This is a genomic window from Streptomyces hiroshimensis (genome assembly GCF_014650335.1).
GTDB lineage: Bacteria > Actinomycetota > Actinomycetes > Streptomycetales > Streptomycetaceae > Streptomyces > Streptomyces hiroshimensis.
In genome coordinates this window covers 407,722-465,392 of record NZ_BMUT01000001.1, presented here as the reverse complement: position 1 = coordinate 465,392, position 57,671 = coordinate 407,722, and the positions used below count along the sequence as shown (strand labels likewise).

32 protein-coding genes (2 of these 32 only partly in view) are annotated in these 57,671 nt (G+C 73.5%); 13 read left to right on the top strand and 19 right to left on the bottom strand.

Translation table 11 applies throughout. The features are described 5' to 3' along the window. The 3 genes from IE241_RS01735 to IE241_RS01725 form a co-directional block, all read right to left on the bottom strand. Nucleotides 1-1,802 carry the 5' portion of a non-ribosomal peptide synthetase gene (locus IE241_RS01735; RefSeq protein ID WP_229898781.1) on the bottom strand. It extends 4,648 nt beyond the left edge of the window, so only the first 1,802 of its 6,450 coding nucleotides appear in the window; it begins with the start codon at nucleotides 1,800-1,802; the stop codon falls past the left edge of the window. Between the two features lie 78 nt (nucleotides 1,803-1,880). Then, on the bottom strand, nucleotides 1,881-2,825 hold the full coding sequence (locus IE241_RS01730; RefSeq protein ID WP_190019753.1) for a TauD/TfdA family dioxygenase: 945 nt from the start codon (nucleotides 2,823-2,825) through the stop codon (nucleotides 1,881-1,883). A 64-nt stretch (nucleotides 2,826-2,889) separates the two neighbouring features. Further along, nucleotides 2,890-3,666 (bottom strand): thioesterase II family protein, encoded by a 777-nt coding sequence (locus IE241_RS01725; RefSeq protein WP_190019752.1) that lies wholly within the window; start codon nucleotides 3,664-3,666, stop codon nucleotides 2,890-2,892. A 227-nt stretch (nucleotides 3,667-3,893) separates the two neighbouring features. On the opposite strand from IE241_RS01725, the gene IE241_RS01720 reads away from it, so the two are divergent. Further along, nucleotides 3,894-4,937, top strand: a complete 1,044-nt coding sequence (locus IE241_RS01720; protein WP_190019751.1) for a diiron oxygenase — start codon at nucleotides 3,894-3,896, stop codon at nucleotides 4,935-4,937. A gap of 236 nt (nucleotides 4,938-5,173) precedes the next feature. Here the strand turns inward: IE241_RS01720 and IE241_RS01715 are convergent, their stop codons facing one another. Beyond that, entirely contained in the window at nucleotides 5,174-6,805 is a 1,632-nt protein-coding gene (locus IE241_RS01715; RefSeq protein WP_190019750.1) for an AMP-binding protein, read from the bottom strand. Between the two features lie 237 nt (nucleotides 6,806-7,042). Between IE241_RS01715 and IE241_RS01710 the strand changes: the two genes are divergently transcribed. The 5 genes from IE241_RS01710 (at nucleotide 7,043) to IE241_RS01690 (ending at nucleotide 23,486) form a co-directional block, all read left to right on the top strand. Further along, the gene (locus IE241_RS01710; RefSeq protein ID WP_190019749.1) at nucleotides 7,043-13,483 is read left to right on the top strand and encodes a non-ribosomal peptide synthetase; all 6,441 of its coding nucleotides are present in this window, start codon (nucleotides 7,043-7,045) and stop codon (nucleotides 13,481-13,483) included. Next, the gene (locus IE241_RS01705) at nucleotides 13,480-20,076 is read left to right on the top strand and encodes a non-ribosomal peptide synthetase (protein WP_190019748.1); all 6,597 of its coding nucleotides are present in this window, start codon (nucleotides 13,480-13,482) and stop codon (nucleotides 20,074-20,076) included. The genes IE241_RS01710 and IE241_RS01705 overlap by 4 nt, the downstream gene beginning before the upstream one ends. A 211-nt stretch (nucleotides 20,077-20,287) precedes the next feature. Continuing rightward, nucleotides 20,288-21,394, top strand: a complete 1,107-nt coding sequence (gene gntD / locus IE241_RS01700) for a guanitoxin biosynthesis L-enduracididine beta-hydroxylase GntD (protein ID WP_190019747.1) — start codon at nucleotides 20,288-20,290, stop codon at nucleotides 21,392-21,394. A gap of 44 nt (nucleotides 21,395-21,438) precedes the next feature. Next, a complete protein-coding gene (locus tag IE241_RS01695; protein ID WP_190019746.1) occupies nucleotides 21,439-22,194 on the top strand; it encodes an SDR family NAD(P)-dependent oxidoreductase in 756 nt (251 codons plus the stop codon). 65 nt (nucleotides 22,195-22,259) lie between these two features. Then, on the top strand, nucleotides 22,260-23,486 hold the full coding sequence (locus tag IE241_RS01690) for a cytochrome P450 (protein ID WP_190019745.1): 1,227 nt from the start codon (nucleotides 22,260-22,262) through the stop codon (nucleotides 23,484-23,486). Nucleotides 23,487-23,501: 15 nt separating this feature from the next. Here IE241_RS01690 and IE241_RS01685 read toward each other — a convergent pair whose 3' ends face one another. After that, nucleotides 23,502-24,443: a helix-turn-helix transcriptional regulator gene (locus IE241_RS01685; RefSeq protein WP_190019744.1), complete on the bottom strand. Its 942-nt coding sequence runs from the start codon at nucleotides 24,441-24,443 to the stop codon at nucleotides 23,502-23,504. Between the two features lie 495 nt (nucleotides 24,444-24,938). Between IE241_RS01685 and IE241_RS01680 the strand changes: the two genes are divergently transcribed. After that, nucleotides 24,939-26,312 carry a helix-turn-helix domain-containing protein gene (locus tag IE241_RS01680; RefSeq protein ID WP_190019743.1) on the top strand — a complete coding sequence of 458 codons (1,374 nt, stop codon included), beginning with the start codon at nucleotides 24,939-24,941 and terminating at the stop codon, nucleotides 26,310-26,312. A gap of 17 nt (nucleotides 26,313-26,329) precedes the next feature. On the opposite strand, the gene IE241_RS01675 is transcribed toward IE241_RS01680, so the two are convergent. The 11 genes from IE241_RS01675 to IE241_RS01625 all read right to left on the bottom strand — a co-directional run bounded on the left by IE241_RS01675 (nucleotide 26,330) and on the right by IE241_RS01625 (nucleotide 42,028). Beyond that, nucleotides 26,330-28,078: an acyl-CoA dehydrogenase family protein gene (locus IE241_RS01675; protein WP_190019742.1), complete on the bottom strand. Its 1,749-nt coding sequence runs from the start codon at nucleotides 28,076-28,078 to the stop codon at nucleotides 26,330-26,332. Beyond that, entirely contained in the window at nucleotides 28,075-28,419 is a 345-nt protein-coding gene (locus IE241_RS01670) for an acyl carrier protein (protein WP_190019741.1), read from the bottom strand. The genes IE241_RS01675 and IE241_RS01670 overlap by 4 nt, the downstream gene beginning before the upstream one ends. A gap of 106 nt (nucleotides 28,420-28,525) precedes the next feature. Continuing rightward, nucleotides 28,526-31,411, bottom strand: a complete 2,886-nt coding sequence (locus IE241_RS01665; protein ID WP_190019740.1) for an NHLP bacteriocin export ABC transporter permease/ATPase subunit — start codon at nucleotides 31,409-31,411, stop codon at nucleotides 28,526-28,528. 1 nt (nucleotide 31,412) lies between these two features. Continuing rightward, the gene (locus IE241_RS01660; RefSeq protein WP_308433626.1) at nucleotides 31,413-33,530 is read right to left on the bottom strand and encodes an NHLP family bacteriocin export ABC transporter peptidase/permease/ATPase subunit; all 2,118 of its coding nucleotides are present in this window, start codon (nucleotides 33,528-33,530) and stop codon (nucleotides 31,413-31,415) included. 101 nt (nucleotides 33,531-33,631) lie between these two features. Then, entirely contained in the window at nucleotides 33,632-34,438 is an 807-nt protein-coding gene (locus IE241_RS01655) for an HlyD family efflux transporter periplasmic adaptor subunit (RefSeq protein WP_190019739.1), read from the bottom strand. Nucleotides 34,439-34,579: 141 nt separating this feature from the next. Then, nucleotides 34,580-34,798, bottom strand: coding sequence for a hypothetical protein (locus IE241_RS01650; protein WP_190019738.1), 219 nt, complete (start codon nucleotides 34,796-34,798; stop codon nucleotides 34,580-34,582). Between the two features lie 397 nt (nucleotides 34,799-35,195). After that, on the bottom strand, nucleotides 35,196-36,452 hold the full coding sequence (locus IE241_RS01645) for a cytochrome P450 family protein (protein ID WP_190019737.1): 1,257 nt from the start codon (nucleotides 36,450-36,452) through the stop codon (nucleotides 35,196-35,198). Nucleotides 36,453-36,573: 121 nt separating this feature from the next. Further along, a complete protein-coding gene (locus tag IE241_RS01640) occupies nucleotides 36,574-37,758 on the bottom strand; it encodes an MFS transporter (RefSeq protein WP_190019736.1) in 1,185 nt (394 codons plus the stop codon). 116 nt (nucleotides 37,759-37,874) lie between these two features. Beyond that, nucleotides 37,875-39,446, bottom strand: a complete 1,572-nt coding sequence (locus tag IE241_RS01635; protein ID WP_190019735.1) for a GMC family oxidoreductase — start codon at nucleotides 39,444-39,446, stop codon at nucleotides 37,875-37,877. A 35-nt stretch (nucleotides 39,447-39,481) separates the two neighbouring features. Then, the gene (locus IE241_RS01630) at nucleotides 39,482-40,954 is read right to left on the bottom strand and encodes a flavin monoamine oxidase family protein (RefSeq protein WP_190019734.1); all 1,473 of its coding nucleotides are present in this window, start codon (nucleotides 40,952-40,954) and stop codon (nucleotides 39,482-39,484) included. Between the two features lie 243 nt (nucleotides 40,955-41,197). Continuing rightward, nucleotides 41,198-42,028 carry an AfsR/SARP family transcriptional regulator gene (locus IE241_RS01625; protein WP_190019733.1) on the bottom strand — a complete coding sequence of 277 codons (831 nt, stop codon included), beginning with the start codon at nucleotides 42,026-42,028 and terminating at the stop codon, nucleotides 41,198-41,200. A 254-nt stretch (nucleotides 42,029-42,282) separates the two neighbouring features. Here IE241_RS01625 and IE241_RS01620 point away from each other — a divergent pair, with 254 nt between their 5' ends. Then, nucleotides 42,283-42,786 carry a flavin reductase family protein gene (locus tag IE241_RS01620; RefSeq protein WP_190019732.1) on the top strand — a complete coding sequence of 168 codons (504 nt, stop codon included), beginning with the start codon at nucleotides 42,283-42,285 and terminating at the stop codon, nucleotides 42,784-42,786. Between the two features lie 93 nt (nucleotides 42,787-42,879). On the opposite strand, the gene IE241_RS01615 is transcribed toward IE241_RS01620, so the two are convergent. Next, nucleotides 42,880-44,109, bottom strand: coding sequence for an IS701 family transposase (locus tag IE241_RS01615; protein WP_190019731.1), 1,230 nt, complete (start codon nucleotides 44,107-44,109; stop codon nucleotides 42,880-42,882). Nucleotides 44,110-44,447: 338 nt separating this feature from the next. Between IE241_RS01615 and IE241_RS01610 the strand changes: the two genes are divergently transcribed. The 4 genes from IE241_RS01610 (at nucleotide 44,448) to IE241_RS01595 (ending at nucleotide 50,474) form a co-directional block, all read left to right on the top strand. Beyond that, nucleotides 44,448-46,856: an ATP-binding protein gene (locus IE241_RS01610; protein WP_190019730.1), complete on the top strand. Its 2,409-nt coding sequence runs from the start codon at nucleotides 44,448-44,450 to the stop codon at nucleotides 46,854-46,856. A gap of 254 nt (nucleotides 46,857-47,110) precedes the next feature. Continuing rightward, nucleotides 47,111-47,998, top strand: coding sequence for an NAD(P)-dependent oxidoreductase (locus IE241_RS01605; protein WP_190019729.1), 888 nt, complete (start codon nucleotides 47,111-47,113; stop codon nucleotides 47,996-47,998). 336 nt (nucleotides 47,999-48,334) lie between these two features. Next, entirely contained in the window at nucleotides 48,335-49,897 is a 1,563-nt protein-coding gene (locus IE241_RS01600; protein WP_229898673.1) for an aspartate aminotransferase family protein, read from the top strand. Between the two features lie 166 nt (nucleotides 49,898-50,063). Then, nucleotides 50,064-50,474 (top strand): YybH family protein, encoded by a 411-nt coding sequence (locus tag IE241_RS01595; protein WP_190019728.1) that lies wholly within the window; start codon nucleotides 50,064-50,066, stop codon nucleotides 50,472-50,474. 163 nt (nucleotides 50,475-50,637) lie between these two features. Here IE241_RS01595 and IE241_RS01590 read toward each other — a convergent pair whose 3' ends face one another. Beyond that, on the bottom strand, nucleotides 50,638-51,816 hold the full coding sequence (locus IE241_RS01590) for an acyl-CoA dehydrogenase family protein (RefSeq protein WP_190019727.1): 1,179 nt from the start codon (nucleotides 51,814-51,816) through the stop codon (nucleotides 50,638-50,640). A gap of 53 nt (nucleotides 51,817-51,869) precedes the next feature. Continuing rightward, nucleotides 51,870-52,301 carry a YybH family protein gene (locus IE241_RS01585; protein ID WP_190019726.1) on the bottom strand — a complete coding sequence of 144 codons (432 nt, stop codon included), beginning with the start codon at nucleotides 52,299-52,301 and terminating at the stop codon, nucleotides 51,870-51,872. A gap of 286 nt (nucleotides 52,302-52,587) precedes the next feature. Between IE241_RS01585 and IE241_RS01580 the strand changes: the two genes are divergently transcribed. After that, on the top strand, nucleotides 52,588-57,671 hold the start of the coding sequence (locus tag IE241_RS01580) for an SDR family NAD(P)-dependent oxidoreductase (RefSeq protein ID WP_229898672.1). The gene runs 8,719 nt beyond the window's last position; 5,084 of the gene's 13,803 nt are visible here — the first part of the coding sequence; the start codon lies at nucleotides 52,588-52,590; its stop codon lies beyond the right edge, outside the window.

The window sequence follows — 57,671 nt, the reverse complement described above, 5'->3', positions numbered from 1 at the left end:
GCGGGGTGGGCGGGGTGGGCGGCGCCGGCGGCGATCACGACCGCGGGGGCGGCGTCCTTCAGCATGAACGCGATGCGTTCGGCCGGGTGGCCGGGGTCGATCGGCAGGTAGCCGGCGCCCGCCTTGAGGGTGCCCAGCATCGCCACGACCAGGTCGGTGCAGCGCGGCAGCGCGAGGGCGACCAGGTCGCCGGGCCGCACGCCGCGGTTCAGCAGCAGCCGGGCCAGCCGGTTGGCCGCCTCGTCGAGTTCCCGGTAGCTGAGCGTCCGTCGCGTGTCGGCGACGGCCGGTGCGTCCGGCGTCCGGCGTGCCTGCTCCTCGTACCGCCCGGGCAGTGTGCCCGCCCGGCGTCCGGACGCCGGGTGGTGCGGGTGGCGGCTCCACCCCTGCGTGATCCGCTCCCGTTCCTCGCGGGTCAGGAGCGGGATCCGCGCGACGGGGGTCGTGGGCGCGGTGGCGAAGGTGTCCAGCAGCAGCCGCAGCCGGGAGGCGACGAGTTCCACGCGCTCGCCGTCGAACAGGTCGGTGCGGTAGTTGATTTCGAGCCGCAGCCGGTCGCCGGGGACGGCCACCACGCTCAGGGGGTAGTGGGTGGAGCCGGTGATCTGCTGCCGGTCGTCGTCCGGGTCCTCTTCGAGCGCGCTCACCTCGATGCCGGGCACGGCCTCGCGCACGGACGCCCAGTCGAAGGGGGCGTTGCCGAAGCCGGTCGAGGTGTCGAAGAGCGTGCCGAGGCCCACCAGGCGCTGTACCTCGGCGAGTCCGAGGTGCTGGTGCGGCTCCAGCGCCGACTGCTCGTCCTGGATCCGGGCGAACAGCGCCCCCACCGGCTCACTGGCGGAGATGCGTACCCGGACGGGGACGGCGTTCATGAGCAGGCCCACGATGGACCCCGCGCCGGGCAGCCGGGCCGGGCGCCCGTGCACGGTCTGGCCGAAGACCACGTCGTCCCGCCCGGTCAGCAGGGAGAGCAGCAGGGCCCAGGCGCCCTGCACCACCGTGTTGAGGGTGACGCCCTGCCGGCGGGCGGTCGCCGCCAGGGCCTCGGTCGCGTGCTCCGGCAGCGTCACCACGGTCATCCCGGGCATGGCCCCGGCGCCCGCCGACGGCGCGCCGGGGGCGACGAGCGTCGGCTCGGCCAGGCCGCGGAAGGTCTCCCGCCATGCCTGCCCGGCGGCCGGGCGGTCCTGCCGGGAGAGCCAGCGCAGGAAGTCGGGGAAGGCGGCGACGGGCCCGGGGGCGCCGCCTTCGTCCCCTGCGCGGCCCTCCCCTTCGGCCTCCCCCTCGGCCTCGCTCCCGGCCTCGCTCCCGTATTGCGCCAGCAGGTCGCGCAGCACCAGCGGCATCGACCAGCCGTCGAGCAGAATGTGGTGGTACGTGAGGACGAAGGCGTACCGCTCGTCGTCCAGGCGGATCAGGGCGAACCGCATCAGCGGCGGGGCCGTCATGTCGAAGCGGCGGAGCCGTTCCTCCTCCAGGAAGGCCAGCAGCCTCTCCCGGGCGTCGGGGCCGGGGACCGGCGACAGGTCGAGCCACTGCCAGGGCGTCGTCACCGTCCGCCGGATCAGCTGCACCGGCTGCCCGTCGCCGCGCTGGCGGAAGCCGGCCCGGAGGACGGGGTGGCGGGCGAGCGTGGCGGCGCAGGCCGCGCGCAGCCGCTCCGCCGAGACGTCCCCGCGCAGCTCGAAGGCGACCTGGATGTTGTAGACGTCCGCGGTCTCCGCGTCGTACAGCGCGTGGAAGAGCATGCCCTCCTGCAGCGGAGTCAGGGGCAGCACGGCCTCGATCGGCGACTGTGTCATTTCATTCACGTGAGGATTCCCTGGAAGCGGTCCGGCGGCGCCGCGAAGAGTGGGCGGCGGGGCGGTCATGGAGAGCCGTCAGCGCGCGGCCGGGCTCCGGCTGATCAGGCCGGTCATCGAGACCAGGATCCGGCGTTCCCCGGTGAACGCCTCCCGGCCGTGCGACCAGCGCATGTTGTCGAGCACCAGCAGGTCGTCGCGGCGCCAGTCGAAGCGCCGGGAGCGGCGCTCGAACGCCGAGCGGACCGCGGCGACCAGGTCGTCGGGGACCGGCGTCCCGTCGCCGAACAGCACGTCGTTCGGCAGCCTGTCCTCGCCCAGCATGTCCACGAGGGCCTCGCGGGTGCCGGCGGGGAGCGAGGACTGGTGGAAGAGCACCAGGTGGTTGAACCAGATCCGGCGGCCGGTGCGCGGGTGCACCGCGAGCGCCGGGGCCCGGCGGACCGTGCGCAGGCAGTCGTCGTCGAGCCACTCCCGCTCCAGGCCGCCCGCCGCGCAGAAGCGGTCCACCTGCTCCCGGCTTGCGGCCTGGAAGGCGTCGCGCCAGTCGAGGCCGACGCCGTTGCCGTAGTTCCGCACATAGCGCAGGCCCCGGGTCTCCACGGCGTCGATCACGTCCGCGGGAATGTCCTCCAGCACCTGCGCGACGTCCGTGACCGGCGTCGCGCCACCGGAATCGGCCGGTGTGACGCAGAAGAACGCCAGCCGTCCGGGCCACGCGTCGGCGTACGAGGACTCGCAGTGCTGCGGGATCACCTGGCGCGCCGGGTACTCGGTCGAGGTGAAGACGCCGTCCCCCACCTCGGTGCGGGGGGTGGAGCGCTCGGTGTACTCCAGCGGCTCGAATCCCAGCGCCGTCAGCGCCCCCTGGAAGTCCTCCTCGCCGCCGGCCCGGGCTCCCCTGATCAGGACGGCGCCGCTCGCGGCGGTCTCCTCGCCGATCTCCCGGGCGTGCTCGCGCACGAACGGCTGCAGGCCCGCGCCCGCCGCCTCGATCACGGTGATGCCGGTCAGATCGTCCATGTCTCTCAACTCCCTGGGGAAAGGGGCCCGCTGCCGGGCCGGGGAACCGTGCGGCTCCCGGCGGTCAGCCGAGCGTCGTGGTCAGGGCGCCGAGCACGGCCGGAGCACCGGTGAAGAGGTAGTCGTGCCCGCCGGGCAGCAGCCGGGTGGTGAACTCGCCCGCGGCACAGGCGCGCCAGGCCTCCAGGTGGGCCCCGCTCACCAGCGGGTCGCCGGCGCCTCCGAAGGCGTGCAGCGGGCAGCCGACCGGCTCCGGCTCGACGGGCGGGTACGCCTCCGCGAGGGCGAGGTCGCGGCGGACGGCGTCCAGCGCGTACCGCAGGTACTGCGGGTAGCGCGTCATGGTGGGCGGCATGCCGCCGAACCCGTCCAGCCAGTCGAGCAGGCCGCGGTCGTCCAGGTGCGAGACCCGGGTGCGTACGGGCGTGAACGGCGCCCGGGACGCGGACACCAGAAGCGCCCGGGGCGGCGGCAGACCACGCCGGCGGATGCGGACGACGAGCTCGTAGCAGACGAGCGCACCGAAGCTGTGGCCGAAGAACGCGTACGGCAGGTCGAACTCCTCCGAGATGCCGTCGAGCACGGCGTCGGCCAGTGCTTCGACGCTGTCCGGCAGGGGTTCGCCGCCGCGCGCTCCGCGGCCGGGCAGCTCCACGGTCGCCAGTTCGACGCCGGGCGGCGCTGCGAGGCGCCAGGGCGCGAACGAGGCCGCGCTGCCGCCCGCCTGCGGCAGGCAGAACAGCCGCAGCCGGGGGCGGGGCGGGGCCACCCGGCCGACGATCCACGGGTTCTCCGCACGGCGCACCGGCGCGCTCTCGGTACAGCTGGGGTGTGCGTGCATCCCGCTCCTTCTGTGGGCCCGCCCCTTCCGCGGGCGGCAGCCAGTGCCGCCCATCGTGCGGTGGCGGCGGAGCCCGGACCAGGCACGCGGACCGGCAACCGCGCTGCCGCCGAGTTGCCCCGCCACTGCCTGGAGAGCGGCTCCGCGGCGCGCCGAGAATCATGGGCGACAGTGCTGTGCCGGGCCCGGCCGCCGGGTTCCGGGACCGAGAGATGGAGCTCAAGCAGATGACCGCTGGTCCTGACGAGCCGTCCGGTACGACCGCTGCCGGTGACGAGACCACACGGACGCTCTTCACCCTCGACGCGGTCAAGGCCGAGCTGATGGACGTCGACGCGATGTTCCGGGCCTGTATGAACTGGAACTACGGGCACCGCGACAGCCGCGTGTGGAGCCTGTACGAGAAGAACAAGATCTCGCAGTGGAACGCCACCACCGACATCGACTGGGACCACGACGTCCGGTTCGGGGCCGAGCTGTCGGAGGAGAACGGCGCGAGGCTCGCGTCCTTCGTCGTGGGCGAGGGCAGCCCGGTGCCCCGCGAGCTGCTGAACCGCTTCCGCTGGGAGTACCAGTCGTGGATGGTCAGCCAGTTCCTGCACGGTGAGCAGGGCGCGCTGGTGACCACCGCCCGGCTGGTCGAGACCGTGCCCGACATCGACGCCAAGGTGTACGCCGCCGCGCAGGTCGCCGACGAGGCCCGGCACGTCGAGGCGTTCGCGCGCTACGTCGACGAGAAGCTGCAGGACTCGTACCCGATCAACCCGGGGCTCAGGACGCTGCTGCACGATCTGCTGTCGGCGTCCGACTGGGACATCGTCTACCTCGGCATGCAGGTGGTCGTGGAGGGCCTGGCGATCACCGCGGCCCGGCTCGCGAGCAGCGGCTTCGGCGACCCGGTGATCCGGCAGATCACCAGGATGGTCGCGGTCGACGAGGCCCGGCACATCGCGTTCGGCGTCACCGCGCTGGGCGGCATGTACCAGGAGGCGTCCACCGCCGAGCTGCGGGAGCGCGAGGACTTCCTGATGGAGGCGATCCATCTGATGTCCCGCCGCTTCCTGCTGCGGGAGATCTGGGAACGGATGGAGCTGGACGTCCCGCTGGGGCTGCACTTCGCCCGCACCAACCCGATGATGACCGCCTACCGGCAGCTGTTGTTCCAGCAGGTCATCCATGTGCTGCGGCAGCTGGGCCTGCTCTCCGACCGGATCCGCGAACTGCTGCTCGCGGAGGCGCTGGCGCGCCCCGAGTCGCTGCGGACCCGCTGAGCCGCCCACGGCTGCGCCGCCCGGCGGCGGGAAAGCGGTCCGGACCCGCCGGCCTCCGACGGCCGGGCGGTCCGGGCCGCCTTTTCCGTATGCGCGGATCCGGCGGGCCCGTATCCGGATGCCCCTTATCCGGCGGCCCTTATCCGGTGCGACTCATCCGGTGCGACTCATCCGGTGCGACCGGTACGCGAAAGGCACGCCTCGCCGTACGAGGCGTGCCCTGCGCGGCCGCGGACTCAGTCCGCCGTGAGCGGCTTCGTGAGCTCGGCGAACCCCCCGGCGCACAGCGTGGACCAGATGACCCGCCGCCGGGGCTTGCCGCTGGAGGTGGTGGCGATGCCGCCGCGGGGCAGTTCGACCGACAGCAGCTCCGCGTCACCGAGCCACTCGGCCAGCACCTCGTGGGCGACGGCCCGCCAGCCGGGCTTCACCTCGCCGAAGACGGCCGCCCCGGTCGGCACCCCGTCGCGGACGCCGAGCAGGACGGCGATCCGGCGCTCGGGGATGCCCCGCTGGTGCAGCATGGTCTCCAGGCTCTCGGCGAAGACCATCCGGCCGTTGACCTTGAGACCGTCGCCGAGGCGGCCGATGACGAACAGCTGCCCGTCGTCCATGAAGCCCGCGTCCCCGGTCTTGAGCCCCTCCTCGGCCAGGCTCGTACCGGAGGCGGATCCGGGGTCGCCGACGTAGCCGTCGGCGATGGACACGCCGGTGACCACGATCTCGCCGACCCGGCGGTCCGGGAGCTCCTCGCCGTCCTCCGAGACGATCTTCACCGTCCGTCCCTCCAGCGGGCGGCCGCAGCCGACGATGGGCGTCGCCCCGTCGCCCCCGTTCGTCTCGTCGTCCGGCGTCCCCACCACCCAGCCTTCGCGGGCGGGCAGGCCCGTGACCGCGAGGGTCGCCTCGGCGCCGCCGTACGCCGGCAGCAGGGCGTTGCGGTCGAAGCCGTGCGGCGCCAGCAGGGCGTGGAAGTCCTCCAGCACCTTCGGGTCGATCCGCTCCGCACCGATGATCAGGGAGCGCATCGAGTCGAAGCGCAGCCCCTCCAGGTCGGCGGGCTTGACCCGGCGCAGGATGTAGGCGAGGGCGAAGTTGGGCATGGCGCTCAGGCCGACGCCCCGCTCGCTGATGGCGCGCAGGTACCGCATCGGGGTGCGGATGAACCCGTCCGGCTGCATCATCCAGCCGTCGCAGCCGGTGACGACGAAGTTCAGCAGACAGCCGATGAGGCCCATGTCGTGGTGGACCGGCAGCCAGCTGCTGCCGGGGTACTCCGGCTTCCACTCCAGCCAGCGCCGCATTCCGGTGAGGTTGTCCCGCAGGGCCTGGGCGGAGATCCGCACCCCGCGCGAGAAGCCGCTCGACCCCGAGGTGAACTGCAGCAGCGCGATCTCCGGCAGCGGCAGCGGACGCGGCAGCGGCTCGACGCCCTCGACGAACGCGTCGAAGACCACCGGCTCGTCGAGGCCCTGCGCGGCGGTGACCTTGCGGATCCGCTCCAGGGACTCGTCGTCGCAGAGGGTGAGGCGCGGTGCCGCGGTCTCGAAGAGGCGGCCGACGTGCTTCTCGTAGTCGTCGGCCCGCTGGAAGGCGAACGGCGGGGCGATGGAACAGGGTGTCGCGCCCGCGGCCAGGGCGCCGAAGAACCCGGCGACGAACCCCGGGCTGGACCGCTGGACCAGGCTCACCACATCGCCGGGGCGGACCCCTTCGGCGACGAGCGCGCCGGCCGTCCTCAGCACCAGATCGGCCAGGTCGCGATAGGACCAAAAGTCCCAGCCCTCCTCGCCGTTCGCGTAGTACAGGCCGCGCCCGGTGGACGCATCGTCGAGCCACTCGAGCAGACCCCGGTCTGGAATGTGCAACGTCCTCGTCCTCTCCGGCTTTCCACGGCACGTCTTCTCACGGCGCATCGTCGCCGCGCCCCGCCGGGGGCGGCCAGGCAAACGGCCGGTAACTCGGCAGGATCCCGGCGGCAGTTCCACCAGCAACTGCGATTGCCGGTCATTTGCCTGGCGACGGCCCGAGCGGGCGATGCAGCATCGCCGCGTAGCTTGAGCTTTCGGCTCATCGGAATGCTCCGGGAGAGCGGTTACCACCTCATGACTTCATGCGATGCCGACAACGGCCTGCTTCCGCTGACCGCTGCCCAGCGGGGGGTGTTCTTCGCCCAGCGGCTCGACCCCGGCAACGCCGCCTACAACACGGTGGTCGTCATGGAGATCCGGGGCCCGGTGGACGGGGGACTCCTGAGCCGGGCGGTGCGCCGGGCCGAGGGCGAGAGCGGGAGCTTCGACGTCGAGCTGGTGGAACGGCCCGACGGCCTGTACCAGCGGCCGGTGGCGCCGGGCTGCTCGGCCTGGCACGAGATCGACTTCAGCGGCGGGCCGGACCCGGCCGCCGCGGCCCGGGCCTGGCTGGACCGCGACCGCGCCACCACGGCCGACCTGCTGACGGGCGTGCTGTCCGCCCAGGCGCTGCTGCGCCTCGGCACCGACCACTACCTGTGGTACCAGCGCAGTCACCACATCCTCTCCGACGGCTTCGGCTCGGTCCTGCACACCCGCCGGATCGCCGAGGTCTACGAGGCGCTGGCCGCGGGGACCGAACCGGCGGGCGAGCCGCTGGGCCGGCTCGAAGCGCTGCTGGAGGACGAGGCGGCCTACCGCGCCTCCGACGACTACACCGTGGACCGGGCGTACTGGAACGGCCGGTTCACCGACCGGGCGGAGACCGCCAGCCTGGCGCCGGGGACGCCGACGAGCGCCGCGGGCCTGGCGATCACCGCGACGACGGAGCTGCCGGAGAGCGAGACGCGGGCGCTGCACGCCGCGGGCCGGGAGGCCCGCACCCCGTGGTCGGTGGCGCTGCTGGCGGCGGTCGCCGCCTATCTGCACGGGATGACCGGCGCCGAAGACCTGACCATCGGCGTCCCGGTCACCGCGCGGCTCGGCGCGCAGTCCCGCAACGTACCCGGCATGGTGTCGAACACGCTGCCGCTGCGGCTTCACGTCGACCCGGCGGCCGGGCGCACGGGCCTGCTCCGGCAGGTCGCGGCGCGCCTCGGCGAACTCCTCACCCACCAGCGCTATCCGTACGACGAGCTCCGGCGCGACCTGCGGCTCCTCGGCACGAACGAGCAGCTGTTCGGCACGGTGGTCAACATCATGCCGTCGGGCGTCGAGACCGCGTTCGCCGGTCATGACGCCGTGATGACCACGCTCGCCGGAGGGCCCGTATCCGACCTGAGCATCACCTGCCATCCCGGGCCGGGCGGCCGGGGGCTGCGGATCGACTTCGAGGCGTCCCCCGACCGCTACAGCGCCGCGGAACTGGCAGCGCACCAGCGCCGGTTCACCGGCTTCCTCACCCGGTTCCTCGCCGCCCCCGCCGGGCTCCCGCTCGCCCGGACGGACATCCTGACGGCGGACGAACGCCGCACGGTGCTGGCCGCGGGCCGGACCCCGGAGCTCGCCGGGCCGGTCGCCGCACGGACCTGGCCGGAGATGTTCGAGGAGCAGGTCCGCCGGACACCGCACCGGCCCGCCGTGGTGTCCCCCGCCGGCTCCGTCGACTACGCGGCGCTCAACGCCCGCGCGAACCGGCTGGCCAGGGCCCTGGTCGAGCGGGGCGCCGCGCCCGAGCGCCTGGTGGCCGTCGCCCTGCCCCGCGGCCCGGCCGCGCTGACCGCCGTCATCGCGGTCATGAAGTCGGGCGCGGCCTACCTCCCGGTCGACCTCGCCTACCCCCGGGCGCGCATCACCGCCATGCTCGACGACACCGCCCCGCTGCTCCTGCTGACGACCCGTGCGGCCGACGACGCGACGCTGGCACCGGCGGTGCCACGGCTGTACCTGGACGACGCGGACAGCCCCGCCGGCTCCCCTTTCCCGGAGCTGCCCGGCACCGACCTCGACGACCGCGAGCGCCGTACGCCGCTGCTCCCGGCCCACCCGGCCTACGTCATCTACACCTCCGGATCGACCGGCCGCCCCAAGGGCGTCGTCGTCCCGCACACGGGCCTCGCCGCGCTGGTGGAGTTCCAAAGGCACCTCCTGCCCCTGACGCCGGACACCCGCGTGCTGCAGTTCGCGTCGCCGAGCTTCGACGCGTCGGTGTGGGAGCTGTGCACGGCCCTGCTCACCGGCGCCGCCGCGGTCGTCGCCCCGGCCGAGCGGCTGACGCCCGGCGCGCAGCTGGCCGGCCTGGTGGCCGAGCTGGGCGTCACCTGCCTGTTGCTCGCGCCCTCCGCGCTCGCGGCCATGCCGCCGGGAGGGCTGCCGGAGGGCGTCAGCCTGGTCGTCGGCGCCGAGGCGTGCTCGCCCGACCTGGTCGAACGCTGGTCGGCGGAGCGGCACATGGTCAACGCCTACGGTCCCACCGAGTCGACGGTCATCGCCCTCCAGACCGGGCCGCTGTCCGGCCGGATCGTCCCTCCTCTGGGGACCACGACCCCCGGGACCAGGGTCCGGCTGCTCGACACCGCGCTGCGGCCGGTGCCGCCGGACGTCGCGGGCGAGGTCTACCTGAGCGGTGACGGGCTCGCCCGTGGCTACCTCGGCCGCCCGGGCGTCACCGCGGAACGGTTCGTCGCCGACCCCTTCGGCGCGCCCGGCTCACGCATGTACCGGACGGGCGACGTGGCCCGGTGGACCGCCGACGGCGGGCTGATGCTCCTGGGCCGCGCCGACCGCCAGGTCAAGGTACGGGGCTTCCGCATCGAACTCGGCGAGGTCGAGAGCGTCCTCGCACAGGCGCCGGGGTGCGGCACGGCCGCCGTCACGGTCCGCGAGGACCGGCCGGGGGTCAGGCAGCTCGTCGCCTACGTCGTCCCCGCCGCGGACGCCACGGCGGCGGACCTGCCGGACGCGGCCGGGCTGCGCCGCTTCGCCGCCCGGCGGCTGCCGGAGCACATGGTCCCGGCCGCCGTGGTGTTCCTGCCCGGCCTGCCGCTGACGCCGAGCGGCAAGCTGGACCACCGGGCCCTGCCCGCACCGGAGTACACCGGCTCCGGGCGCGGTGGCGCTCCCCGCGACGAGCGGGAGTCCCTGCTCTGCGCGCTCTTCGGTGAACTGCTCGGCGCGAGCGACGTGGGCGTCCACGACAGCTTCTTCGACCTGGGCGGTGATTCGATCACCGCGCTCCGGCTCGCCTCCCGGGCCACCGAGGCCGGGATCCCGCTCACCCCCCAGGCGGTGTTCACCCACAAGACGGTGTCGGAGATGTGCGCGCACGCCGGCGAGCTGCCGCCCGCGCCGGAGGCCGGCCGGGCCGCCGACGACGCGACGGAGCTCGTATCCCTGTCCGGGGACGAGCGCGCGCGGCTCGACGCCGCGTGGGCGGGCGCGGGCGGACTGGAGGACGTCCTGCCGCTGGCTCCCCTCCAGGAGGGCATGCTCTTCCACGCCCTGCTCGGCGACGGCGACAGCGACGGCAGCAGCAGCGGCGCCGACGTCTACACCGTGCAGAAGGTCTTCGGTCTCGAAGGCCCCCTCTCGGCCGGCGCCCTGCGCGAGGCGTGCCGGGCCCTCGTCCGGCGGCACTCCGCGCTGCGGGCCGCCTTCGTGCAGAACGACGCCGGCGAACCGCTCCAGCTCGTCGTCCGGGACGTCGAGGTCCCCGTACACGAACACGACCTGCGGGACCTGGCGCCCGGGGAGCGGGACCCCCGCCTGGCGGAGCTGCTCGCGCAGGACAAGCGCACCCGGTTCGACATGACGGCGCCGCCGCTGCTGCGCTTCTCCCTGATCCGGCTGGAGGAGGAGCGCCGCCTCCTGGTGATCTCGGCGCACCACATCCTGTTCGACGGATGGTCGCTGCCGCTGCTGCTGCGGGACCTGCTCGCGCTCCGCCACGGCGGCGCCGGGCTGCCGGAGCCCGTCCCCTTCCGCTCCTACCTCGCCTGGATCGCGGGCCGCGACCGGGCGGAGGCCGAGCGGGTCTGGCGCGAGGCGCTCGCCGACCTGGACGGGCCGACTCTGGTGGCGCCCGCCGGACCGGAGGCGGACGGCGCCCTGCCGCGGCTGCTGGTCACGGAGCTGCCCGAGGAGCTGACCAGCAGGCTGGGGCGGGCCGCCCGCGCCCGGGGCATCACCCTGAACACCGTCGTCCAGGGCGCCTGGGCACTGCTGCTGAACACGCTCACCGGCCGCACCGACGTCGTCTTCGGCAGCACCGTCTCCGGACGGCCGCCCCGGCTGCCGGGCGTCGACGAGATCGTCGGCATGGCCATGAACACCGTCCCGGTCCGGGTCCGCGTCGCGCCCGGCGAGCCGCTGGCCGGGCTGCTCGCCCGGATCCAGGACGAGCAGGTGGCCCTCGCCGGCCACCATCACCTCAGCCTTCCGGCACTGCACCGGCTGACCGGGCAGGCCGAACTCTTCGACACCTCCGTCGTCTTCGGGAACGCGCCGATCGACCGGGCGGAGATCGGCCGCCGGGCGAAGGACCTGCACATCACCGTCGAGGAGGCCGACCCCACCGGCGGCACGCACTACCCCGTCAGCCTCTCCGCCGTGCCGGGCGAACGGCTCCGGCTCGAACTGACCTACCGGGGCGTCCTGTTCACCGGCGAAGAAGCGGAGTGCTTCGTCTCCCTGCTGCGGCTCACCCTGGAAACCTTCGCCGCGGACCCCGACCGCCCCGTCGGCCGGATACCGCTGCTCACCGAAGCCGAGCGGCGGAGCCGGGTCCACCGCGGCGGCGGGGACGCCCCACGCGGCCACGCCCCGGCCACGCTTCCCGCGCTCTTCGCGGAGCAGGTGCGCCGCAGCCCGGACGCGGAGGCCGTGGTCTGCGACGGCCGGCGGATCGGATACGCCGAGCTGGACGCCCGCGCGGCCCGCCTGGCCTCGGTGCTGGCGGCCAAGGGCGCGCGCCCCGGGCAGATCGTCGCGGTCTCGCTGCGCCGGTCCGTCGACCTGTTCGTCGCCCTGCTCGCGACGCACCAGGCCGGCGCCGCCTACCTGCCGCTCGACCCGGAGTACCCGCAGGAGCGGACCGCACGCATGCTCGACGAGGCCCGGCCGGTGCTCCTCGTCGACGAGGAGTTCCTGGCATCGGCGGAAACGGCGGATGCGGCGGATGCGGCGGACGACACCGCCGGGCCGGCACCGGAGCTGCTGCCCGGGCACCCCGCGTACGTGGTGTACACCTCGGGCTCGACGGGACGGCCGAAGGGCATCGTCGTCACCCACGAGGGCATCACCAACTACCTGGCAGGCATGCAGGAACGGCATCCGCTCGCCGCCGGGGACCGGGTGCTGCAGCGCACGTCCCTCAGCTTCGACCCGTCGGTGTGGGAGATCTTCTGGCCGCTGCTGCACGGCGCCACCGTGGTCGTGGCCCGCCCCGACGGCGCGGAGGCCCCCGGCTATCTGCCCGGGCTGATCCGTGCGGAGCGGGTCACGGTGGCCCAGTTCGTACCCTCGACCCTGGAGGTGTTCCTGCGGGAGCCGGACGCCGACCGGTGCGACACCCTGAAGACGGTGTTCGTCGGGGGTGAGCAGCTGACCCAGGACCTGGCCGACCGCTTCCACGCCGCCGTCGGCGCGGAGCTGCACAACCAGTACGGACCCACCGAGGTCTCCGTCTACACCACGACCGGGCGCGCACGGCCCGGTGCGGACTCCCTGGCCGTCCCCGTCGGCACTCCGCTCGCCGGTCTGCGGGTGTATGTGCTGGACGGGTTCCTGCGGCCCGTACCCACCGGGGTCGTCGGCGAGATCTACATCGCCGGAGCCGGCGTCGCCCGCGGGTACCTGGGGCGCCCCGGCCTGACCGCCGAACGCTTCACCGCCGACCCCTTCACCGCGCCCGGCGGGCGCATGTACCGCACCGGCGACCTCGGCCGACGACGCCCCGACGGCACCGTCGAATACCACGGACGCTCCGACTTCCAGGTCAAAATACGCGGCCACCGCATCGAACTCGGCGAAATCGAAGCCGCCCTCGCCACCGACCCCACCGTCGGCCAGGCCGTCGTCACCACGACCCCCACCGCTGCCGGGGCGGGATCCGGCCGGCAGATCACGGCGTACGTCACCCCCGCGGCCTCCCACCGGCCGGACCCCGAAACCCTGCGCCGGAACCTGGCGCACGTCCTGCCGGACTACATGGTCCCCGCCGCGATCATCACGATCGACGTCTTCCCCCTCACTCCCAACGGCAAGGTCGACCGCCGCGCACTGCCTGCACCCGAGCACACCGCCACTCGCGCCTACCGCGCCCCCGGCACCGACCGCGAACGCACCCTCCACGCCGTCTTCACCGAAGTCCTCGGCCGCACCGACATCGGCATCGACGACAACTTCTTCGAACTCGGCGGAGACTCCATCGTCTCCATGCAACTCGCCGCCCGCGCCCACCGCGCCGGACTCACCCTCACCGCCAAGGACGTCTTCGTCCACAAAACCATCGCCCGCCTCGCACAAACCGCCCGCACCACCGACCCCCACACCGGTACGGCGAACACCGGCCCCCTGGTGCGGATCGATGCGGAAGAACTCGACGAGCTCGAAGCCCAGTGGGAGACATCACTGTGAGACAGACGTCCATCGAAGCGGTGCTGCCCCTCTCGCCGCTGCAGCAGGGCATCCTCTTCCACGCCCTTTACGACGGCGGAAGCGCCGACGGCGAACAGGTCGACTTCTACCACGTACAGACGCCTCTGGAGCTGGTCGGAGCGCTCGACGCCGGGGTGCTCCGCGCCTCCTGCGAAGCGCTGACGGCCCGTCATGCGAGCTTGCGGGCCGGGTTCCTGCGGCGCCGTTCGGGCGAGGCAGTCCAGGCCGTCGCCGCGACGGTCGAGACGCCGTGGGAGGAGATCGACCTGTCGGACTTCGGGCCGGACGAGCGCCGGGTGCGGCTGGCCCGGCTGCTGAGTGAGGACCGGGCACGGAACTTCGACATGGCGAAGCCGCCGCTGCTGCGGTTCACGCTGGTACGGCTCGCCGCCGACCGGCACGTCCTGGTGCTCACCAACCACCACATCATGCTGGACGGCTGGTCGCTGCCGCTGGTCATCGGGGACCTGTTCCGGATCTACCGGGACGGCGGCACGGCACGGAACCTGGAGCCGGCCGTCCCGTTCGCCGACTACCTCGGCTGGCTCGCGAACCAGGACCGGGAGGAAGCCGAACGGGCCTGGCAGGCCGCGCTGCGCGGGGTCGACGGCGCGACGCTGGTGGCGGTGGCGGACGCAGCGGAGACCGGTGCCTCCGGCCGGGGGCAGCGGCGCCTGGTCGCGGAGCTGCCCGAGGCCGTCACGGCGCGGATCACCGCCGCGGCCCGCGACCGCGAACTCACCACCAACACCCTGGTCCAGGCCGCCTGGGCCCTGCTGCTGACCGAGCTGACCGGACGGCGGGACGTCGTCTTCGGCAATACCGTCGCGGGACGGCCGCCGGAGCTGCCCGGCAGCGAGCGTGTGGTCGGACTGATGCTCAACACCGTGCCCGCCCGCGTGCTGGTCGACCCCGCCGAGCCGGTGGCGGACCTGCTGGCCCGGATCCAGCGCGAGCAGCTGGACCTGATGGGACACCAGTACCTCGGCCTCGTGGACATCCACCGCGCCGCCGGGGTCACCGAACTCTTCGACACGACCGTCGCCTTCGAGAACTTCCCCGTCGAAGCGTCCCTCCAGGGGGCCGAGGTCGCAGGGCTCTCCGTCAGCGTGCTGCGGGACGCCGTCGAGGAGCCACCGGAGGGAACGCACTACGCGCTGAGTCTCGCCGTCTACCCCGGCGAACGGCTCCGTCTCGAACTCAACTACCGCGTGGACGCCTTCCGCGGCGAAGCTGCGGCCGGTGTCCTGCAGCGGATGTGCGGCCTGCTGGAGGACGTCGCGGCGCAGCCAGGCCTGCCCGTGGGCCGGCTTCCCTCGCGTTCCCCGGCCGAGACGCAGGAGATGCTGCGGGTGGCGAGCGGCCGGACCGTCGCGCACCCGCCCCGGACCCTGCCCGACCTGTTCGAGGCACAGGTCCGGGCGACACCCCACGCGGTCGCCGTCGTCGACAGCACGACGACCGGCCTGACCTTCGAGCGGCTCAACGCGGACGCCAACCGGCTCGCCCGGCTGCTCGTCGCCCGGGGTGCGGGACCCGGCCGGCTCGTCGCGGTGGCCCTGCCCCGTACCGCCGACGCCGTGGTGGCGATCCTGGCGGTCCTCAAGTCCGGTGCCACGTACCTGCCGCTCGACGCCGGGCACCCCGCGGCGCGTATCGCGGAGATCTGCGCGGAGGCCGGGCCCGTCCTCGCCCTGACCGCCGCCGCGACCGCGCACCTCGTCCCCGAAGACGTACCGGCGCTGCAGACCGGCACGGCCGTAGCGGACGGGGACGCCGCGGACCTCGCCGACGCGGACTTCACCGACGAAGACCTCACCGACGAGGACCGCACCCGCGCGCTGCTCCCCGCCGACCTCGCCTATGTGATCTACACGTCCGGGTCCAGCGGCCGCCCCAAGGGGGTCGCCGTGGAGCACCGCAACCTGGTCAACATGTTCCACAGCCACCGGGCGAACTTCTTCGAGCCCGAGCGGGCACGGGCGGGCGGGCGGCCGCTGAGGGCCGCGCTGACCAACTCCCTGGGCTTCGACGCCTCCTGGAGTCAGCTGCTGTGGATGGTCGGCGGGCACGAACTGCACATCGTCGACGACACCGTCCGCAAGGACGCCCTGGCGCTGGTCGGCCACGCGACGGACGCGGAGATCGACGTCATCGACACCACGCCGTCGGTCGCCCGGCAGATGCTGGCGGCGGGCATGTTCGAGGCGGTGGCGGGGCGGCACCGGGTGAGCGTCCTCGCGCTGGGCGGCGAGGAGGTCGGCGACGACCTGTGGACCGCGCTGCACGAGGTCCCGGGCCTGTCGGTCTACAACCTCTACGGGCCCGCCGAGTGCACGGTCGACGCGATGATCTGCCGTAACGACGGGTCCGCCCGGCCGTCCATCGGCACTCCCGCCGACAACACACGGGTGTATGTGCTGGACGGGTTCCTGCGGCCCGTACCCACCGGAGTCGTCGGCGAGATCTACATCGCCGGGACCGGTGTCGCCCGCGGGTACCTGGGGCGCCCCGGCCTGACCGCCGAACGCTTCACCGCCGACCCCTTCGCCGACCCCTTCGCCGCCCCCGGCTCGCGCATGTACCGCACCGGCGACCTCGGCCGACGACGTCCCGACGGCACCGTCGAATACCACGGACGCTCCGACTTCCAGGTCAAAATACGCGGCCACCGCATCGAACTCGGCGAAATCGAAGCCGCCCTCGCCACCGACCCCACCGTCGGCCAGGCCGTCGTCACCACGGTCAACGCCGGCACCAGTCAGCAGATCGCCGCATACGTCACTCCCGTATCCCCCCACCGGCAACCCGACCCCGAAACCCTGCGCCGGCACCTCACCCACGCCCTGCCGGACTACATGGTCCCCGCCACCATCACCACACTCGACGTCTTCCCCCTCACCCCCAACGGCAAGGTCGACCGCCGCGCACTCCCCGACCCCGACTACTCCCCCACCCGCGCCTACCGCGCCCCCGGCACCGACCGCGAACGCACCCTCCACGCCGTCTTCACCGAAGTCCTCGGCCGCACCGACATCGGCATCGACGACAACTTCTTCGAACTCGGCGGAGACTCCATCGTCTCCATGCAACTCGCCGCCCGCGCCCACCGCGCCGGACTCACCCTCACCGCCAAGGACGTCTTCGTCCACAAAACCATCGCCCGCCTCGCACAAACCGCCCGCACCACCGACCCCCACACCGGAACACAGGTCCCTGCAGCGCCCGCCGCCGGGCAGCTGGTCCCCCTCGGCGACGCCGAACGGGCCGGGCTCGCCGCCGCGCACGGGCACCGGGTCGCGGACGTGTGGCCGCTGACGCCGCTCCAGCAGGGCATGCACTTCCATGCGCTGCTGTCCCCGGAAGGCGCCGACGTCTACACCACGCAGCGGCCCCTGCGACTCACCGGCTCCCTCTCACCGGCCGTGCTGCGCAAGGCGTTCGACGCCCTCCTCGCCCGCCACGCCCCGCTGCGCGTCTCCTTCACGTCGCTGACGTCGGGCCGCCCGGTCCAGGTCGTGCACGAGGGCGTGCGGGTGCCGTGGCAGGAGATCGACCTGTCCGCTCTGGAGGAGGACGCACGCGAAGCCCGGCTGGCCCGCCTCATGGACGAGGACCGGGCGCGCCGCTTCGACACCGCCGAGCCGCCGCTGCTGCGGGTGACGCTGGTCCGGCTCGCGCCCGGCGACCACCTGCTCCTCGTGACCCACCACCATCTGCTGCTGGACGGCTGGTCGCTGCCGCTGGTCTTCCGTGACCTGTTCGCCCTCTACGCCCGCGGCGGCACCGACGGGGCCCGTGGGCCGGTGCCGTTCGCCGGCTTCCTCGACTGGCTCGGCCGCCAGGACGACGCGCAGGCCGTGAAGGCGTGGGCGGAGGCGCTGGCGGGGCTCGACGAGCCGGCCCTGGTCGCACCGGGCGCCGACGCCGCCGCCGCGACCGTGCCGGGGCTGGTGGCGGAACGTCTCGGCGCCGGGGCGACGGCGGAGCTCTCCGCCGCGGCGCGGGAGAGCGGTCTGACGCTCAACACCCTGATCCAGGGGGCCTGGGCGATGACGCTGGGTCAGCTGCTGGGCCGGGACGACGTCGTGTTCGGCGCGACGGTCGCGGGCCGGCCGCCGGAGCTGCCCGGGGCGGACGAGATCGTGGGCCTGCTGATGAACACCGTCGCGGTCCGGGTACGGATCGATCAGGGGCGGCCCCTGGGCGACGTCCTGGCCGATCTCCAGGCCCGGCAGGCCGAGCTGGGCCCGTACCACCGCCTCGGTCTCGCCGAGGTGCAGCGGATCGCGGGGCTGGGCGAGCTGTTCGACACCGTCGTGGGGTTCGAGAACACCCCCGTCGACGCGGCCGCGGTCCAGGAGCAGGTCCCGGGCCTGCGGATCTCCGTGGACGACCGGCCCGCCCCCGGCGCCACCCACTACCCGCTCAGCCTGGTCGTGGTGCCCGGCGAGCGGCTGAGCCTGGAGCTCAACTACCGCAAGGACCTGTTCACCGCCGAGGCGGCCGGCGCCCTGCTCGGCCGTGTCCGCACGGTCCTCGCCGCCTTCGTCACGGACCCGGCGGTGCCGTGCGGCCGCGTCGGCCTGCTCACGCCGGAGGAGCGCGGACTGCTGCTCAAGGCCGCCGGAGGACCGGCCCGTGACCTGCCGGAGACGACCCTCCCCGCGCTGTTCGAGGAGCAGGCACGCGTCCGGCCCGGCGCCGTCGCGGTGTACGACGGCGGGCCGGAGGTCCGCTACGGCGACCTCAACGCGCAGGCCAACCGGCTGGCCCGGGTCCTGGTGTCCCAGGGCATCGGCCCGGAGAGCGTCGTCGCGGTCGCGATGCCGAAGTCGGCCCGGTCCGTTCTCGCGGTCCTGGCCGTCCTCAAGGCGGGTGCCGCCTATCTGCCGCTGGACCTCGGGTATCCGCAGGAGCGGCTGCGATACGTCATCGGCGACGCACGTCCCGATCTCGTCCTCACCACGGCCGGGGCGGCGACGGCCCTGGCCGCGGCGGGCGCCGGGCCGATCCGGTGCCTGGACGGCCCCGCACCGACCGCCGACGGTTCCGCACCGGCCGCCGACGGCGCCGCCGGACTGCTCGGGGCAATGGCGGCGGAGGCCGCGGGACTGTCCGGGGCGGACCTGACCGACGACGACCGGGTGACACCGCTGCGGCCGGGGAACACCGCCTATCTGATCTACACCTCGGGGTCGACCGGCCGCCCCAAGGGAGTGCTGGTGTCCCACCGCGGCGTCGCCTCCCTGGTCGCCCAGCAGCGCGCCGGACTCGCCCTCCGCGCCGACGAGCGCGTACTGCTGTTCGCCTCGCCGAGCTTCGACGCCTCGGTGTGGGAGCTGTGCACCGCGTTGCTGACCGGCGGGAGCGCGGTCACCGCGCCCGCCGACGAACTGCTGCCCGGGCCCGCGCTCGCACGCACGGTGAAGCGCATGGGGGTGACGACGCTGCTGCTCCCGCCGTCCTCCCTCGCCGTCATGCCCGAAGACGGCCTGCCGCCGGGCGTCACCCTGGTCGTGGGCGGCGAGGCCTGCCCGCCCGACCTCGTCGAACGCTGGTCCGCCGGGCGGCGCATGGTCAACGCCTACGGGCCGACCGAGGCGACCGTCATGGCGACGATGAGCGGACCGCTGTCGGGCCGGGTCAGCCCGCCCCTGGGCGAACCGGTCGTCAACGCCCGCGTGTACCTGCTGGACGGAGCGCTGCGTCCGGTGCCGGACGGAGCGCCCGGCGAGCTGTATCTGGCGGGCGACGGGCTCGCGCGCGGCTACCTCCGCCGCGCCGGGCTCACCGCGGAACGCTTCGTGGCCGACCCGTTCGGCCCGGCGGGCTCCCGGATGTACCGCTCCGGCGACGTCGCACGCCGCACCCCGCACGGGACGCTGGAGTACCTGGGCCGGACCGACCAGCAGGTCAAGGTGCGCGGCTTCCGCATCGAGCCGGGTGAGATCGAGGCGGTGCTGACCGAGGACGAGTCGGTGGCCCGGGCGGCCGTGATCGTCCGGGAGGACGGGCCCGGCCGGCGGCTGGTGGCGTACGCGGTCCCGGCGGCGGGTGCGCGGCCGGACCCGGCGCAGCTGCGCGCCCGGATCGCCGGCGCCCTGCCCGAGTACATGGTCCCCACCGCCGTCGTCCTCCTCGAACGGCTGCCGGTGACGCCGAGCGGAAAGCTCGACCGGGGTGCGCTTCCCGCACCGGACCTCGAGGGCGCCCGGGAGAGCAGGGCACCCCGCACCGAGCGCGAGGAGCTGTGGTGCGCGCTGTTCTCCAAGGCACTCGGACTGGAGCGGATCGGCGCCGACGACAGCTTCTTCGACCTCGGCGGCGACTCGATCATCTCGATCGAGCTGGTCACCCTGGCCCGCGCCGAGGGTCTGGACGTCACGCCGCGCGAGGTGTTCACCCACAAGACCGTGGCGGCGCTCGCGGCCGTGGTGCAGGACCTCGCCCCGGAACCGGTCGCCGAAGCGGGCGGTGCGGCGGGTGCGGCCGGTGCCGAGGAGCCGCTGATCACTCTGGACCCGGACGAGTTCGCCGAGTTCGCCGAGGGCTGGCGCGATCCGTCGTGAGCATCCGCCCGAACCGCTGAATCGCTGAACCTCCGTACCCCTGAATCACTCAACCGCTGAATCGCTGTACCGCTGGATCAGCCCGGCCGGGACCCTGCCCGGCCGTCCAGTAGGGCACCACCACGCGGCCCGGCCCCCTCCCCGGGCGCGGGCCGCACAGGACCGAGCGACCGACGACCCCATGAGGTCACGACCCGGTAAGGACACCGACATGCCCCGCATCTCCCTCACTGATGACGCGTCCCGCCGGGACACGGCCTCACCGCGCCTCTCGGACCACGGCACGGACCATGGCACGGACCTCAGGGACGTCCCCCTCGAATACCGCCTCGGCACCCGGGAGATCCGTGCGCTGCGGGAGGCCGCCGCCCGGCTCGGGGACGACTACGGGGCGCCCGGTCTGCCCGGCTTCTACGACAGCGCCTTGCCGGCCGAGGAGCTGCTCCCCGCCGGGCTGCGCGGTTTCCTCCTCTCCTACCGCAGGTCCGAGCGGACCGCGGCGTGCCTGATACACGGCTTCCCGGTGGACGACGCGGTGCTCGGCCCCACGCCGGAGCACTGGCAGACGGCCATCCGCGGTGCCACGGCCAGGGACCAGGAGCTGTGGATGGCGCTCGTCGGCATGGTGCTGGGCGACCCGTTCGGCTGGGAGACCCTCCAGGAGGGCCGGATCATCCAGAACGTCCTGCCGATCCGGGGCGCCGAGCAGACGCAGAGCGGTTACGGCAGCGAGAGCCTGCTGGAGTTCCACACCGAGGACGGCTTCCACCCGGACCGCTGCGACTACCTGATGCTGTTCGGGCTGCGCAATCCCGACCGGGTGCCGACCGTCGTCGCGTCCGTCCGCGACGTCCGGCTGAGCGATCACGACCGGGCGGTCCTCGCGGAGCAGCGCTTCTACATCCTGCCGGACACCGAGCACGTCCGGCAGCTGGAGGAGCACGACCCGGCGCACCCCGCGCTGGAGAAGCTGTACGGCATGGTGCGGCATCCCGAGCCGACCGCGGTGCTCTCGGGCGACCGCCTCAACCCGTATCTGCGGATCGACCGGCCCTTCATGCACGTACGGCCCGGCGACACCGAGGCCGAGGCCGCGCTCGACCGGCTGATGGAGGAGCTGCAGCGCGTCCAGCAGGACATCGCCGTGGGGCCCGGGTCGCTGCTGATCGTGGACAACTACCGCGCGGTGCACGGCCGCCGGCCGTTCACCCCCCGCTTCGACGGCACCGACCGGTGGCTGAAGAAGCTCACCGTCAGCCGCAACCTGCGCCGCAATCTCAGCGGTTACAGCCTCTCCAGCCACCGCGTCATCGTCTGAACACTCCGGGAAGTCCGAACATCCCGGGAAAGGAGGCACCGACCATGCGTACGGTCATCGTGTCCGGCGCGTCCAGCGGCATCGGGCTCGCCACCGCCGAGCGGTTCGCCCGCGCCGGCGACCACGTGGTCAACTTCGACGTCCGGCCGCCCGCGCCGGAGGCGGCGGGCAGCGGCCCGGTCCGGTGGGCCGAGGTGGACGTCGCCGACTGGTCCGCCGTGCGCGACGCCGTCGACGAGGTCCAGGCCGACCGCGGCCGGATCGACGTCGTCATCGCCAACGCCGGCATCAGCATCCGGCACGGCATCCTCGACCTCACCGAGGCCGACGCCCGGCGCACCCTGGACGTCAACCTGATGGGGGTCCTCGCCCTGTGGCGGCACGCCACGCCCCACATGCTGCGCCGGGGGGCGGGCGTCCTGCTCGCGACGGCGTCCGTCAACGGGGCCCGCGGCTACCCGCTCTACGCGGACTACAACGCCAGCAAGGCGGGTGTGGCCTCGCTGTGCCAGACCTTCGCGGTCGAGCTGAGCCCGCTGATCAGGACCGCCTGTGTCGCACCGGGCGCGGTGCTGACCCCGATGCAGCGCGCCGAGTACACCGACGCCATGCTCGCGGACGTCAACGCCCGTATCCCGGCGCGCCGGCACGCCCTCCCCGAGGAGATCGCGGAGGTCTTCCACTTCCTTGCCTCGCCCGGGGCGTCGTTCGTCTCGGGCCAGCAGTTCGTGGTGGACGGCGCGGAGACGGCCGGTGCGACCACCGCGTTCTTCCCCGGCCCGACCGAGCCGCCGGCCTGACCGTGTCCCCTTCACCACCCAGCCCGAGTTCACCGCCCACCCCCGAGGCCTTCGAGGAACCGACGATGCTCACCCGCCCGCAGCTCGCCCCGGCCACGCTCGACGAGGTGGATCTCGCGGATCCGCTGCTGCACGCCCGTCACGATCTCGGGCCGCTCTGGCGCCGCCTGCGCACCGAGTCACCGGTGCACTGGCAGCCCGGGACCGCGGACCGCCCGGGGTTCTGGGCGGTGACCGGCTACCACGACATCGTCTCGGTCCTGGGCGACGCCAAGACCTTCACCTCCGAGCGCGGCAACGTGCTCGACACCCTGCTGGCGGGCGGCGACTCCGCGGCCGGGCGCATGCTGGCCGTCACGGACGGCCGCCCGCACCAGGCGCTGCGCAGCGCTCTGCTGAAGCCGTTCTCGCCGCGGTCCCTCGGTGTGGTGATCGAGAGCATGCGGCGCGGCACCCGGCGGCTGGTGGAGGAGGCGGTGGAGCGGGGTACGGTCGACTTCGCCGCCGACGTCGCGGCGCACATCCCGCTGGCCGCGATCTGCGACCTGCTCGGGGTGCCGCCGGCCGACCGGCAGCACATCATCGACCTCACCTCGTCCGCGCTGTCCTCGGCGGACGGCGTCCCCACCGAGGAGTCGACGTGGGCGTCCCGCAACGGCCTGCTGTTCTATTTCTCGGAGCTGGCGGCCTCGCGCCGCGCGAAACCGTACGACGACGTGGTCAGCTTCCTGGTGACCACGGAGATCGACGGCCGCCCGCTCACCCACAACGAGATCATCTTCAACTGCTACAGCATCATCATGGGCGGTCACGAGACGACGCGCTTCGCCATGATCGGTGCTCTCCAGGCGTTCATGGAACAGCCCGGGCAGTGGGACGCGCTCAAGTCGGGCCGGGTGAGCACGGCTTCGGCGGTCGAGGAGGTGCTGCGCTGGACGACGCCGGCCCTGCACAGCGGGCGCACGGCGACCCGGGACGTCCTCATCGGTGACCGGTTCGTCGAGGAGGGGGACGTCGTCACGACCTGGCCGGCCTCCGGCAACCGCGACGAGCGGGTCTTCGGCCGGCCGGACGACTTCGACCTGTCCCGCAGCCCGAACAAGCACCTGTCCTTCGTCCACGGGCCGCACTTCTGCCTCGGTGCGTCGCTGGCCCGTGCCGAACTGACGGCTCTCCTGGAGAGTCTGTGCGAGCTCGTGGCCGTGGCCGAGCCGGCGGGCACCCCGCAGTACGTCTACTCCAACTTCCTGAGCGGCCTTTCGGCCCTCCCGGTCACCCTCACCGGGGAATGAGACAGGCCGCGTGCGTCAGATCCAGCCGCGCTTGGCGGCCCGGTATCCCGCCTCGAAGCGGCTGTTGGCCCCGAGCCTGGCGAAGAGGTCCGCGGCCATTCTGCGCACCGTGCGCAGCGAGACGCCGAGCCGCCGCCGGATGACGTCGTCGGTCAGCCCCTGCGACAGCAGGCCCAGCAGTTCCTTCTCCTGGGGGCTGAGCCCGTGTTCGTCGGGCGGGGTGGGCCTGCCGAGCGGGACCGCGCTCTCCCACACCCGCTCGAAGAGGGCCAGCAGCGCGGCGAGCACACCGGGGGCGGAGATCAGGACGACGCTGCTCCAGGGGTCGCGTGGATCGACGGGCAGGACCGCCACCGACCGGTCGATGACGACCATGTGAACGGGCAGCGACGGTGCCGTTCTCACCCTGTCGCCGAATTCGTCCCACCACGACGCCCGGCCGGCGGTCCCGGCGCGCTGCCGGGAGGCCGTCACGTCGTTGCGGATGCTCGCGGTGTAGACGGTGCGGGCGGCGACGCCCCGGCGGCGGACCTGCAGTTCCAGCGAATAGGTGGTCTCCAGCGAGGTGACGGACTGGGCCCCGTCCGGGACGAAGGCCAGCCACTCGGTGGTGGTGCGCTCCGCGAGCTTGCGCAAGCGGTCGAGCACGGCGTCCGGGCCGATGACGTACTCACCGATCTCGCCCCCCGGATACAGGTCGTCATACCGGTCCAGGAGAGTGAGGACGGCGGTCCGGTCCTCTTCGAAATCCGCCAGCGCCAGTTCGATCTCGGAGATCTGCTGGAGCAGCAGGGACCTGAGGCCGAGGTGCGGATCCGCCAATCGTCCGACGCCGTCACCGAACGGGCGCAGCAAATTCAGTTTCCTCAGCTGCTCCAGCGCGCAGCGAATTTCCGCTTCGGGAAGCCCCGACCGGTCCACCAGGTCGCCGACGGACCGGTAACGGCCGGTAATCATCAGTCTGTATATGGCCTCGGTATTCCTGTCAAGACCGAGCCGTTGCAACACTGGTCTTCCTGCCACCTGCGCCCCCCGCAAGCCACGGCGTATCCGCCTGCCGCCGCCAGCGTAGGCATACGCGGACAGCGCAGACAACATGCAACCACAGCATGGATCACCCAAGGGGCCCCCGTCACGCCTTGCGTGACCTCGGCACACCGCGCGGAAGGCCGCCGCCCGACGGCACAGGCACCAAACGGCCATCCGCCACTTCCTGCCAACGCCGCGATCTCCGTCTCGGGGGTACCTTCGAGTAACGTCTGTTTTCGATCGTGCGTCAGCCGTGATGCACCATTCACAGGGGATACCCACACCGTCCCGCCACCGTCCCGCGACGACGCACACCACGCAGATTCTCCGACCAAGAGGCGTGGTGGTCACGGATTGACACGGACCGTGTGGAGTGCGCATGGGCGGCACGTACATGTCGCATGCAGGGGGATATTTCCAAACATGTTGATGACCGATTTGCCTCTTGATGGATCGAACATTCACCAACTGCGCGACTTCCTGCTCAATCAGCGCAGGATCGCGAATTGGACGCAGGAGGAGCTGGCCGAGCGCTCCGGGGTCAGTGTCCGCACGATCCGCAATCTGGAAACGGGCGCGAACACCAATCCGCGCCGGAGTTCCGTGGCCCTGCTGCTCAAGGCGCTGGGCACCGCCACCGCCTCGCTCTCCGAGGCCGCGCCCTGGGGCGGCGGCGACTGGCCGCAGCCTGCGGAGCAGCGCCCGGCGCCCCACCGGCCGAAGACGTCGGCGCTGCCGCCGTGGCACGGTCCCCGGCCGCCCCACGATCCGCTGGTGGGCCGGCAGGCCGACATGCGGCACGTCCTGGCCGCGACCCAGCACAGCCGGCTGACCGTGCTCACCGGCCCCGGCGGCGTGGGCAAGACCCGGCTGGCGCTCGCGGCGGCGGCCCTGCTCCGCCCGCTGTTCCTCGGGGGTGTGTACGTCGCCGAGCTGGACGGCTGCCCGCCCGAGCACCGCGACCCCGCCGGCGCCCGCGCGGAGCTGACCCGTGCCGTCGAGGAGCTGATCGGTGAAGGCGCCCTGTCCCGGGGCGACTTGCCGGCCGGGCGCCGGCTGCTGGTCCTGGACGGCACCGAGCACATCACCCAGCAGACGATGCGGATCGCGCAGCGCCTGCTGGACGAGCACCCGGGGCTCCATCTGCTGATCACCTCGCGCCGCATCCTGACCGGCAGTGCGGCGAAGACCTGGGAGGTCGAGCCGCTGCCGGCCGACCACGGCGGCGCGGACGACGGCGGCGTGCCGAGCGCGGTGGAGCTGTTCCTGCGCCGGGTCGAGGCCAGCCTGCCGACGCTGGACCTGCGCGGCCATCTGCCGCTGGTCGGCCAGTTGTGCCGGCTGCTCGACGGCCTGCCGCTGGCCATCGAGATCGCCGCCCGGCGCCTGCGGGCGCTGCCGCTGAGCTCCCTGCTCCAGGGCGAGACCCTCTTCCCGCTGCTCGGCACGACCGACGCGAGCGATCTGTCCCGGCACGGCACCCTGTCGGGCAATCTGCGCTGGAGCTACGACCTGCTCAGCCCGCCGCACCGCGAGCTGCTGCACGCGCTCGCGGTGCTGCCCGACACCTTCTCGCTGGACGAGGCGCTCGCGGCCCGGCCCGGGGGCTGGCCGACGTCACAGGTCGCCCAGCTCCTGGCGGAGCTGGCGGAGGCCTCGCTGGTGCAGATCAAACGGGAGCAGCAGTACACGTACCACATCCACGCTCTGGTACGGCACTTCGTCGTCCGGCTGGAGCGCCCGGCGGGCTCCGCGCCGGTGCGGATCCCGGAGCCCGAGCAGGGCTGTCTCGCGTAGCCGGGCGGCGCCGCAGGTCAGCTGCGCGCCGCCCCCGCGGCTGCTTTGACGGTCCGGAGCGAGAAGTACTCCGGGCCGTCGAGGCAGGACAGCATCAGCCGCTCCAGCCACGGCAGATGACTCTCGTCCGGCCCGGCCGTCCGGTCCAGCCGCTGCAGCAGCCGCTGCAGGACCAGCACCAGCCAGCCGGTGCCGCCCTCCGCGGCGCGCTCGGCCGCGAAGGAGTACAGCCACGTGTAGAGGCAGGAGGCGGCGGCATGGTGGACGCAGTGCTCGGCGGCCAGGTCCTGCGCCTGCGTCGAGGCCGGGTCGAAGGAATCCGCCGCCACGGCCGCGTAGAAGACCGCCCGGCGCGCCGAGAGTTCGCCGAGGACCTTGCCGAGCGCAGCGGCCTCGGCCACCGGAAGGTCGCGCTCCGCGATCTCCCGGGCCGTGGCCACGGCCGGGTCCCAGCCTCGGGTGATCTCGTCCTCGGTGGCGTTGGTCAGGCGCAGCGCCCGCCCCGAGGGACGCCACACGGGCGCCTCCTCGGACCAGTCGAAGAGCTGCCGCAGCATCTCCTCGCCACCGGCGGCCGGCCGGTCGGCCAGCGGTGCCACCGCGGGCAGCTGCGTGGCGACGTTGTGCAGGTTGACGTGCGTGGTTCCCTCGAAGATGCTCGCGATCGCGTGGTCGCGCTGGAGCTTCTGGAAGACCCCCGAGGCCACTCCCTCGCGCAGGTAGCTGCGGGCCCCCAGGACCCGGGCGACCTCGCTCACGACCTCTTCGCCGAGCGTCGGCACGAGGTACTTGACCACGGACGACCACAGGCTCAGCCGGGACGGCCCGGCCGAGAGCGAGCGCGCCACCGGCAGCGCCGTGCATTCGGCGATCAGCAGGTCGAGGTGGGCGTTGACCAAGTGCCGCCGTACGACGGGAAGGTGGTAGATCTCCCTGCCGTACAGCCGCCGCTCCTGCGCATGGCGCAGGCCGATGCGCAGCACCGAGTCCATGGTGCCGATGGACAGCGCGCCGATCGCCGTGCGCGTGATCTGGAGCGCCTGGAGGATCTCGACCAGGCCCGCACCGCGGCGGCCGAGCAGCACGCCGTCCGGCACCCTGGTGTCCCGGAAGGTGATGCCGCTGAGGTCGTGGCCCCGCAGTCCCACGGTCCGCACGTACGGGTGGTTGGTCCAGCTGCCGGGTGCCAGGTGCTCCTTGTCGACCAGCAGCAGGGCCGAGCCGGAGCCCTCGACGGCCGCGTAGACGATGACGAAGCGGCCCCGGGTGGCGTTGCCGACGGGCCACTTCTCGCCGTTGAGGAGGAAGCCGTCGCCGTCGGGCACCGCGGTGGTGTCGTTGGTTCCCAGGTCGCTGCCGTGGTCCGGCTCGGACACCGCGAAGCAGGCGAGTTCCCCGGAGATGATGCCCTGCGCGACCCGGGCGCGCTGCTCCTCGTCGCCCCACAGCCACACGGGGTTGACGGCCAGCAGCGTCGAGCCGAACAGCACGGCCACGGTGGGGTTGCGGCGGGCCAGGGAGCGGGTCAGGAGGAAGAGGTGCTCCAGGTTGCGCAGGCGGCCGCCGAACTCCTCGGGGACGATGTAGCGCGGGAACCCCCATGTCCTGAGGAGGTCCAGCGCCCCGGGCGGCAGGGCGTCGTCCTCCTCGTGCGCGACGATCTCGGCGTAGCTGAACGGGCCGGTGTCCGCCGTGGGGTCCCCCAGGAGCCGTTCCAGCTCCGCGACCAGCGCGTAGGCCGGGCGCTCGGCTCCGGAGCCGGTCACAGCGCGGGGCCGTCGGCGCCGAAGCGGGTGAAGACGGCGGATACGGCATCCGCGTCGGGCAGCGTCCCCCGCCCCTCGGCCACCTCCGTGACGATCAGCCTCGTCACGTCGCCGACCCGCTCCAGCGTCATGGCCACCTCGGGACTGAGCTCCTGGAGGCTGAACAGCTCCTCCAGGTTGTAACCGAGTTCCGCGAGGACCAGGGAGTGGAAGCCGAGGTCGCCGACGAGGCGCTGGTCCGGCTCCACCAGGCCGGACTTGCGCGGTGCGACCAGCCGGACCAGTTCGGTCACCAGGAGGGCGACGGATTCGGTACCGGTGGCGGGAGGCGTGTGAGTCATGCCGCCGACGTTAGGACCGGCCGCACACCGGTCCCAGGCAACGGACCCGGCAAGCACAAGGCAACTCCCGGCAGGGCTCCCCGTCAGGGCTGTCGCGTCAGGGGGTTCACGTCATCTGACGGCGGACCAGCTCGTGGAAGAGCCCGCCCGCGTCGGCGAGCAGCGCCGCGGGCGGGCCCTGCTGGACGACCCGCCCCTGCTCCATCACGACGACCCGGTCGGCGTCCATGACCGTGGACAGCCGGTGGGCGATGACGATACGGGTGGCCCGCAGGGCGCGGGTGGACTCGATGACCACGCGCTGGGCCTCGTTGTCCAGTGCGCTCGTGGCCTCGTCCAGGAAGAGGATGCGCGGCTTGCGGATGAGGGCCTGGGCGACCATCAGGCGCTGGCGCTGGCCGCCGGAGACGGTGCCGCCGCCGTCGGAGAGCATGGTGTGCATGCCCATGGGCATCGCCTTGATGTCCTCGGCGAGGCCCGCCATGGCGGCGGCCTCCCACGCCTCCTCCAGGGAGAACGTGCCGGTGCCGCAGATGCAGTCGAGGATCGAGCCGGAGAAGGGCTGGGCGTGCTGCAGGACGACGCCGCACTGGCGGCGCACGGCCGCCCGGTCCAGGGCCGCGAGGTCCTGGCCGTCGTAGAGCACGCTGCCGGAGGCCGGGGTGTCGAAGCCGATGAGCAGCCGCAGCAGGGTCGACTTGCCGCAGCCGCTGGCACCGACGATCGCGACGAACTCCCCCGGCCGCACCGCGAAGGACACGTCGTCGAGGACGAGCGGGCCGTCCTCGCCGTAGCGGTAGGACAGCCCCTCGGCCTCGATGCCGCCGCTCAGCTCGCCCGGCTGGGCGCTCCCGCCCCGCACCTCCACACCCGCCTGCAGGATGGGCCTGACCTCTTCGAACATCGGCTGTACGGCGGCGGCCGACAGGAGCGCGCCGGTCAGCTGGGTGACGGAGGACAGCAGCATCGTCACGGCGGTGCTGAAGGTGAGGAAGTCCCCGGCGGACATGCTGCCCCGGGCCGGGCCCGCCAGCAGCATGAACATCACGAGCGAGCACAGCGGCAGGCAGACGGCGTTGAGCACCGTGACGACGTTCTTGAGCCGGCCGATGCGCTGCTGCAGCTCGCGGGTGCGGGCGAACTCGCGGGCCCAGGCGGCGTACGCGAAGCTCTCCGCCGCGGCGACCCGCAGTTTCGGCAGGCCTCTCAGGGTCTGGAAGGCCTGGTTGTTGAGCTTGTTGCTCAGCTTGATCAGCTGTCGCTGCCAGCGCAGCTGCCACAGCCCCAGGCCCAGGAAGACCGCCGCGACGACGCCCAGCATGGCGACCGCGGCCATCGCCAGCGGCACGCTGTAGACGAGCAGCAGCACGAGGTTCACGGTGCCGACCGTGCCGGCCTGCAGGACGACCGGGCCGATGCCGGACAGCGTCCGGCGGATGGCGCTGATCCCCATGGCGGCGGAGGCCAGTTCGCCGGTGGAGCGGCCGGCGAAGAACGTCGTCGGCAGCCGCAGCAGCCGGTCCCAGACGGCCGGCTGCAAGGTGGCCTCGATGCGGCCCTCCATGCGCAGGACGGAGATGTTCTGCAGCAGCATGAAGGCCGCCGCGACGGCGCTCGTGACGATGAGCGCCACGCAGGTCTGCACGATGAGGCCGGTCTCGGCGGCCGGTACGTACGTGCCGAGCACGCGCCCCGTGGCGACGGGCACGAGCGCGCCCAGGGCGACGGCGACCAGGCCGCCCAGCAGGATGCCGCGCAGGTCCTTGCCGGTGCCGCGCACGCTGAAGCGCACCAGCCCCAGCAGTCCCAGCGGCACGTCCGGCAGCGGGCGGTAGAACATGACGGCGCGCGCGGCGAAGTCCGCTTCGTTGTCCTTGCCGATGCGCTCGCGCGCCCCGGTGGCGGGGTCGACGGCCCGGTATCCGCCGCGTTGCCACAGCAGCGCGACCGGTGCGCCGTCCGCCTCGCGCCGGGCCACCAGGGGCCCGGTGTCCTCGCGCCACCAGCGGCCGCTCAGCCTGACGGTACGGGTGCGGATCCGTGAGGCGAGCGCGATGCGTTCGACGGGGTCCGTCCTCCCCGGCGAGGCCGCGCCCGGCCGGGACAGCGCGATGCCCGCCGCCTCGGCCACGAGCCGGCACGCCTCGAAGGTCGCGCCGTCGTCGCCGCCGGCACCGCCGCGGCGGGAACCCCTGCGCGAGCGGCCGATGGAGGCCAGCAGCGCCCGGTCGGCCTGGGTGCGGGCGGCCTCGCCCGCCTCGATGCCGGCGGCCGTACGGTCCTCGTGGGCGCGCTCCAGCTCCTCGATCCAGCCGTCCAGGGCGTACAGCAGGCGGTACTGCTGGTCGACCATGCCCTGCCACATCGCCGCGTCGACGAGGAGGGTGCCCGCGGCGTACCCCTCGTAGGCTGCGCCGTACTGCACGCTGCCGGGGTTGATCTGCATCCACAGGATGTCGTCGTCCGCCCCGCCCGGGCCGGCACCGGGCCTGCCGCTCTCCAGCGGGGCCTGGTACAGCACGCGCAGGCCGCGGCCGATGCCCAGGGCGAAGGCGTCCTCCAGGGGGCTCGGCACCCCTTCGGGAGCGCCGTACGTGCCGTTCCAGCGGCCGTACGCGCCGCTGCCCTGGTCGTACGCACCGCCCTGGTCGTACGCACCGTTGCCCTGGTCGCCGTACGCGTACAGCTCGCGCAGCTCGATGCGGCGCAGGCGGCAGCCCTGCCGGGGGCGGCCGGTCAGTGTGTGCGCGGGGCCCTCGGCCGGGCCGAGCAGGAGCGCGCCCGTCTCCAGCCGGCCGAGGAAGTGCCAGTGGCCCGCCTGCGCGGCGTCGACGGCGAACAGGTCCAGCTCGCCGCCCTCGACGAGCCACAGCACGAGCGGTCCTTCGAGGGACAGGCTGCGCAGCCCCGTGCAGTCGACGGGCGTCCCCAGCCCGCCCATGGCGGCCACCACGGGATCGGCGGCGGCCGGGGCGTAGTGAGGAGTCGTCATCTCAGGTCTCCTTGACCAGTTCCGCGTACGGACCGCGCGCGGCCGCCAGGTACTCGTGCCGCCCGCGTTCCACGACCGTGCCCCGGTCGAGTACGACGATCTCGTCGCTGTCGCGCACGGTGCTCAGCCGGTGGGCGATGACGACGCAGGCGCAGCCGCGGCGCCGCAGGTTGTCCATGACGGTCTGCTCGGTCACCGCGTCCAGGGCGCTGGTCACCTCGTCCAGGACCATGACGCTGGGGCGGCGCACCAGCGCCCGGGCGATCTCCAGGCGCTGGCGCTGGCCGCCGGAGAAGTTGCGGCCGTCCTGCTCGACGCGGCTGTGGATGCCGCCGGGGCGCCGCGCGACCACGTCGTAGACGGCGGCGTCCTGCAGGGCGGCGATGACGGCCTCGTCCGGGACGGAGGGGTCCCACAGGGCGACGTTGTCGCGCACGGTGCCCTCGAAGAGGAAGACGTCCTGGTCGACGAAGGAGACGGAGGCGGCCAGCGCGCCGCGCGGGATGTCCGCAAGCGGCATCCCGTCGATACGGATGGCGCCCTCCCAGGGGGCGTAGAGGCCGGATATCAGCCGGGAGACGGTGGACTTGCCGCTGCCGGAGCCGCCGACGAGGGCGATCTGCTGCCCGGGGCCGACCGAGAGCGAGAAGTCCTTCAGCAGCGGGGCGTCGAGGGGGCTGTAGCCGAAGGTGACGTTCTCCAGCTCCACGTGGCCCTTGAGGCGGCGGGTGCCGGCGGGTGCCTCGCGCCGCGCGTAGACGGGGTCGGCGGGGAAGTTCTCGACGTCCTTGAGGCGGGCGACGTCGGCCGCGAAGTCCTGGATCCGCCCCGCGACGCCGTTGAGGCGGGTGACCGGCGCGGTGAAGCCGGTGACCAGCGCCTGGAAGGCGACGAGCAGGCCGACGGAGAGGTGCCCCTCCACCGCGCGCAGGCCGCCGGTCATCAGGATCAGCGCGCTGTTGAGCGCGGCCAGCACGGGCGCGACGACCGCGAGCCAGGCGCTGGGCACGCCGAGCCGCTGCTGCACGTCGAGGGTGATCGCGTGCTGGCCGGCCCAGCGGCGGAAGAAGCCGTTCTCGCCGCCGGTGGCCTTCATCGTCTCGATGAGGGTCAGGCCGCTGTAGGAGGTGTTGGTCAGCCGGGCGCTCTCCGCGCGCAGCTTCTGCGTCCCGGTGGCCCGCACGCGGACCACGATCCGCATGGCCACGACGTTGAGCAGCGCCATCAGCACGCCGACGGCGGTGAGCTGGGGGTCGTACGTCCACAGCAGCACCGCGTAGAGGACCACGACCACCGCGTCCACGCCGGCCGCGGCCAGGTCGCGCGCCAGGGTCTCGGCGACCGCGTCGTTGGACTGCAGGCGCTGGACGAGGTCGGCCGGGTTGCGCTGGGAGTAGAAGGTGACCGGGAGGCGGAGCAGGTGCCGCAGGAAGCGGGCGCTGCCCAGGGTGGAGGCGATGATGCGCCCGCGCAGCAGGTTGGCCTGCTGCAGCGCGGTGAGCGTCGCGGTGAGCACCAGGGCGGTCGCCATCGAGGCGAAGAGCACGCCCAGCAGGGACGTCCGGCCGCCGATCAGGAACGTGTCGATGTACGTCCGGCTGAGGGCGGGCACGGTCGCGCCGGTGATCACCAGCAGGAGGCTGGAGATCACGGCGGCGAGCAGGGTGCCGGAGGTGCCGCGCAGGCGGGCGGGCAGGGCGCGGGCGACGCCCGGCTTGCGGCCGGTGCGGCGGAAGCCGTCGCCGGGTTCGAAGGTGAGCACGACGCCGGTGAAGCTGGTGTCGAACTCGTCCATGGGGACGAACCGCCGGCCCTTGGCGGGGTCGTTGACGTACACGCCCCGGCGGCCGAAGCGGCGGCCCGTGCCGTCGTAGACGACGTAGTGGTTGAACTCCCAGAAGAGGACGGCCGGGGCGCGCACCCCGGCGAGCGCGCCGAGGTCCATCTGCATGCCCTTGGCCTGCAGCCCGTAACTGCGGGCGGCCTTGAGGAGGTTGCTGGCGCGGGAGCCGTCGCGGGAGACGCCGCAGGCGATGCGCAGCTCTTCCAGGGGGACGAAGCGGCCGTAGTGGCCGAGCACCATGGCGAGGGCGGCGGCGCCGCACTCCACGGCCTCCATCTGCAGGACGGTGGGGGTGCGGACGGCGCGGGGCGTACGGCCCCGGGGGGCGGGCGCGGGCCTGCGGCGCGCGGCGCGGCGCCCGGTGGTCTGCGGCGCGCTCACGGCAGCAGCCAGTCGACGGGGCGCTGCGCGGAGAGGCGGACGGCTCCGGTGACGGGCGTCGTGGAGCCGACGGGGTACGGGGGGCCGTCCGCGGAGGACCACCGGTAGCCGGACTCGGTGGCCGGGGAGCGCTCCAGCTGGACGAGGACGGCGACGGGGCTGCCCTGGCGGGAGAACTGTGCGGCGAGCTTGCTGTCGCCGAGGAAGCCGGTGAGCTGGGCCTGCGTCTGGGGTGCGCGGCCGACGGCCTTGACGCGGCCGCGCAGCACGCCGAACCGCTGCTGGGGCACGGTCTGGACGCTCAGGTCGACCGGGGCGCCCACGGGGATCGTCCCGCCGCTTCCGCCGGGCACGTACAGCATGGCCACCAGCGGGTCGTCGGGGTGCGTCACGCGTTCGACGGTCGCCACGTCCGCGCCGGTCGTCACGACCGAGCCGGCCTTGGCGACCAGGGTCGTCACCCGACCGCCGGCCACCGCACGTACGATACGGTCGCCGCGATCCGTGCTGATCTTGAGCAGGGGTGCGCCCGGGGGCAGCAGCCGGCCCTCCTCGGCGAGGACGTCCGTGACCTGTCCCGCGAAGGGGCTCTGCAGCAGGTAACTGCCCTCGGCATGGGTGAGGATGCCGGGTGCGCTCAATTTCGAGGACACCGTCCCGGTGCATGCCCAGAATATTCCGACGGCTATGGCGATAACCGTTACGGACAGGACAAGGCGGCCTTGCGGGCGCGCAAAGCGAACGGGCAGATCGAGTTCTTCGGGCGATTGCAGCTTCGAAAGCGCCTTTTGGCGGAACTGCACGAACTATTCCTTCGACTGCATTCGTGACACGGGTGCCGAACGGTACGGATAAACCCTGCGGGGGCCGGGCGGCGGGCAGCCGTGAACCCCGGAACACACGGGGGTTCCGGGGTTCGCGGCATGCCTGGCGAGAGCGGTCGCTCAGAGGCCGGCGACACCGACGCGGACGCCGGCGATGCCCTCGACCTGGCCGACGACGCCGGGGACGGCCTGGACCGTCTGCAGGCCGGTCACGGTGCCCAGCACGTTGTGGACGTCGCCGGTCACGGCGCCGAGGAGGCCACCGGAGACGTGGACACCGCCGGAGACGGCGTCCAGCTCGGCGTCGGCGATCTCACGGGTCTCGAGGTTGTCACGCATGATGTGCGCACCCTTCGTTCGAATGAATTTAACCAACATGAACCACGGCGGTCCGGCCGAAATCGGCCACCGTTCCCAGAACCGCTGCGGTGCGCAGATATAAGCATGCGAACGGGTGGCGCAGCCAACCGCATTGACGCCCCGGCGCCCTTTCCGGCGAGGGGCTTTCAGATTCCTTCGCCGGATCATCACAACTTCTTCACAAGATCGAGTAACAGATATGCGGGCTTCACGATCCGCGCGGAACATAAACGGACACACGCCCATCAAGCGCGTCGGGCATAACCGGCATATCCAGGGGCGGCACAAGGGGGCTACCCGCGGTACCCGCAGGATGTGGAGATTTACTGGAACGACGTCCGGTGACGGGAGCGCCACACAGGGTGCGGGTGCGGTGCTACGCGCCGGGCGCGGCGTCCAGGACGACGGGCAGCTCGCGGTGGCCGTTGGAGATGAAGGACTCCAGGGGCGGGAGCTGGGCGGCCGGGTCGGCCAGGGCCAGGTCCGGGAAGCGCGCGAACAGGGCGGAGAGGGCGATCTCGGCCTCCAGCCTGGCCAGCGGCGCCCCGAGGCAGTGGTGGACGCCGTGGCCGAAGGCGAGGTGGTCCCGGCGGGTGGGACGGGTGATGTCGAAGAGATCGGCGCTGTCACCGTGGTGGGCCGGGTCGCGCCCCGCGGCCCCGAAGCCGATGATCATCGCGTCGCCCCGGGGGATGGTCACGTCGTCCAGGACGATGTCCTCCACCGCGTAGCGCATGGGGAGGTTGGCGAGCGGAGCCTCCAGGCGCAGCGTCTCCTCGATGACGTCGCTCCAGGTGGCCGCGCCCTCGCCGGTGCGTACCGCCTCCAGCTGGGCGGGGTGGCGCAGCAGCGCGTGGACGGCGTGGTCGAGGAGGTTGACGGTGGTCTCGTGGCCGGCGGTGAACATCAGCAGGATGGTGTCGACGAGCTCGCGCTCGGTCAGCCCGGCGCCGTCGTCCTCGTCGCGCACGGCGATGAGGGAGCTGATGAGGTCGTCCTCGGGGGTCACGCGCTTGACGGCGACGAGCTCGTGCAGCAGCGCGTAGAGGGCCTCCTCGTTGGCCCTGGCCTGCTCGGCCGAGGCCTGGGTGTCGAAGATGCCGTGCACCAGCTGCAGGAAGCGCTCGCGCATGCCGTGGGGGATGCCGAGGAGTTCGGAGATGACCTGGGTGGGCAGCGGGTAGGCGAACTCCTCGCGGAGGTCGACGGTGCGGCCGGGGGCGCCCGCGGCGATGGTGTCGAGCAGTCCGGCCGTGATGGCCTCGATGCGCGGGCGCAGGGCGGCGGTGCGGCGGGCGGTGAACGCCTTGGCGACCAGCTTGCGCAGCCGGGTGTGCTCGGCCCCGTACGCGGTGATCATGCTCTGGTCCGCGACCCAGATGGCCAGCGGCCAGCTGCGGGCGAGCTCGCCCTCGCCGTTCTCCCAGGCGGGCCAGTGCCGGTAGGTGTCCTTGGACACCCGCGGGTCGGTCAGCAGCCGCTTGACCAGCTCGTAGTCGGTGACCACCCACACCGTGACGCCGTCGGGGAGTTCGACCCGGGTCGCGGGCCCGCGCTTGCGGAGCAGGTCGGCCTCCGCGTGGATGTCGCGGCCGGAGAGGTCCATGCGGTAAGGGCACGTGCGGTCGTTCATGAGCTGGGCTCCAAGGGTGCGCATCGTTGTCCGGGACGGCCAGCCGAACGTACCCGCCGCGCCGCGCCCGGGGCCCAGCGGAAAGTAATCCCCCGCTCATCGCAGGCCCCGGGGCGCGGGGTTACCGCACCGCCCGCACCGGCTCCGCCTCGGCGGCCGCAGCCGGTGCGGGGGTGCGGCGGAGGGTGAGGAGGGTGAGGACGAGGGCCACGGCGACCACGGCCGCCGCGGGCAGGCCCAGTTGCTCGGGCCGCAGGCCGAACCGCTCCTGGGCGAGGCCGCCGGCGGCGCCGCCCAGGGCCACCCCCACGTAGATGGAGGAGGAGTTGAGGCCGAGCAGGACGGGGGCGGCGGCAGGGGCATGGGCGATCAGCCGGTGCTGCTGGGGGACGACGGGGATGCCGACGCACACGCCCCACGCCACGGCCCAGACCAGGGCCGTCGCGAGGCTGCGGGTGGCCAGCGGCGTGACCGCCAGGACGGGGACGGCGGCGCCCAGGCATGCGGCCAGGATCCTGCCGGGGGCGTGGCGGTCGACGAGCCGGCCGGCCAGGAGGTTGCCGGAGAGGGTGCCGATCCCCCAGGCCAGCAGGACGAGGGTGACGAGGGGGCCGGATCCGCCGGTGGCGCGGTCGAGGGCGGGGACCACGTAGGTGTAGAGGACGTAGGTGCCGAGGAAGAAGAGCACGGAGACGGCCAGGAGGCCGAGGACCAGCCCTTCCCGCAGCGGGCGGAAGCGGTCGCGCAGCGTCGTGGCCGGGAGGGTGACCTTGGGCAGGCCGACGGCGATCCCGGCGGCCGCCACCAGTCCGAGGGCGGCCACGGCCCAGAGGGTGAGGTGCCAGTCGCCGTGGCCGACGAGGGTGCCCAGGGGCAGGCCGAGGGCGGTGGCGAGCGTCAGCCCGCCGAGGACGAAGGCCAGGGCGCGGCCCCGGCGTTCGGGCGGCGCGATGGCGGCGGCGGTGCCGGAGGCGGCCGAGGTGATGATGCCGGCGCCGGCGGCGGTCACGACGCGGGCCGCCATGACGGCCTCGTACGTGGTGCCGAGGGCGGTGGCGGCGTTGCCCACGACGAAGACGGCCAGAGCCAGCAGCAGGGCGGTGCGCCGGTCCAGGGCGCTGGTCGCGGCGCCCAGGACCGGGGCGGCGACGGCGAACACCAGGGCGAAGACGGTGACGAGCTGCCCTGCGGCGGCGACGGAGACCTGCAGGTCGGAGGCGATGGACGGGAGCAGTCCGGCGATGACGTAGCCGTCGGTGCCGACGGCGAACGTCGCGAGGGCCAGGGGGAGGAGTCGTCTGAACACGACTGCCCTTTCTGTTCTTGCGAAACCAGCGGAGCGGTAAGGCAGTTGGATCCCCCGTAAAACAGTTAGACGCCCGTCAAACTAACAAACAGTTTGACGGGCGTCCATCAATTACGTCAGTTCCGGCCGGCCGGCCGGATCAGCTCGGCGGCCCGCTCGCCGATCATGACGGCGTGCGCATGGGTGTGGCCGCGGGGAACCCGCGGGATGACGGAGGCGTCCGCCACCCGCAGACCCTCCACCCCGTGCACCCGCAGCCACGGGTCGACGACCGCCTGCTCGTCGCCCGCCCGGCCCATGCGGCAGGTGCCGACGGGGTGGAAGAGCGTCGAGGCCCGCTCGCGGACGAGCCTCTCCAGGGCGTCGTCGCCGACGGGGCCCGGCCAGGGGGCGGCGGGCCCGTCCACCAGCCCGCGCAGCGCCTCGGCGGCGAACAGCCGCTCGGCGAAGCGCACTCCGGCCGCGAGGGTGCGCACATCGGACTCCGCGCCCAGGTAGCCGGGGTCGATCAGCGGCGCGGCCGACGGATCGGCTCCCGCCAGGGTGATGCCGCCGCGGCTGTCCGGCTGGAGCAGCACCACCGCGATCGTCAGGCCCTGCCCGCCGACGGCCTCGCTGTCGGCCACCGGGGCCCAGATGAGCTCCAGGTCGGGCGCACCCGTGCCGCCGTCCGCGCGGAGGAAGGCCACCGCCTCGGCGATGTTGGAGGAGAGCGGGCCGCGCCGCTCGCGCTCGTAGAGCTCCCGGTTGGCGGGAGTGTCGGGGTCGGCGAGCGGGACCGCGACCGTCGCGCGCATCATCACGTCCACGGCGACGTGGTCCTGGAGGTTGCGGCCGACGCCGGGCAGCTGGACGCGCGGCTCCACGCCGGCGGCCCGCAGCTGCGGGCCGTCGCCGATGCCGGAGAGCATCAGCAGCTGCGCCGAGCCGACGGTGCCCGCGCTGAGGACGACCTCGCGGCGCGCGGTCAGGGTCCGCCCGGCGAGCTCGACGCCGGTGGCCCGGCCGTCCTCCAGGAGCACCCGGTGGACTTGCTCCCCGGTGATGACCTCAAGGTTGCCGCGGTCCATGGCCGGCCGCAGATAGCCGTCGGCCGCGCTCCAGCGGGCGCCGTTGCGCTCGTTGAGCGGGGTGAGCGCACAGCCGGAGTGCTCCGGCCCGCCCGGCCCTCCGGTCATCTCCTTCAGCCCGGCCTCGCCGCAGGCCTGCAGGAAGCGGGCCGTGGTGGGATCGGGGCTGCGCGGCGGCGAGATCCACAGCGGGCCCTCCGTGCCGTACACGGCGCCGGGGCCGCCGGTCCAGTGCTCGGCCCCGCGCAGGAAGGGCCGGACCGCGTCCCACGACCAGAGGTCTCCGGCGGCGCGGGCCCACGGCTCGTAGTCCTCTGCGTGCCCGGGCACCCACATCAGGAAGTTGACCGACGACGAGCCGCCCAGGGTCCGGCCGCGCGGCCAGTACACCTCGCGGCCGCCCAGGCCGGCCTGGGGCACGGTGCTGTAGCCCCAGTCGTACCCGGTGCCGAAGAGGTGCGCGGCGGCCGCCGGGATCCGGACGGCGCGGTCGGTGTCCGCCCCGCCGGCCTCGACGAGGGCGACCCTCACCTCCGGGTCCTCGGACAGCCGGGCGGCGAGCACACAGCCCGCCGAACCGGCGCCCACGATCACGTAGTCGAATGCTGTACCGCTCATGGCCCGCTCCTCGCCGCCCGTGATCCTCCCGCCGGTCAGACGGACTTGACGGCCTGCTGGGCGGCGCGCAGCCCGGACTCGATCGCGCCGTCGATGAAGCCGCCGCTCCAGCCGTTGGCGATGTCGTCGGTGGCGAACGACAGGCGCCCGAAGGGCTGCTGGATGGCCGGGTACTGGGCCAGCAGCTGGCCGGGCTTGCGGAAGCCCCAGCTGCCGCCGGACCACTTGTCGTTGCCCCAGTCCTGGCCCTTGATGTCCAGGACCGTCAGGCTCGGCACGATCTGCCGGATGGCCTGCTGGACCTGGGCGCGGTTGGTGATGTCCAGGTTGGGGTTCTCGCTGAAGCCGATCATCAGCTGCTCGCCGTTGGCGAACTGGGTGCGCGAGTGCAGCGAGGAGATCAGGTTGCCCTCGGGCGTCGAGGCGGAGATCCGGCCGAAGTCGCCGCGGACACGCATCCAGAACTTCTTGCTGCTCATGATGCCGACGCCCTGCGCGGTGGCGGCGGCGTGCACGGCCGGCAGGCCGGGGGTGAAGGCGATCGTCTTCCACATGTTGACCGGGACCGCCACGACGGCCACCGGGGCGGAGAAGGTCTTGCCCGCACGGGTGGTCACCCGCACGCGGCGGCCGTCGTCGGAGATCGCGGCGACGGGCGAGTTCAGGCGCAGGTCGGCGCCCGCGTCCGCGAGGATGGCCTTCAGCAGGCCGGTCATGCCCGTCGCGGGGCGGCGGCCTATGAGGCCGAACCAGCCCTCGGGCTTCGCACCGGACAGCGCCCACCACTGGGCCATGTGCGTGTACGCACCGAGGGAGCTGTTGCCGCCGGAGTACGTGGCGGCCTCGCCGCTGATCCACATCTCGTCCTCGGCGGACAGCTTCAGCTCGTTGATGCGGTCGCGCAGGGAGATCCGGTCGAGGGGCGTGACCAGGTCCTTGCGGTAGAGCGGCTCGTAGGGGCGCTCGAAGACCTGCTCGGCCCCGGCGAACAGCTTGCTGAGGAGCGCTCCCTGGCGGGCGCCGGCCTCGGCCGGGGTGAAGTTGCGGTAGCCGGTGAGCGTCGGGCCGATCGAGACCTCCGCGGAGGGGTCGTTCACGGTCCCGATGTTGTAGCGCTTGAGCTCCTTCTCGACCAGGGCGTGCCGCTCGGACACCCAGGCGCCGCCGAGCTCGATCTGCTCGCCGGCGAAGGTGTCGGTCCAGACCCGGCCGCCCAGGCGGTCGCGGGCCTCCAGGATCAGCGGGCGCAGCCCCTGGGCGCGCAGTTCACGGGCGGCGGTGACACCGGCGTAGCCGGCACCGATGACGATGGCGTCGAACGAGCCGCCCTCCTCCGTCGACCCGGCGGACGAGGCCGCGAAGGCGGAGTTCCCGCCGGCCGTGGCCGCGCCGAAGGCCAGCGCGGCGAAGCCCGCGGTCTTGAGCATCGACCGACGCGTCACCGCGGCCCGGCCGGCACCGGCTTCGGGGGCGGCCTCGGTGGCGGACTGGGGCTTCTCAGCAGTCATGGTGTGTCCCTCGGGGTCTGTCGTCGAAAGCGGCGCCGGACGGGCGCCGGCGGACCGGAACGAACGCCGCTGCACCATAACCAGGCACCCGCCACGCACTGCCCACTGGCCGGTAATGACCGGTTCACTGAAGGGGTTTGAGATGCGGACACGCCCGCCTGCTGCGGAGATCTCCGCAGCAGGCGGATCCGCGGGGGAAGCGCCCCGTCCGGATCCGGCCAGCCCGGCGGACCGGTCGCAGGGTCACCCGGTCCACAGCGGGACCGGCCGGTTCAGCGGCCGGGGGCCGGTGGGGGCGAGGGCCGGCCGCAGCACGGCCGGGTGGGGGCTGAGGATCTCCCGCTGCAGCTGCTGGATCTCCGGCGAGGGCTCGACGCCCAGCTCGTCGTCCAGGATCTTGTGCAGGCTGCGGTAGGCCTGCAGCGCCTCGGCCCGGCGCCCGGAGGCGTGCAGCGCGGAGATGAGCCGGCCGTGGAACCACTCGTGCAGGGGGAACTCGGCGACCAGCGCCCGCAGATGGGCGATGGTGTCGCGCTGCCGGCCCAGCACGGTGTCGGCCTCGATGCGCAGCTCCAGCGCGCGGATGTGCAGTTCTTCGAGGCGGGCGATGCGCCCGGCGAGGATGTCGCCCGCCGGGATGTCGGACAGGGCGGGACCGCGCCACAGCGCGAGGGCGCGGTCCAGGTGCTCCAGGGCCCGCTCGGGGCGGTCGGCCCGCAGGTCCTCCTGGCCCGCCGCCACCAGGCGCTCGAAGATCTTGCTGTCGACCTCGTCGTCCTCGACGTCGATGAGGTAGCCGGGTGAGCGCCGCACGAGCAGCTCCCGGCCGGCCGGGGCGACGCCCTGCTCCGAGAACATCCGGCGTGCGTGGTAGACGTACGTCTGCAGCGTGGTCAGGGCCGTGCGCGGCGGAGCCTTGCCCCACAGCTCCTGGATGAGCGCGTCCACGGGGGCGACGTCACGGGGTCGGGTGAGCAGGAAGGCCAGCGTCTGGCAGACCTTGGGGGTGCTCGGCATGCACCGTCTGCCGTCGTCGGTGACGATCTCGAACGGGCCGATGAGATTGAACCGCACTTGCACGCTCCTGGTGTACGCACGGAGGAAGTTGCTTGCGCCGTGCATCTGTGGTGGGTGGTCAGACCGTAGACAGAAGCGGACCCTTTACCCCAAGAACGTCTTTCAGGAGTGTCAGACTACTGACCGGTCACTCTGTTTTACGGCTCGGGCTGCTGTCAGGCAGCCCGTCGGGCGCTCCTTCCACGGCCTCCTGCAGCACTCCTCCACCGCGTCACGACGAACCTTCTAAAGGCGCCGTGCACTCTTGGGGGGTGCTGACAGAGACGATCTCTCCCGACCTCTTCCGTGCCACGCTCTCCCGCTGGGTCAGCGGCGTCACGGTGGTGACCACCACCGACGCCCAGGGACAGAGCCACGGCTTCACCGCCAGCGCCTTCTCCTCCGTATCCCTCGACCCGGCCCTGGTCCTGGTGTGCCTGGACAACAGGGCCAACTGCTTCGAGGCCTTCGACAATTCCGAGGGCTTCGTCGTCCACCTGCTGCGCCGGGGCCAGGAGGAGCTCGCGGGCCGCTTCGCCAGCAAGGGGGCGGACAAGTTCGCCGGCACGCAGCCGGAGTGGTCGCCGAGCGGGCTGCCGCTGCTGCCGGGCGCGCTCGCCCGCCTGGAGTGCCGCACCGAACGCCGGATACCCGGCGGCGACCACCTGATCCTCCTCGGCGAGGTGCACCACGCCGAGGAGGGCGAGGGCGAGCCGCTGGTCTACTACCGCCGCGGCTTCCACGGGCTCGACGGCGGTGCGCAGAGCCTGACGTGACCTGGCCTGACGTGACCTGACGTGACCTGACCTGGCTTGACCCGGCCTGACGTGACCCGACCTGGCCTGACCCGACCTGACCGCGGACCGCCGCTAGGCCACGCCGAGCAGCAGCGGGCGCGCGGCGGGTCCCTGCCCCGGTGCGGAGGCCGCCACGGCCAGGTGCGCCACCGAGGCGAGGGTGATGTGCCGGTGCCAGCCCTGGAAGGAGCGCCCGGCGAAGTCCAGCATCCCCACCCGCTCGGAGACTTCGGTGACGTCGCGGGCGACGGTGTCGGTGAGCCGGGTCAACCGCAGCAGGTACGCCGGCGGCAGGCCGGCGGCCGCCTCCGTCAGCCAGAACCGCACCGGCCGCCGGTCGGGCGCCGCCCACTCGGCCAGCAGCAGCGCCTGCAGGACCGGTGCGCCGCCGGCACCGGAGCCGCCCGCGGAGACCCGCACGGGCACCGCAGCCATCATGCCCGTCGTCCTGCCGCCCCGCGGATCCTGCCACTCCGCCCGGCGCCAGAGCCGCTTCACGGACTCGACGATCCGCCAGGCGGGCAGCTCCTGAAGGCTGCACCCCGGCAGGGCCGCGCCGTTCACGCTCAGGACCGTCTCGCGGCAGATGCGCATGACCAGGGGCACGTCCGTCCCTTCGCGCATGCGGACCAGCTCGCGGGGGTCGAGGCCGGGCGCGTCCAGGACCACGGGGAGGCCGGGCGGCCCCCACGGCCCGGGAGTGCGCATCACGAGGTCACGGGCGTACTCCCCCACCGTGACGGCCCCGGCCTCCGCCGGGATGTTCGCGCGGGCGCGGCGCGCCGGGTCGTCCAGCCAGGGCCCGGACAGCACCAGGCTCCAGTCGACGGGCACGCCCGCCTGCTCGGAGACCAGCCACGCGCCCAGCGCCTGCTGGGCGTTGACGGCCCTGCCCAGCTGCGGCAGGAAGTGCCGCACGACGCCGACGGCGTGCGCCCCCGACTTGGGGATGAGCGTGGCCCTGACCACCCACGCCTGCGGTTTCACCAGCTGCTCCGCGTACCGCACCAGGGACTGCCGGACCGGCCCCCACCCCCAGGAGGAGCCGCTGATGAAGTGGTGCACGCTCTGCTGTGCCGACTCCCCGCCCAGCTGGGCCGCGATGTTGCGCAAGGTCTTGCGTCCCTCGGCCGCGAGCAGGCCCTGGACGTACTGTTCGGCCTTCAGCCGCTGGTCACTTCTCAGCAGTGACATGAACAGGTACGGGCTGAGCTGCCGGAGTAAGCCGGCCGGCCCGTCCGTCCCGCTCTCCGTCCCCCCGGAGCCGGCCGTGCCCGGCCGGCCGGATGCGCGCTGTCCCATCGGACCACCTCCGCATGTGCCGCCGGGCCCCCACAGCCCGGCATGTCACGACAATACAGACCGGCCGTCCCGTTTCTTCAGTCACGGATTACTGCCACGCGCGTCCGGGCGGCCCGCGCCGGGGAGATGCGGCACACGGCGGCTCTCCGGGCTCGCCGCGGGCGTCTCCTCAAGCCGGTCTTCCATCCGGTCTTCCATCCGGCTTCCACAAATTCCCGACAGTGCCGTGCCACATTGACCCTTGCCGCCCGGAATGCACACCAGGGGGCTGTGCTCCCGCGAGGGGCCGGCGGCACGGGGTGAGGAGAGTTCATTTGCACGTCATTGCGGGGGGAACGATGCAGTTTCGGATGCTGGGCCCGCTGGAGGCCGTATCCGGACACCGGACGGTCGCCCTGGGCGGGACCAAACAGCGCGCGACCCTGGGCTTCCTGCTGTTGCACGCCAACCGGGTGGTGGCCACCAGCCGGTTGCTGGACGCCCTGTGGGAGGGGGACGACGCACCCGCCTCGGCACGGAAGATCCTGCAGAACGCCGTGTGGGGGCTGCGGGGCGCCCTGTTCCCGGACGGCGACGAGACGGGGCGGGCGGCCCTGCTGACCCAGGCCCCCGGCTATGTGATGCGGGTGGACCCGGACGACGTGGACCTCTACCTGTTCCACCGGCGCGTGGGGGAAGGGCGGGCGAAGCTGGCGGCGGGCTCGCCGCAGGAGGCGGCCGTCCTCCTGCGCGAGGCCCTCGCGCTGTGGCGGGGCCCGGTGCTGGCGGACCTCATGGAGGCCGGGTTCGCCTGGCCGGAGGTGACCGCCGTGCAGAACGCCCGGCTGGACGCCATGGAGGACTACTGCGAGGCGGAGCTGGCCTGCGGCCGCCACCACGCGGTCCTCGGCGAACTGGAGACGCTGGTCGAGGCCGAGCCCCTGCGCGAACGCAGCTGCGGACAGCTGATGCTCGCGCTCTACCGCTGCGGGCGGCAGGCCGACGCTCTGAGCGTGTACGGGCGGGTGCGGACGGCGCTGGTCGAGGAGCTCGGCCTCGAACCCGGCCGCGACCTGCAGGAGTTGCAGCAGGCGATCCTCACGCACGACCGGACGCTGGCCCTGCCCGGCGTCCCCGCGGGCGCCGCCTTCCCGGAGCGCACCGCCTTCCCGGACGGCGGGCCCGGCGGCCGGCGCGCACGGGAGGTCTTCACGGTGGTGCCCCCGCCGCCCGCCGAGACGCCCCACACCGAGACGCCCCACACCGAGGCGTCCTGCACCGAAGCATCGCGCGCCGAGGCGCCGCCCGCGTCCACGCCTGCCCCGGACGCCCCTGCGGGGCGCGGTGCCCCGGTGAGCGAGCGCCGGAACATCAGCGTGCTGCTGCTGCGGACCGTCGTCGGCGCGGGCCCCGCGGGCCCGGGCGCCCCGGACGCCGACACGGCGCTGGAGGACGCCGCCGCGACCGTCCGCCGGAAGGTCGAGTCGTTCGGCGGCACGCTGAGCGCCTCGATCGGCTCGGTCTCGCTCGCCCTGTTCGGCGTCGGGCGGGCGGACGAGGACGGCGCGGAGCGGGCCGTACGCGCGGCGCTGGCCGTCCGCGACTGCTTCCACGACCCGGCCCGGGCGCCCGGCGCGCACGGCCCGGCGGTCATGGCGGCGGTCAGCACGGGCCAGGCGCGCGTACGGGTCCGGCCCGGGGACCCCGCCGGAGCCCCGTCGGTGACGGGCACGCTCCTGGACGCCTGTGAGGCGCTGCTGGCCCAGGTCCCGGCGGGCACCGTGCGGGTCTGCGACGAGACCCTGCGGGCGACCCGGTCGGCGATCGCCTACCGGGGGCCGGACGGGGTGGCCGCGGGCCGCCACGCGAGCGGCGCCCTGGGGGAGTTCGCCCCCCACCACCGCGGCCCGGTCGTCGACCGCGAGTACGAGCTGGAGGTGCTGGGCGGCCTGCTGGAACGGGCGCGGCACCGGGCCGTGCCGCACCTGGTCACCGTGCTGGGCGAGGCGGGCAGCGGCAAGTCCCGGCTGGTGATGGAGTTCGGGCACCGCGCAGCCGGGTTCCCGGAGGCCGTGCGCTTCCTCTCCGCGCCCGCGCTGCCCGCCGGCGAGGACGGGCCGCTTTCCGTACACGCCCGGATCCTCGCCGCCTGCTGCGGGATCCTGCCGGAGGACACCGCCCGCACGGCCGCCGCCAAGCTGGCGGCCACGATCGAGGACGTGGTGGGCCCCGGGGAGCGGGCGCAGTGGCTGCGCTCCTGCCTGACCCCGCTGGCCGTACCCGCCCCGGCCGCCCCCGGCGGACCCGCGGACGGAACCCCGGACGGGATGCCGGACGCGGTGCGGGCGTGGCGGCGGCTGATGGCCGAAGTCGCCCGCGCACAGCCGCTGGTGGTGGCCGTGGACGACATGCACCGCGCCGACGACCGGCTGCTCGACGTCGTCGAGGATCTGGCCGAGTCCGCGGGACCGGTGCCCCTGCTCGTGATCGCCGCCGCCCGGCCGGAGCTGCTGGTGCGCCGGCCGGGGTGGGGCGGCGGCCGGCGCCATGCCACCACGATCACCCTGAGCCCCGTCCCCGACACGGCCATGGGACGCCTGGCCGCCCTTCCCGTCCCTCCCGCGCGCCCTGCGCCCGCCCCGCACGGGGTGCACGGCGCCCGGCCGGAGCCGGTACGCTCCGCACGCCCGCGCACCCGGACCGCCAAGGCGGGGCTGATCCCCCTGCAGCGGAACACCGCGGGGCCGGCGGCCATAACTTCGAGGTAAGCACTTACTTCGAGGTGCGTACTTGATCGCCCGGCGGTCCGCGGACGATGCTCGTGGGGAACGCGCACGCGCCGCCGTCGGGCGTCGGGCCGCAACCCCCGTGCGGCACCCGGCCCCGCTCCCCTGCCTCCGGCGCTGTTCCCCACCCCGTCGAGAGCCACCCTTCAAGAGCCACCCTTGCCCGCCCGCTGCCCCGCCCCCGGGGGCGGGCGCACCAAAAGACCGACGAACGAGACGAACGAACGGAAATCACGATGACCAACACCCCTGCCGGCGCCCCCGTCACCGTCATCGGTCTGGGCCCCATGGGCCAGGCCCTGGCCGGCGCCTTCCTGAAGGCGGGTCACCCGACGACCGTCTGGAACCGCTCCGCCGACAAGGCCGCCGCGCTGGTCGAGCAGGGCGCGGTCCTCGCCCCCACGGCCGCCGAGGCGATCGCCGCCAGCCCCCTGGTCGTCGTCTGCGTCATCGACTACGGGGTCGTCCACACGATCCTCGGCCCGGAGACCGCCGCCCTCAAGGGCCGGACGCTGGTCAACCTCACCGCCGACTCCCCCGAGAAGGCCCGCGAGAGCGCCGAGTGGGCGGCCGGGAACGGCTTCGACTACCTCGACGGCGCGATCATGACCCCGACCGTGACCATCGGCGGCCCCGGCGCCGTCGTGCTCTACAGCGGCCCGGAGTCCGTCCACCAGGCCCACCAGCCGACGCTGGCCGCCCTGGGCGGCACGGGCGCCTACCTCGGCGCCGACCACGGCCGGGCCGCGGCCCACGACGTGGCCCTGCTGGACATCTTCTGGACGGCCGTCGCGGGCATCGCCCACGCCTTCGCGCTCGCCAAGGCGGAGAACATCGCGGCCAAGGACCTGGAGCCGTTCGCCCAGGGCATCATCGGCCTGCTGCCCGGCCTGACCACCAACCACGCGGAGCAGGTCGACGCGGGCGACTACCCCGGCCACATCTCCAGCATCACCTCGGCCGCGGCCGGCATGGAGCACATCATCCACGCCTCCGAGGACCGCGGGATCGACGCCGGCGTCCTCAAGGCCGCCAAGGCGACCGCCCTGCGGGCCATCGAGGAGGGCCACGGCGCGGACGGGTTCGCCCGCCTCACCGAGGTGCTCGGCCGCCCCTCGGCGTGACGACGGCGTACGGGCCGGGCCTCCGGCGCGTACGCGAAGTCCGGGGCCGGAACGTCGCTCCGCCCGCCGGTGCATCCCCCGCTGCCGGCAGGCGACCCCCGTACAAGCGGCGTTCCGGCCCCTTTGCCGTCCCCTCTTGCGGTTTCGTTCTGCTCCCCTCTTTACGCCGGTAGCACGACCCGGTCATCCGCCGGTCATCGCCGCCCATGACCGGGCGTTTGGCCTTGCCCCGCAAGGCCGTTGGTAGGGTCTGGCCGCATATCGAGGCTGCCGGGGCGCATTCGCCCTTTCACCGGGCGGCAGCGTTCCCGTACGACCGCTCAGCAAGGGGACGACATGAACGACGCCATGAATTCCGCATCACTCGGCGGACCCGAACTCGCAGAGCCCCATCTCGGCAGTGTCCTCTCCGCCGCCGGGCTCGACGCCGAATACGTGCGCGCCGAGGGAAACACCCTCTACCTCCGTGACGAGGACGGGCAGGAGATCCCCGTCCTCGATTTCGTCGGTGGTTTCGGATCCCTGATCCTCGGCCACAACCACCCGGAGATCATCCGGTACGCGAAGGAACTCCTGGACGGGCAGACGCCGGTCCACGCCCAGTTCTCGCGGCACCCGTACGCCAACCGGGCCGCGGCCGTGCTCGACCGGATCGTCCGGCGCGAGACCGGGACGGACGAGCCGTTCTACGCCGTCTTCGCCAACACGGGCGCCGAGGCGGTCGAAGCGGCCGTCAAGCACGCGGAGTTCGACCGGTTCCGCAAGGTGTCGGCGCTCGGCGAGGAGATCGACGCGCACATCGAGGCCGCGCGCGCCGCGGTCCGCGCCGGCGAGGCGGCCGTGGCGGACGGCGCGGCGGACATCGAGGACCTGATCGCCGAGGTGGTGCGTCACAACGCCGGGCAGCTGTCCCGGCCCCCGCTGTTCCTCACCCCCGAGGGGTCCTTCCACGGCAAGCTGGTGGGCAGCGTCCAGCTCACCCACAACCCCGCGTTCCGCGTGCCGTTCAAGGCGCTGGCCGCCCAGGCCCGCTTCATCCCGCTCGACCAGCCGGAGCAGATCGCGAAGGTCGTCGAGGGCGAGCGCGGCGTCCTGCTCGACCTGGTCACCGAGGGCGGCTCCGTCACCGTCGTCGAGCGCGCGTTCCCGGTGTTCTGCGCGTTCGTCCTGGAGCCGGTCCAGGGCGAGGGCGGCATCCACGTCGTCGGCGAGGAGTTCGCGCGCGAGGTCCAGCGGGTGTGCGCGGAGATCGACTGCCCGGTCGTCGTGGACGAGATCCAGAGCGGCATGGGCCGCAGCGGGGCGTTCCTCGCCTCCTCCCTGGTGGGTCTGCGCGGCGACTACTACACCCTGGCCAAGAGCCTGGGCGGCGGCATCGCCAAGACGTCCGTCACCCTCATCCGGGAGAGCCGCTACTGCAAGGACTTCGAGCTGGTCCACAGCTCCACCTTCGCCAAGGACGCCTTCTCGACCCTGATCGCCCTCAAGGTGCTGGAGCTCCTGGAGGCCGGTGACGGGGCCGCCTACCGGACCGTCGCCGAGCGCGGCGAACGCCTGCGTGAGGCCCTGGAGGAGGTCCGGGCCGAGTTCCCCGGCGTGGTCAAGGAGGTGCGCGGCAGGGGGCTGATGCTGGGCGTCGAGTTCCACGACCAGTCGCAGTCGGCCTCGGAGGTCATCGCGGGCGTCTCCCAGGCCGGGTTCCTCGGCTACACGGTCGCCGGTCACGTCCTGCGCGCCCACCGTATCCGGCTCTTCCCGACCGGCAGCGCCGTCAACACCCTCCGCCTGGAGCCCTCGCTGTACCTGACCGACGACGAGATCGGCCGGCTGTGCACCGCCCTGCGCGGGGCGTGCGCCCTCATCCGGGACGCGGACGGCGAGGCGCTCGTGCGGCCGTGACCCGTACCGCCGCCGCGGACCGACTCCCGTGGCCGCCCGGTTACTTGGCAGTGAGCGGGCGGTAGGGGCGGGCTCCTAGCGTGTGGTTGTCCCGCCGTGGCCCGGCACCACAGGGCCCGGCACCACCCCACCAGGACCATGCGAAGAAAGCGGGGGACCTCTCCTCATGACCACCGACACCACCGGCGTCGACCTGTACAACCTCGATCTCACCGACGACCCGGAGACGCAGAACGACGTCTTCCTCCTCGCCTTCAACTCGGGTGAGGGCGCCGTCTTCGACGGGCTCTACCGCGAGGACGCCATCTCCAACCTGTCGGGCGCGCCGCTGACGGGCGCGGAGCGCACCGCGGCCATCACGGAGATCCTCAAGCACAAGCCGGGCCTGGAGGCCACCTACCGGTACGCGCTCGTCGCCGGCGACGTCTCGATGATCGTCGTGGACTACGAGCTGGAGGTGCCGGGCCCGGACGGGACGACCACGCTCCGGCGCGGCACCTGCACCGACGTCATGCGCCGCGGGGCGGACGGGAAGTGGCGCATGACCATCGACAGGCCGGTCGACCACGCGGAGTGACACGGAAGAAGAGGCCGGTCCCCGCACCCTGCAGGGTGCGGGGACCGGCCTCGTTCGTACGTACGCGCCGCGGTGGCGGCCGCGCACGGAAAAGGCCGTACGGCCGGGAGCGGGGCAGGCTCCCGGCCGTACGGCCGGCTCGTGCGGTCGCAGCCGCAGGCGGTTACAGAAGCGGGGTGTCGGCGTCCAGGCCGAGCAGGACCCGGCCCTGCACCTCCAGGTTGGTGCTCAGCAGGAGCAGCGCGTGCAGGGAGAGGCCCTGCGCGTCGCGGTGGAAGCGCTGCAGGGGCACGCTGTTCTGGATGACGCTGGCACCGCTGGCGGAGTAGAGGACCTCGACGGCCTCCTTGGCCAGCTGGATCGCGTAGGCGGCCTGGCCGCGCGCGATCGCCTTCTCCTCGTCCGTCGGCAGCTCGCCGGCGTCCGCCCGCTCCTGCAGGAGCTTCAGCCAGCCGGCCTCCAGCCCCTCCGCCGCGGCGATCTTGTTGGCCGCGGTGGCGACCTGGATCTGGGTCAGCGGGTGCTGCGTCTGGTCGGTCCACGACGTGTAGGTGATGCCGCGGCCCGGGACGCGCTCCAGGAACAGCTCCAGCGCGCCGCGGGCGATGCCGGTGAAGACGGCCGCGCACTCGGCCATGACGAAGCTGAACAGACCGTAGAAGCGGCCGTCGTCGGCCGGCTTCTCCCGCCCGGGCGTGGTGTTGAAGATGGCGTCGCCGAAGCCGACCACGCGGTGGGCGGGGACGAAGACGTCCTTCAGCGTCGTGGTCGAGCTGCCCGTCGCGGAGGCCGCGGAGGTGTCCCAGTCGTCGGCGACGGCGAACTCCGACATCGGCACGACGGCGACGAGGTCCTCGTGGGTGCCGTCCTCCTTCTCCAGGAGGCCCGCGACGATGTTCCAGTCGGCGCCGCGGCAGCCGGTGTTGAACTTCCAGAAGCCGCTGAGGGTGTAGCCGCCCTCGGTGGGCACGAAGGTGCCGGTCGGCGCGAAGCCGCCGGAGACGCGGACCGAGCCGCCCGCGAACACCTCCTCCTGGGCGCGGTCGGAGAAGAGGGTGGAGACGAACGCGTTGGAGACCCACACCATCGACACCCAGCCGGTGGAGCTGCAGCCGCGGGAGATCTCGGTCAGGACCTTGGCCTGGTCGGCCAGGGAGAGACCGAGGCCGCCGAAGCGGGCCGGCGTCGCCATGCGGAACACACCGGCCTTGTCGAGGAGGTCGATGTTCTCCTGCGCGAGCCACCGCTGCTCCTCGGCGGCCCGGCCGTTCGCGCGCAGCGTCGGGACGATGGCCGTGACGGCGTCGAGGACGGCCGTGACACCGGATTCGGTCTGGGGCATGCAAAATCTCCCTGCTGATCTCGTACGAGGGTTACTTGTCTCGCGTACGGGGGTTACTTGACGTTGCGAGGGTCGCCGTAGGGGTCGTCTACGGCATAGCGCCACTCGCCGTCCTCGTTGCGGGTCAGGACGTCGGCGCCGATGCCGGAGATGGTCTCGCGCCCGCCGTCCTCCCCGTCGTGCTCGATGGACCAGTCCACGATCAGCAGCGCGGTGTCGCCGGTGACGTAGGACTCGCGGATCTTCGTCGTGATCTGCGGGTTGAGGGTGAGGAATTCGGCGAGGCCGTCCTTGCGGGCCTGGCCGGTCAGCTGCTTGCCCGGCTCCCAGTGGGAGATGGCGTCCTCGGTGTAGAGCCGGTTGATCGCATCGGCGTCACCCGCATTGAACGTACGGGTGTAGAGCTCCAGATGCTCGGCGACCCCGCCCGCGTGCTCGACCTCGGCGCCGTCGCCGGAAACGACGCTTCCCACAGTTCTGCCCATGACGGAAACTCCCCCGCTTTTCCTGGTGGTTGACGTTGTCCCGAACGATATTCGAGCAGGTTGCCGCGCCCGCACACCGGCGGGTAACGGGCCGTTCATTACCACCCGGCGGAACTCCGCGGACCGGCAGTGACCGGACATTGGACGGCCGCGTTCCGGGGCGGTTTAGCGTTCGGAGCCAAGCGTGGTGGATGCATGTGGATGCATATGGATCGCGTCGTCGTGCACGCCGGCCGGAATGCGATATCCGGCCCCCGGCGGTCGCTCAGGAAAGGGACACCCGAGGGTGAAGACAGATGAGCAGGGCACTGTGACAGCCGGGGAGCGCGCGGAGCGCGACCTCGCCGACGGAGCCGTCGCGGTCGTGGGCATGTCCTGCCGGCTCCCCATGGCGCCGGACCCGGCGGCGTTCTGGAAGCTGCTGAGCAGCGGCACGAGCGCCGTCACCGAGGTGCCCGAGGGCCGCTGGGAGGGCGCGGGCGCAGGCCCGGCCCCCGCGGGAGGGATCCGCCGGGCGGGCTTCCTGGACTCCGTGGACGGCTTCGACGCCGCCTTCTTCGGCATCTCGCCGCGCGAGGCCGCCGCCATGGACCCGCAGCAGCGGCTCGTCCTGGAGCTGGCCTGGGAGGCGCTGGAGGACGCGGGGATCGTGCCGGCCGCCCTGGAGGGCAGCCGGACCGCCGTCTTCGTCGGCACGCTCCGCGACGACTACGCCGCCCTGCTCTACCAGCACGGCGAGCAGGCGATCACCCAGCACTCGATGGCCGGGGTGAACCGGGGTGTCATCGCCAACCGGGTCTCCTACCACCTGGGGCTGCGGGGGCCGAGCCTGACCGTGGACGCGGCGCAGTCCTCCTCGCTCGTCGCCGTGCACCTGGCCTGCGAGTCCCTGCGCTCCGGGGAGTCCACCACGGCCCTCGCGGCCGGTGTGAACCTCAACATCCTCGCCGAGGGCGCGGTCGCCGGGGAGCGGTTCGGCGGGCTGTCCCCCGACGGCACGGCCTACACCTTCGACGCCCGCGCCAACGGGTTCGTACGCGGCGAGGGCGGCGGCGTCGTCGTCCTCAAGCCCCTCGCCCGGGCCTTGGCCGACGGGGACCGCGTCTACGGCGTCCTCCGCGGCAGCGCGGTCAACAACGACGGTGCCACGCCCGGGCTGACCGTACCGAGCCAGGCCGCCCAGGAGCAGGTGCTGCGCGAGGCGTACGAGCGGGCCGGGGTGGACCCCGCCGCCGTCCAGTACGTCGAGCTGCACGGCACCGGCACGCCCGTCGGCGACCCCGTCGAGGCGGCCGCGCTGGGCGCGGCGCTGGGGTCGGCCCACGGGCAGGCCGACCCGCTGCTGGTGGGCTCGGCCAAGACCAACGTCGGGCACCTGGAGGGCGCGGCCGGCATCGTCGGCCTGCTCAAGGTGCTGCTCAGCATGCGCCACCGCCGGATCCCGGCGAGCCTGAACTTCGCGACGCCCAACCCGCGCATCCCGCTGGCCTCCCTGGGCCTGGCGGTGCAGAGCGAGCCGGGCGCGTGGCCGCACCCGGACCGGGAACTGGTCGCCGGCGTGAGCTCGTTCGGCATGGGCGGCACCAACGCGCACGTCGTGGTCGCGGAGGGCCCCGTGCGCACGGAGGCCGCCGCCGGCCGCGGCGCCGGGGCCGGTACGCCGTCGCTGACCCCCTGGGTGGTCTCGGCCCGCGGCCCCGAGGCGCTGCGCGCCCAGGCGGCGCGGCTGCACGCCGCCGTGGCCGCCGGCGCGGACACCAGTACCTCTGATGTCACTGATCTCTCCAGCACCTCTGACACCTCCGATATCGGGCTGTCCCTGCTGTCCTCCCGTACCCTCTTCGACCACCGCGCGGTCGTCCTCGCCGAGGACCGCGACGGGCTGCTGGCCGGGCTGCAGTCGCTGGCCTCCGGCGCCCCCGACCGGCGCGTGGTCGCCGGATCGGTGCGGCCCGGCCTGCTGGGCGTGGTGTTCACCGGTCAGGGCGCGCAGCGCGCCGGCATGGGCCGGGAGCTGTACGCGGCGTTCCCCGTGTTCGCCGCCGCCTTCGACGCGGTGTGCGCCGCCCTCGAACCGCACCTGGACCGGCCGCTGCGCGAGGTGATCGGCTCGGGTGAGGGGCTGGACGAGACGGCGTGGACGCAGCCCGCGCTGTTCGCCGTCGAGGTGGCGCTGTTCCGCCTCGTGGAGTCCTGGGGCGTGCGCCCCGACTACCTGGCCGGGCACTCGATCGGGGAGATAGCCGCCGCGCACGTGGCGGGCGTGCTGTCGCTGGAGGACGCGGCGCGGCTGGTGACCGCGCGCGGCCGGCTGATGCAGGCGCTGCCCGCCGGCGGCGTCATGATCGCCGTGCAGGCCGCCGAGGAGGAGGTCCTGCCGCTGCTGGAGGGCTATGCGGGCGAGGTCGCCGTCGCGGCCGTCAACGGCCCGTCCTCCGTGGTCCTCGCCGGAGCCGGGGAGGCGGCCGAGGCCGTCGCCGGGCTGCTGCGCGAGCGGGGCCGCAAGACCCGCCGGCTGACGGTCAGCCACGCCTTCCACTCGCCGCTCATGGAGCCGATGCTCCGGGAGTTCCGGTCGGTCGCCGAGTCCCTGGAGTTCCGGGAGCCGCGCATCGCGGTGGTCTCCACGGTCACCGGCGAGGTGGTCACGGACGGCCAGTGGTCCTCGGCCGGCTACTGGGTGGACCAGGTGCGCCGCCCGGTGCGGTTCCTGGACGCCACCCGGGCCCTGGAGGGCGCGGGCGTGACCGCCTTCCTGGAGCTCGGTCCGGACGGCGTGTGCTCGGCGATGGTCTCCGACAGCCTGCGGGACGCCTCCGCCGCCGCTGCCGTGCCGGCGCTGCGCAAGGACCGGGGAGAGCCGCAGTCGCTGCTCGCGGCCCTCGCCACCCTGTTCGTACGCGGCAACCCCGTCGAGTGGGGCACGGCCTTCGAGGGCACCGGGGCGCGCAGCGTCCCCCTGCCCACCTACGCCTTCCAGCGCGAGCGGTACTGGATCGACGGCGCGGCACGTACGGCCCCGGCGCTCGCCCCCGCGGCGGCGCCCCGCGAGGAGGCCGCCGGCGGTTCCGGGCCGCGCGGCGAGCTCGGGCGGCGGCTCGCCGCCCTGAGCGGGGACGCGCGCGAACGGGCCGTGCGGGACCTGGTGGCCGCGCACGTCGCGGCGGTGCTGGAGTACGCACCGGGCCGGCAGGTGGAGTTCCGGCTGCCGTTCAAGGAGCTGGGCTTCGACTCGCTGATGTCGGTGGAGCTGCGCGACGGCCTGGCCGCCGCGACGGGGCTGCGGCTGCCGGGCGGCCTGCTCTTCGACCACCCGACGCCGCAGGAGCTGACCGGCCGTCTGCTGGCGGAGCTGACCGGCCGTCAGGCGGCGGACGAGGAGGTGTTCACGGCCCCGGCGGGTGGCGACGAGCCGATCGCGATCGTGGGCATGGCCTGCCGCTACCCGGGCGGGGCGGGCTCTCCCGAGGAGCTGTGGCGGCTGGTGGCCGAGGGCGGCGACGCCGTCTCCGGCCTGCCGCTGGACCGCGGCTGGGACGAGGACCTGTTCGACCCCGACCCGGACCGCAGCGGCAAGAGCTCGGTGCGCGAGGGCGGGTTCCTGCACGACGCGGCGATGTTCGACGCGGCCTTCTTCGGGATCTCGCCGCGCGAGGCGCTGGCGATGGACCCGCAGCAGCGCCTGCTGCTGGAGACGGCGTGGGAGGCCGTCGAGCGGGCGGGCCTCGACCCCCGGTCGCTCAAGGGCAGCCGCACCGGCGTCTTCGTCGGGGCGACGGCGCTGGACTACGGGCCGCGGATGCACGAGGGGGCAGAGGGCGCCGAAGGCCATCTGCTGACCGGTACCGCGCCGAGCGTGATGTCCGGCCGCATCGCCTACCAGCTGGGGCTGATCGGGCCGGCCGTCACCGTCGACACGGCCTGCTCGTCGTCGCTGGTCGCCCTGCACATGGCGGTGCGTTCGCTGCGGCAGGGCGAGTCGTCGCTGGCCATCGCCGGCGGTGCGACGGTGATGTCGTCGCCGGGCATGTTCGTGGAGTTCTCCCGGCAGCGCGGTCTCGCGGCCGACGGCCGGTCCAAGTCGTTCGCCGCGGCGGCCGACGGCACCTCCTGGGCCGAGGGCGTGGGCCTGCTGCTGGTGGAGCGCCTGTCGGACGCCGAGCGCCACGGCCACCGGGTGCTCGCGGTCATCCGCGGCTCGGCCGTCAACCAGGACGGCGCCTCCAACGGCCTGACCGCGCCCAACGGGCCGTCCCAGCAGCGGGTCATCCGCCAGGCGCTGGCCGACGCCGGCCTGGAGCCCGCCGACGTGGACGCCGTCGAGGCGCACGGCACCGGCACCCGGCTCGGCGACCCCGTCGAGGCGGAGGCGCTCATCGCCGCCTACGGCCCGGGCCGTGCCGCGGACCGCCCGCTGTTCCTGGGCTCGCTCAAGTCCAACATCGGCCACACCCAGGCCGCGGCCGGAGTGGGCGGTGTGATCAAGATGGTGCAGGCGATGCACCACGGCGTCCTGCCCCGCACCCTGCACGTCGACGAACCCAGCCCGTTCGTCGACTGGGAGTCGGGCGCCGTCGAACTCCTCACCGAGTCCCGCGACTGGCCCGGGGCGGACCGGCCCCGCCGCGCCGGTGTCTCCTCCTTCGGCATCAGCGGCACCAACGCCCACGTCGTCCTCGAACAGGCCCCGTCCGCCGCCCCGGCCCCGGCCGCCGCGCCTGCGCCCGTCGCCCCGGTCTTGGCGGCACCCGCTCCGTGGGTGCTCTCCGCCACGAGCGAGGCGGCCCTGCGCGAGCAGGCCGCACGGCTGCGCGAGGCCGCGGCCCACGCGGACCCGGCCGGCGTCGGCGTGTCCCTCGCCACCACCCGCAGCGCCTTCACGGAGCAGCGGGCCGTGGTGACCGGTACGACGGCGGAGGAGTTCCTGGCCGGCCTGGACGCGCTGGCCGGCGGCGGCGACGCGCCGAACGTGGTGCGCGGCAGTGCCGTCGGCGCCGGACGGACGGCGTTCCTGTTCACCGGTCAGGGCGCGCAGCGCCTCGGCATGGGCCGTGAACTGTACGCGGCGCACCCGGTGTTCGCCGCCGCGCTGGACGAGGTGTTCGCCGCGCTGGACGCCCACCTGGAGCGCCCGCTGCGCGAGGTGGTGTTCACCGCGGAGGACGGCGCGGACGCGAGCCTGGTGCACCGTACGAACTGGACACAGCCCGCGCTGTTCGCCGTCGAGGTGGCGCTGTTCCGGCTGCTGGAGCACCACGGCGTCGTGCCCGGCCTGCTGGCGGGCCACTCGATCGGCGAGGTGGCCGCCGCGCACGTGGCCGGCGTGCTGTCGCTGCCCGACGCGGCGCGTCTCGTCGTGGCGCGCGGCCG

Coding starts and splice junctions, on each gene's coding strand:
- IE241_RS01730 (WP_190019753.1), bottom strand. CDS start 2,825: ATGGACGATCTGACCGGCATCACCGTGATCGAGGCGGCGGGCGCGGGC.
- gntD (WP_190019747.1), top strand. CDS start 20,288: ATGCCCCGCATCTCCCTCACTGATGACGCGTCCCGCCGGGACACGGCC.
- IE241_RS01670 (WP_190019741.1), bottom strand. CDS start 28,419: ATGACTCACACGCCTCCCGCCACCGGTACCGAATCCGTCGCCCTCCTG.
- IE241_RS01720 (WP_190019751.1), top strand. CDS start 3,894: ATGACCGCTGGTCCTGACGAGCCGTCCGGTACGACCGCTGCCGGTGAC.
- IE241_RS01665 (WP_190019740.1), bottom strand. CDS start 31,411: ATGACGACTCCTCACTACGCCCCGGCCGCCGCCGATCCCGTGGTGGCC.
- IE241_RS01630 (WP_190019734.1), bottom strand. CDS start 40,954: ATGACTGCTGAGAAGCCCCAGTCCGCCACCGAGGCCGCCCCCGAAGCC.
- IE241_RS01660 (WP_308433626.1), bottom strand. CDS start 33,530: ATGGAGGCCGTGGAGTGCGGCGCCGCCGCCCTCGCCATGGTGCTCGGC.
- IE241_RS01615 (WP_190019731.1), bottom strand. CDS start 44,109: ATGGGACAGCGCGCATCCGGCCGGCCGGGCACGGCCGGCTCCGGGGGG.
- IE241_RS01695 (WP_190019746.1), top strand. CDS start 21,439: ATGCGTACGGTCATCGTGTCCGGCGCGTCCAGCGGCATCGGGCTCGCC.
- IE241_RS01635 (WP_190019735.1), bottom strand. CDS start 39,446: ATGAGCGGTACAGCATTCGACTACGTGATCGTGGGCGCCGGTTCGGCG.
- IE241_RS01610 (WP_190019730.1), top strand. CDS start 44,448: ATGCAGTTTCGGATGCTGGGCCCGCTGGAGGCCGTATCCGGACACCGG.
- IE241_RS01690 (WP_190019745.1), top strand. CDS start 22,260: ATGCTCACCCGCCCGCAGCTCGCCCCGGCCACGCTCGACGAGGTGGAT.
- IE241_RS01605 (WP_190019729.1), top strand. CDS start 47,111: ATGACCAACACCCCTGCCGGCGCCCCCGTCACCGTCATCGGTCTGGGC.
- IE241_RS01680 (WP_190019743.1), top strand. CDS start 24,939: ATGTTGATGACCGATTTGCCTCTTGATGGATCGAACATTCACCAACTG.
- IE241_RS01710 (WP_190019749.1), top strand. CDS start 7,043: ATGACTTCATGCGATGCCGACAACGGCCTGCTTCCGCTGACCGCTGCC.
- IE241_RS01595 (WP_190019728.1), top strand. CDS start 50,064: ATGACCACCGACACCACCGGCGTCGACCTGTACAACCTCGATCTCACC.
- IE241_RS01685 (WP_190019744.1), bottom strand. CDS start 24,443: ATGATTACCGGCCGTTACCGGTCCGTCGGCGACCTGGTGGACCGGTCG.
- IE241_RS01650 (WP_190019738.1), bottom strand. CDS start 34,798: ATGCGTGACAACCTCGAGACCCGTGAGATCGCCGACGCCGAGCTGGAC.
- IE241_RS01590 (WP_190019727.1), bottom strand. CDS start 51,816: ATGCCCCAGACCGAATCCGGTGTCACGGCCGTCCTCGACGCCGTCACG.
- IE241_RS01725 (WP_190019752.1), bottom strand. CDS start 3,666: ATGCACGCACACCCCAGCTGTACCGAGAGCGCGCCGGTGCGCCGTGCG.
- IE241_RS01600 (WP_229898673.1), top strand. CDS start 48,335: ATGAACGACGCCATGAATTCCGCATCACTCGGCGGACCCGAACTCGCA.
- IE241_RS01585 (WP_190019726.1), bottom strand. CDS start 52,301: ATGGGCAGAACTGTGGGAAGCGTCGTTTCCGGCGACGGCGCCGAGGTC.
- IE241_RS01645 (WP_190019737.1), bottom strand. CDS start 36,452: ATGAACGACCGCACGTGCCCTTACCGCATGGACCTCTCCGGCCGCGAC.